Origin of the sequence: Paenibacillus sp. JZ16, assembly GCF_015326965.1 — a bacterium.
GTDB lineage: Bacteria > Bacillota > Bacilli > Paenibacillales > Paenibacillaceae > Paenibacillus_AQ.
This window is the reverse complement of the sequence record NZ_CP017659.1, coordinates 3,893,187-3,950,857: the sequence shown is the minus strand read 5'-3', so window position 1 is coordinate 3,950,857 and position 57,671 is coordinate 3,893,187. Positions and strand designations below refer to the sequence as shown.

Genomic DNA, 57,671 nt, shown 5'->3' with positions numbered 1-57,671 from the left:
GGGTCTGCTTCATGGTCAGCTTCAGATTTAAGGCTGTGGCCATGTCTCGGACAGGTACGTAGAGGGTGTTCTTGATAAAAAGAGGGCCGTTATACTTGCTCTCATCAAGCTTGCAATGGTCCGATTCCTCGGGGCATAGCTTGGCCGGCTTATAAATATCGATATCGTTCACGTTCATCTCTTGCGTTGCCCGCCGAACGATCGTATACCCCCATCTGTCGTTGCCCCATATCGATACCGGGGGGCTGTTCGCAGCCTTCACGTCATATTGATGAAAGTTGTCCAACTCCTCCTTCAGCGTATAGGAAATTTCATACCCCATTGCATCGGCTAAGGACTTGAGCGGAACGTACGCTTTGCCTTTGTGAACAAGAACGCTAGTCATGGGGGTGCCTGCTGCCTTCACGGAATAGTTCTCTGCATCGTTAGCGGCTGCTTGTTCGCTGTTCCAGATTAGCGAAGCGGCCAGCAGGACACTTGTCAGCGCGAACAACGATATTCTTCTGAATTTCACGATCATCATAACCTCCTTCCGTTTTTCGAATGGGTATAGGCATCCAAATCAAGGAGCCTATCTATAATATAAACCCTTTTTCAGGACATTTGGTTAGTTAAAATCCTGCTTATTGGAGCTGACCATATCCTACATGCTCACGGTGTTTTTCGCATCCCGATAACCGGACAGTTTGTTTACGAAGAACGTAATCAGGAACGAGCAGAGCATGCTGGCTGCCATGGAGATCAGGAAGCCAATGGTGTTATTCGATGTGATGGGACCGATAAAGGAAGGCACGTAGGCGGTTCCCCGAACGCCGAATAAACCGACGAGCATGCCGCCAAGACCTGCGGAAGCAATCGCTCCAGCAAACACGAGTTTGTTCGAAAACATGAAGGGATAGGCGGCTTCAACGAAGGTGCCAAAACCCATATTGATAGCAAACCCGGGAGCCGCTACGGCCGCTTCTCCCTTATCCCGCGGGGCGATAATGTTGGCCAGCGTGATTCCTGCGGACACCATCACCAGACCGACCATATCCACCGCGCCGAGGAAGCTGTTGCTTGTTGTCTCCATCTCCAGCAGTACAATTGGCAGGATGGCCGCATGATAAACGCCGCCAATGATCGCGGGCCAGATCAGCAGGCCTGCAATCAATCCGGCTATAGCCGGGCTCCAGGAGACAAGCGTTTCGATCAGGAAGCGGATGCCTTGCCCTGCACTCAGCGCAATCGGTGCAATGAGGAAGTAAACCAGCAGACCGGCAATCAGTCCCGATATACCGCCTGCAACAATGTTGACCGTGGTTGCGGGGAAACGCCACTCCACGCACTGACGGAATATGTAATGGACGATGATACCTGCGCCAATTCCGCCAATGATGCCTCCGATAATGCCCCCCTCGACGGAGAGGACACCTGCCACGATGCCTGCCACGATGGATACCTCGTCCAGTTCGGATACCTGTTTGGCAGCGATCACAGCAACGATGACCGGCAGCGCCTTAATCAATAGATCAAACACTTCGGTCAGCGAGGATAACCCCGGGATTTTGCTGACTGCGAGAATCAGGGCCATGCCGATAAACCCGGGGAGGGATGCCATCATAATGCCCCGAATATTGATGCGCCGCCATGGCGACGAGCTTCCGGACGCTCCGTGAAGGTTCGCGGCTGCATTTCCGATGACCGGCCGATACGTTAGTCGCCAATGCTTGCTGAGGGAAGTAACAAAGGTGACCGCGCGGGTTCGGTTGGTGGTTCCGGTGGTACCCGAAGCGGCGATGACATGCGCGCCTTTGGTTTGGATGATGGCCATGGAAGCTCCGCCAGTACCGGTCACTGGCAATCGGAACTTGGCAGCAGCCTCAATGGCGTGCCGGTTGCTGCCCTCAGGGTCGGCACTCATAACGATGATGCCGTCAATCTCGCCGAGTTCAATCTGCTCGGCAATCTCCCGGTCCAGCCGTTCAGCCGCCTGATTGACCTGCTTAAGAGTGCCCTCGGCAATAACGATGGGCTCCCCTTGAGAAATGCTCCAGCTGTAAAGCGCGGCGGGCGTTGTATCCTTGGCTGCATCCATGGAGACCTGGGCAGCAATAAACTGCAGCGCCCCGCAGGACAGGCCTGCGCTCTCCAGCTGCATCAATATCTCATCCAGCAGCTTGCGCGGGTCTTTGCCGCCGAGATTGTACAGATTGCCCCCGCTGCTCCCAATGATAGCGATTTGACGATTCATGACTTGCTGCCCCCCATATGTATAAAATTCGATTATTTCTATATTACAGCAGAGTTATAACTTGTTAAAGTGTTAAAATGCCATTCCGGTATACGAAAAGCCGCCATGCATAACCCGGTAAGGCTGCATGGCGGCATGGCTATCTGTTATCTATTCGTTGTTTTCGCTTGCAGCTGCGACGGCAGCTGCCTCTTCCGCTGCTGTTTCGGCTGTTTCTTTAACAATTTGCAGCTTCGTGTAGCGGTGGGTCTTCTTCTCGATGATGGTAAACGTCAGTTCACCGTAAGTCCATGTATCGCCTTTGGCAAGCTCGGAGTTATGTCCGTACAGCCAGCCGCCGATCGTATCCAGGTCATCGGTGCTCAGGTCGATGTGAAGCAGATCGTTGATCCGGTTAATGGATACCTTGCCGTCGGCAATAATGCGGTTCGGCTCAGGCTGGGTCAACTCGCGTTCTTCATCCTCGTCGAATTCGTCGCGGATTTCGCCGACGATCTCCTCGAGAATATCCTCGATCGTGATCATCCCCGAGGTGCCGCCGTATTCATCGATCAGGATGGCCATATGCGTGCCTTCCTGCTGCATTTTCCGAAGCAATTTCTTGATCGGTATCGCTTCGGATACCGTCATGGCCGGATGAATCAGCTTGGTCAAGTCGATGTTGGAATTGTCATCAAACTCCAGAAAGAACTGCTTGGTGTTCACCATGCCGACGATCTGGTCCTTGTCACCGCGTACAACCGGAAAACGGGTGTACTGCTCGCGCTTGATGATCTGCAGATTAGTGGCAAGCGGCTTATCGACATACAGGCAGATCATATCGGTACGGGGTACCATAATTTCTTTGGCAAGCATATCATCAAAAGCAAAAATTCGGCTTACATAACCGTATTCAGCTTGGTTGATCTTTCCGCTCTCATAACTGTCGCTCAGAATCATGCGGAGTTCTTCTTCCGAGTGAGCTTCCTCGTGCTCACTGGCGGGATGCATGCCGAACAGACGAACGATTTTGTTGGCGGATCCGTTCAGCAACCAGATGAACGGGTACATGATCCGGTTAAACCAGATAATAGGTGTCGCACAGAGGAACGACACGGCTTCCGCTTTATTAATAGCAATCGTCTTCGGCGCAAGTTCACCGATAACGACGTGAATATAAGTCATGATAATAAATGCAAGCAAAAACGAGATTAGCGATCCGATGGCCGCAGGAATTGCAAAGCTATCAAACACCGGGTGAAGAATTTTCTCGATGGTCGGTTCCCCGAGCCAACCAAGACCGAGCGCCGTGATGGTAATTCCCAGCTGACACGCGGACAGATATCCATCCAGATTCGAAGTTACCTTTTTGACGGCAAGCGCGCCTTTGCGCCCTTCCATTACCAATTGGTCTACCCGGCTGGGGCGAAGTCTTATGATAGCAAATTCCGTCATAACGAAAAAAGCGGTAGCTGCGATAAGCACAGCGACTAAGAATAAATTTAAGCCTATACTGTCATCCAAACAAAACACATCCTTTTTTATCTGATCCGAATTAGTTTTTTATTAACCATCACTTACTATGCATGGCTGTCAACATAATTCGACCGGAATTTTAAAGGGTCTAGTTTCATGTGCTTTAGGAGCAGAAACATATCGGTATCCGTGCGGCATGTAACGTTATGCAAGGAAAGCAGAGACACATGGAATTTTGACTCCAGCATCAACCGAACGGGTTCCGGGCTCTTGGGCACCGGCGTTGGCGATGGAAGAGTCCCTTCAGACGCTTCCATTCCCTGCGTAGCAGCAGCGGAATCGGAAATGTCCACCAGGGGGACATGCGTAAAGGAAGCAATCAGAAGAAGGCCAAGTGTTGAACATATAATTCTGTTTATCCTTCGTATGGGGTCCAAGTCGGATCGTCACTCCTACAATTCATAATCGATTTGTTCATAAAAAATATATGGCTTAATTGTCAGCGTATGAGTATGAGTCATTTAAGTTGTTGTACGTAATTTCACCACGAATGCGGGTTTCAAAACAAGGTATATTGCTAAGATTATAAAATTTATAGTTTTCAGCGAAGCGTAAGCAACTCTTTAATCGCATTTATAGTTTTGGGGTCCCCGCAAAGTATTTGGAATAAGCATCGAAGCATAGGCTCCACTTTGTGGGGCTATTTTATTAATCATAAGAAAAAGTAAGCCACTATGTCAAATAACCGTCGCCCTCGGGTTGAAAAACCTTATGCATCAAGGGATGCCGGCGATTCTCTGCCAAACACAAAAAAGGACAACCCTTTCGATTTATCGAAAGAGTTGTCCTATTAAGCAACGGGCTATTTATGGTATGGCAGCTGTTTGATATAGCTGTCCGACAGATGGAGCAGCTGCAGCGCGCGTTCGAATTCTTCCTTGGTCGCCTGGGTCCTCTTCTCGTCCGCGTTCGGAAGCGGATGCTTGGTTCCATCCTCAAAGCCGATTCCCGGGATATACAGGGTCGTATTGTTAATAAAGGTACCGGAAGGAAGGTAATACCTTTCCGGCAGCAAGTTATTATCGGTGTTGTTTAACAGATCCTGGCCGAAATGAAGCTGATTGTCCATCGATACGCCGAGCAGGTTAGCCACCGTTGGCAAGAGGTCGATCTGCCCGCCGACTTGCTCCTTGACTTCCGGCTGAAGGCCTTTTCCATGGATCATAAGCGGGATATTGATCATATCGCCGGAGTTATAATCACGGCCATAAATTTCGTGCATCAGCTCTTTATCCTTGTTGTCCAAGGAATAAATCGGCAGTCCGAGGTGGTCTCCGTAGAGAACAATCAGGCTGTTATCCCACACGCCGTCTTTCTTCAGCTGCTCAATGAATTTACCAAGCGCATCATCGGCGTAATTCTGCGAACGGATGTAGTCGCCGACGAAGGTGCCTTCATAACGCTCCGGCAGCGTCATCCGATATTTATCTTCAGGAATCGTGAACGGATGGTGAGCCGACATGGAAATGACATGGCTATAGAACGGTTTATCGGCTTCGTTCATCTTCTTCAGCTCGGCTGCGGTTTTGGAATACAGGGCATCATCCGAGGCACCGAAGAACAGCTTATCTTCATCGCCGAAGAATGCTTTATCGTAATAACGGTTGAAACCGAGCGCCTTGTACAGCTCTCCACGATTCCAGAATTCCACCACATTGGTGTGGAAAGTGGCGGTATCATAACCTTCCCCTTGCAGCAATCTCGGCAGGCTTGGCAGAACTCTGTCGGCATAATGCTGCGTTGCCGCTCCCCGCGGTGGAATGTAGAAGGATGTATTCACCACAAACTCGGCATCCGAGGTATTACCTTGGCCGACATTCTGGTAGAAGTTCGGGAAGTATTGGCTCTCGCGGGCCAGCTTGTTGATGTTAGGCGTAATTTCCTTGCCGTCAATCTTGAGGTCGACCAGGAACTCCTGGAAGGACTCCATCTGGATAATGATCAGGTTCTTCCCTTTGGCGACACCTGAGAGCAGGGCTTCCTGATCAGCCGCCTTGAGGCCCTTCAATCCGTTGACTTTATCCTGCGTGATGGTCTTGGCATCCACGAGCTCTTTGTTCTCCTGCTGGAAAATCGTATAGGCCTCATAGTTGAGAATGCCCATCTCCTGCGCCTTCACGATTTCGTTCATGCTTGCGCGGTTCGGCATAATCTGGAACAGGCACAGCATTAAAGAGACAACGAAAACAATAGGGATAATCTTGCGCTTTTCCTTCTTGGCATGCCGAATCTTCCATTTTTTGACGCGGTCACTTCGCCATAATAGAAAAAACATACCGATGATATCCGTGAAGATCAGCAGATAGTAAGGGTCCATCAAGGAGAATACGCTATTGCTTACCGCGGTTACCTGATTGACCTGCTCCAGCGCGTGATACGTAACAATGACACCGTAATATTTATAATACATAATGGCTGCGAAGAATATGGCGGTCAGCAATAAGTTAACACTCATATAGGCGGCGAGCTTTCGCTTGGAAGCGAACCATTCGATTAAGCTGAATGCAAGCCAAATAAAAGGAATTTCCGTAATGAGCGGCTTCCATGGCATGACATCATCAAAAATGACCATCCAGGCCAGGTAGCTTTTGAGCAGCATAATGACAGAGAAAAATATAAAAGGCTTCGTAATCGTTAACCGAAACCGCGAGGTGGAAAACACCTGTATCGCCTTCCTTTCAATGCCGCGGTATACCTAATTCTAGAACTCCAGCGGCCATTCGTTATTTAAGAATCGATAGACGTTATTCTTACTGTTGATATACATTCCGTATACCATTTATTTTACAAAACTAATGAACAGAACTTATTATGACCTCTTCGGAGGAGGTTGTCAAAGAGTTAAAGTAAGTCCCCAAGCTTCTTATAACAACATAAAATAGACAGCCCAAAAAACCGGCCATCGCCGGTTTTGTCAGGGTCTCAGCAATATTAATAAAGAAAGGACATAATCAGTGGTGCGGTTCCGAGGGTGAAGAGAGCGGCAACGATCATCGAAATGCTGGAGATCGTCCCCGAAAGGGAGCTGAATTCGAATGCCTTGGAGGTGCCGGTTCCATGGGCGCTGGTCCCAAACAGCACACCTCTTGCGATATCGCCCCGAATCCGGAAGATCCGCATGACGGCCGGTCCGATCATGGAGCCTAGAATCCCGGTCATAATGACAAAAACGGCGGTCATGTTCGGCACCCCTCCAATGACCTCCGAGACGTTCATGGCAATCGGCGTTGTTATGGAGCGCGGCACGAGACTGGTGGCGAGCGAGCTGTTCAGGTGCATCCATTTTGCGAGAAATGCGGAGGATATCATCGCAAGTACCGATCCGGTCAGCACGCTGAGCATAATCTCGGCCGCATGCTTTTTAAGGGTTTGGAAGTTTTTGTACAAAGGCACGGCAAAAGCGATTGTAGCCGGTCCAAGCAGCTTGCTGATCCACTGCGCCCCTTCATTGTATGATTCATAGGATACGCCTGTTTGTGTCAATATCACAACAATTAGTACAGGAGTAATGAGGAGCGGTGACAAATAGACCTTTGGCAGGCGGCGATACAGTTTTTTGGCCCCCCCATAAATCCCGATCGTTAACAATAAGCCGAGAATGACCGTCAACAGGATGTTCATGGTGTTTTTCGCTCCTTTCTGGATGAGATGAAGCCAGCGGTTAGTCCTGAGCTGACCATCACAATGACGGTGCTAAACAAAACCACGGCTAGAATCTGGAGCCCTTCGGCCTCCAGCATCGGGAAATATTTCATGATGCCAACTGCAGCAGGGATAAAGAACAGCAGCAATTCGGCGAGCAGCCAATTAGCGCCAAGTTCGATCCACTCTAGGCGGAGGACTTTGGTTTCGAGAAGTATGAATACTACAACGATTCCGAGAATGCTGCCCGGAATTCCTATATTCAGCCAAGCGGCCAGTTGATCCATCCCTAAGGAAAGAAGCATGAAACCGGCCACTTGGAGCGTTCCTTTCAGCATGTTGATCATGACCGGCCTCCTTTATTTTCATTGGTAATGAAATTTTACAACGATAATTTTCATAGGTAAAATGCATATATCGAATGATATGCATTCCATTTATCTATACATAGAGGAAACCGGAGGGAGTATCGGATGGATATACGGCACCTGGAGTATTTTCTTGAGGTAGCGAGGAACCAAAGCTTCACCAAGGCTGCCGAGAAGCTGTATATTACGCAGCCAACGATCAGCAAAACGATTCGCAACATGGAGGACGAGTGGGGCGTAACCTTGTTTTATCGGCAGGGCAAGCGGATTGAGCTGACGGACGCGGGTCATATCATGTATCAGCAGGCGCAGCAAATGGTGGATTCCTTTCAGCGGGTATCGGCCGAGCTGGAGGATCTTATGAACCTGAAGCGCGGACATCTCCGTATTGGGCTTCCGCCTATGGTAGGTTCAAGCTTTTTCCCGGAAGTGATCGGGCAGTTCCACCGGGAATATCCGAAGATTACCATTCAGCTGATTGAAGATGGGGCGAAGAAGGTCGAAGCGGATGTGGAAAGCGGTCAGACGGATATCGGCGTTGCGGTGCTGCCGGTCAATGAGGATGTATTCCATTATTATTCCTTTGTCAAAGAGAAGCTGAATTTGCTCGTCCATCCTTCTCACCGGCTCGCAGACAGAGATCATGTGCACCTGAATGAGCTTGCTGATGAGGCGTTTGTATTGTTTCGAGAGGACTTTACGCTGCATGACCGGATAATCCGCGAATGCGTCAGCGCGGGCTTCGAGCCAAGGGTGGTCTATGAAAGCTCGCAGTGGGATCTCATCAGCGGCATGGTGGCCGCGAATCTGGGCATAGCACTGCTGCCAGAGACGATCTGTAAGGAAATCGATTCTTCGCGCGTGACGATACTGCCGCTGGATAATCCCTCGATCCCCTGGCAGCTCGGGATGATCTGGAGGAAGGACCGGTACCTGTCCTTTGCCGTCAGGGAATGGATCAGCTTTACACGCGCACTGTTGGGTGAGCATGATTAAGTTTGTTTTAAATTAAAGGACATTTCATACATTTTCACTCCTTGGACATAATATCCATAGTAAGAGAACCCATTTTACAAGCCTTATATCCAAGGAGGAATGACATTCGTGAGTGGCCAAGATCATGATGCTAATAACGGAATAAACCAAGAACGGGCAGGATACGCCGAGAATCGGGGCGAGACGGAGCGGGAGGATACGCTGACGAACCGCCAGGGACATCCTATTTCGGATAATCAGAATGTGAGAACGGTAGGGAATCGGGGTCCGATGACCCTGGAGAATTATCATTATCTGGAGAAAATCACGCATTTTGACCGTGAACGTATTCCGGAGCGCGTTGTGCATGCAAGGGGGGCTGGAGCTCACGGTTACTTTGAAGCTTACGGGAAAGTGGGCGATGAGCCTGTTTCGAAATATACCCGGGCCAAGCTGTTTCAGGTTGAAGGCAAGCGCACACCGGTGTTTGTCCGGTTCTCCACCGTTATCCACGGCGCCGGCTCACCGGAAACGCTTCGGGATCCGCGCGGGTTTGCTGTGAAATTTTACACCGAAGAAGGCAACTGGGATCTGGTCGGCAACAACCTGAAAATATTTTTTATCCGTGATCCGCTCAAATTTCCGGATATGGTCCATGCGTTCAAACCGGATCCAGTATCCAACGTTCCGGGTCCAGTCGGCATGTTCGACTTTGTATCCCGTTCCCCGGAAGCGACGCATATGATCACGTTTGTCTTCTCCCCATGGGGCATTCCGGCTAACTACCGCCAAATGCAGGGCTCTGGTGTGAATACATACAAATGGGTCAATGCAGAGGGCAACAGTGTGCTGATCAAATATCACTGGGAGCCGCTTAAGCAAGGCATTAAGAACCTTACGCAGGAAGAAGCAAACAAGATCCAAGCCATGAATGACAGCCATGCGACACAGGATTTATATGAGGCCATTGAACGCGGGGATTATCCGGAATGGGAGCTATGCGTTCAGATTATGAGCGATGATGAGCATCCGGAGCTGGAATTCGATCCGCTTGATGCAACCAAGCTGTGGCCGGAAGATCAATTCCCGTTCCTGAAGGTAGGCAAAATGGTGCTGAACCGCAATCCGGAGAACTACTATAACGAAGTGGAGCAAGCGGCCTTCGGCACGGGCGTGTTGGTGGATGGTCTCGATTTCTCGGACGACAAGATGCTCCAAGGTCGCACATTTTCTTACTCGGATACCCAGCGGCATCGGGTGGGCACCAACTATCTGCAGCTGCCGATCAATGCGCCGAAGAAGCGGGTCGCTACCAATCAGCGCGGCGGGCAGATGTCTTATTACGTGGATAAGGCACCAGGGCAAAGCCCGCATGTGGATTACGAGCCGTCCATGACCGACGGTCTGGTGGAAGCCGCGCAGACAGCGAAGCCTCATCAACCCCATTATAATGCCAACCTCGTCCGGCAGAAGCTGGATCGCACGCTGGACTTCAAGCAGGCCGGGGATACGTACAGAGCCTTTGAGGATTGGGAGCGAAACGAATTGATTAGCAACCTGGTGGGTGCGCTTATCCAATGCGATATTCGGATTCAAGACAAGATGGTGGAATATTTCACGAATGCGGATGAGGATTATGGACGCCGCGTGCGGGAAGGACTCGAGCAGGCTAGAAAGGGCTCGAACGAGAACGTACGGGAGCAGGCAGTAGAGGATGCAAACCGCATGGGCCATGAGGCGGATCCTTACTAAAATTCGCTAGGCCGAGAGCGGTCTCCAGGTTATGATTTGCTATGGCAATAAAGAAAGCCGCCTGCACAGTGATTAATGTGCAGGCGGCTTTACCATTTGAGGTTGTAAAATATTTGCGGAATGTTAAGATGTTGCAAGGAATCAAAACGATACATATCGAATCAACATAGAACCATGGGAAGAGGAGGCTTGCTTTATGGCAATACAAGCGGGAATCATCGGCTACGGCCTGTCCGGGTCGGTGTTTCATGCACCTATCCTGAGAAGCGTGCCGGATTACGAAGTCCACACGGTTGTGTCATCAGATCCGGACAAGGTTCATAAGGATTTGCCTGATACGGCAGTTGTCGATAGCGTGGATGAGCTTTTGTCTAATCCGGATATTGATGTTGTCATCATTACGAGTCCGAATGCAACGCATTACGAATATACCCGGTTAGCCATCGAGGCTGGTAAGCACGTGGTCGTCGAGAAGCCGTTTACCGTAACATCCGCCGAAGCGGATCAGCTGATTGATCTTGCCAAGCAGAAGGGAGTCCTGCTGACGGTATATCACAACCGCCGCTGGGACAATGACTTTCTGACCGTCCGCAATCTGCTGGAGACGGGGGCGCTCGGCAAGCTTTCCATTTATCAGGCACAGTTCAGCCGCTACCGTCCGGAGGTGCAATCGGAGCGGTGGAGGGAACAGGGAAATCCCGGGTCCGGCATTCTGTACGATTTAGGTTCGCATCTGCTTGATCAGGCGCTGTTCCTGTTCGGTCTGCCAGAGACGCTGTGGGCGGATTTGAGAAAGGAGCGCAAAGGGTCCAAAACCCATGATTATTTTCATCTGGTGCTGGGTTACAAAACGTTTCGCGTTATTCTGCATTCCGGTTCGCTGGTCCGGCAAGCCGGCCCGAAATTCGAGCTGCACGGAGATAAAGGAAGCTTCCTGAAGTATGGAACAGACCCTCAGGAAGGACAGCTGAAGCAGGGGATGCACCCGGGGGATGCGGGCTGGGGTGAAGACCAGCCGGACCAGTACGGGGAGCTTGCTACCGAGCTGAGCGGGCTTGCGGTTCAGGGCGAGATTGAGACGCTGCCCGGCCGCTACCAGGCCTTTTATCAGGGACTAGCCGAAGCGATTCAGAAGGATGGCCCGTTACCCGTCCAGCCTGAAGAAGCCCGCAATGTTATTCGCATGATCGAGTATGCATTGCAGAGTCATCAGAAGGGCCGATTGATCAAGATCACGTGAGATGCCGCTGGATCACGGTATTGTAGTCCTGGTTGGTTAACACATAGTTTGCTCCGATTTGTGGGATATTAGGTGATGCTACCCTTGGTAGGTATTTCATCAGGGGAGTCGATCCATATCACACCAATGAAGGAGAGAGAACGGATATGAAGCAACGTGGTATCCTTCGTCCGGCCCTTATGCTTCTTATGAGCTTGGCGGTGATGCTGTCCATCGCCGGAGCGGCTTTGGCGGGCGGAAGCGGTCCGTTTCATTTTGGGTTCAAAAAAAGCGTCAATGGCCAGCTGCCCTCCATCAACGAGGAGGGTTTTAAGGAGCTCCTGAAAAAATACGATGCGATCTTCATGGGCGATGCTGAGCAGAAGGAGCTCTATCTTACGTTTGATAACGGATATGAGAACGGATATACTTCCCGTATCCTGGATACGCTCAAAGAGAAGAAGGTGCCTGCCACCTTTTTCGTGACCGGACACTACGTGAAGACGCAGGAAGATCTGCTGAAGCGGATGACGGCGGAAGGCCATATTATCGGCAACCATTCCTGGAATCATCCGGATGTGACCACGATCTCGGCAGAGAAGCTGACCGAGGAGTTGGAACGGGTGAAGAAGGAGGTTATTCGCATAACAGGTCAGCCGGATATGAAATATTTGCGTACGCCGCGGGGTATTTTCGATGAGCGGTCGCTGGCGACCAGCAAGCAGCTGGGTTACACCAATGTCTTCTGGTCGCTCGCGTATATGGATTGGGACGTGAAGTCCCAGCGCGGTGCGCAGTATGCTTATGATAAGGTAACCGCGCAGCTCCACCCGGGCGCCGTGATCCTGCTGCACTCGATCTCCAAGGACAACACCGAGGCGCTTGGGCGGATCATTGACGAAGCCAGGAATCGGGGGTACGAGTTCAAGAGTTTGGATCAGATGCAGAAGAAAGCCCCGTAAGCATATGTTGCATACAGCGTGCAGAACGCCATCCTGTCAGGATGCCTTCTGCACGTTTTTTTGTTTCGAATGAATTCGGATGCTTCGCTTTCAGGAACGAATGTTTGGTATAATACCCTTCATAGAACATGAACGAAGGAGACCATCATGCCTCATACTATCCAAATATCCGTCAGGCCGCTGGTGGAATACGTCTTTCGCAGCGGCAGCATTACCTCGGGTTTTCGCACGGCGACATCCCTGACCGAGGGAACCCGGGCGCATCAACAGGTGCAGCGCGACTATGGTGAGAATGATCAGAAGGAAGTTCAGCTTGAAGTCGAGATTCCTTACGAGGATCTTCTGTTTGTCGTGGAAGGTCGCTGCGACGGTCTGATTCATGAGGAAGAGCGGATCGTGATTGACGAGATCAAGTCGACTTCCGGCGATTTGGGCGTGATTACGGAGCACACGTACCCCGTTCATTGGGCACAGGCCCAAATGTACGCCTATATGTACGCCAAGCAGCATGAGATTCCGAAGATGGCGGTGAGATTAACCTACTTCCAGGTCCCGAGCGGAGAGCGGAAGCAGTTTGTACAGGAATGGAGCTTGGATCAGCTGGAATCCTTTGTCTTGGAGGTCGTGGCGGCTTATGCGCCTTATGCCAACCTGCTGCGGGAGCATGGCGAGCGGAGGGACCTGAGCATCCGCGAATTGAAGTTTCCGTTCCCCGCTTACCGCGAGGGACAGCGAAAGCTCGCCGGGGCCGTTTATAAAAGCATCGGGGAAGGACGAAGATTGTTTGCCAAAGCGCCGACGGGCATAGGGAAAACCATATCCACGCTGTTTCCTTCGGTTAAAGCGATCGGCGAGGGCCTGTTGTCGCGGATTTTTTATCTGACGGCCAAGACGATCACCCGAACCACCGCGGAGGAAGCTATGGCGCGTATGGAGCGTCAAGGACTCTGCATGCACACGGTCACGCTGACGGCGAAGGACAAGATTTGTTTCCGTGAAGCGGAAGGCTGCAGTCAGATGGGCTGCGCCTTCTCGGAGGGTTACTACGACCGGATTAACGGCGCCATACTGGACCTGCTCTCGAATGAAACATTGATCACGAGACCCGTTATTGAAGAGTACGCCCGGAAGCATACGGTGTGCCCGTTTGAGTTCTCACTGGATGCCGCGTATGCAGCCGATGCCGTCATCTGCGATTACAACTATGTGTTTGATCCGCGCGTATCCTTTAAGCGGATGCCGGAGGACGTGAAGAAACGCAGCGTGCTGCTCATTGACGAGGCGCATAATCTGGTAGACCGTGCGCGGGGAATGTTCTCGGCCGAGCTGAATAAATCGGCTTTTCTGGAGCTGCAACGGGCTTACAAAGAGAGCAATCCCGCGCTTTACAACGCGGCGAAGCGGGTGAATAACCGCTTTAAAGTGCTGCGTAAGGTCAGTGAGGAGGAAGAGCGGATTGTCGGGTCCCAGCAGCCGGAGATGATGGTTGAGCTGCTTGAGGATTTCTCGCTCCAAGCGGAGGCAGAACTGATGACCGGCAAGAGCGGGGATGAGGCCGATGCGCTCCTGGAGTGCTATTTTGCGGTGCAGGGGTATCTGCGCATCTCCAAGCTGTATGACGACCGATTTGTCACGTATGCGGAGATGAGTCAGAGCGAGGTGTTTCTCAAGCTGTTTTGCCTGGACCCCTCTTATTTGCTTCAGCAGGCGGGAAAAAACTACCGCTCCAGCGTATTTTTCTCGGCAACACTCATGCCGCTCGGATATTACCGCGACATGCTGGGAGCAGAGGAAGAGGACTACAGCCTCTCGATTCCCTCTCCCTTCTCTTCCGAGCAATTGGATGTTCGAATTTTACCGTTATCGACGCGCTTCAAGGATCGGGAGCGCAACAGCGAGGCCATCGTCCGGATGCTGAGTGCGCTGGTTCAGGAAAAGCCGGTAAACACCTTGATCTTCTTGCCGTCTTATCCCTACATGCAGGACATTCATGAGGCGTTTGCCAGAATGAATCCGGGAGCCCGTACTTTGCTCCAGGGGCATGGGATGAGCGAAGAGGAGCGGGAGGCATTCCTGAATGCCTTCCAGGCGGATGCGGAAGATCCGCTGATCGGCTTTGCCGTGATGGGCGGTATTTTCTCCGAAGGCATCGATTTGAAGGGAGAACGGCTTTCGAGCGTCGTGGTCATCGGGGTAGGACTGCCGCAGCTATCTTTCGAGAATGATATCATCAAGGATTATTTTGATCGTACCGGCAAGCGGGGATACGATTACGCCTACGTGTACCCCGGCATGAACAAAGTGCTGCAGGCCGGAGGGCGCTTGATCCGATCGGAGCAGGACAGCGGGACGCTGACGCTCGTCGATGACCGCTTTCTGAATCGACAGTACGGGATGCTGCTGCCGGAGGAGTGGAGGCATTACAGGCGCATCTAATTTTTTCATGAGATGTTGACACCTGGAAATTGGGCACCTATAATACGGATATATTAATTAAGCTGAAGGAGGCTGATGTCAAATGGTTATGATGCATAGTGGATGGGTCGCATTGACGTTGGTCTCTTTGGACGGGAAATTCTAATGGTATAGGGGTATAAGGCATGTAGCTATACTTGTCTTTAGCTCCATACTGAAAGAGCCCGCAGGAGACCGTGCTTGGTATCCTGCGGGTTTTTTGTGTCTATGCAAGGGCTTGGTATGACCTTTATCGGCTTGGCCGTACGGGGTTTGATGCCTTCTTCTTGTATATATTCAGATTAGCCGCGGATACAAATCTGCGGTTTTTTTGTGTTTGATAACAACCAATCCAATAACGATAAGGGGATATAACGAATTTGACTAAACAAGACATGACCATGCTGCAAGCCTATGGATGGAATGAACATTGGAGTTTGATGGCCGGGCAGATCCCGCAGCAGGATAAAGCGCTGGTACCTGCACGCATCACAGCCCAATTCTCGAAGCAGTACCGCATTATTACGCAAGATGGAGAGCAATCCGCGATAGTCACGGGCAAATACGAATACGAAGCGACCAGCAAAAGCGATTTTCCCGCTGTTGGCGATTGGGTCATGGTGGAGCCGCTGCAAGGAGAATCCCGTGCCGTCATTCATCAGCTGCTCCCCCGAAAGTCCGCGGTGACGCGCAGGGAAGCGGGAAGCATCCCGGATGAGCAGATCATTGCCGCAAACATGGATACCGTGTTTATCATTAATGCGCTGAACAAGGATTTTAATGTCCGCCGGATTGAACGCTATCTGATTGCGGTCTGGGAGAGCGGAGCCGCACCCGTCGTGCTCCTTACCAAGGCGGATTTATGTGAATCGCCGGAAGATTATGTCGCGCAGGTAGAGGCTGTTGCACCGGGCGTGCCGGTTCATGCGGTGAGCTCCTTGATGGATCAAGGGAAGGAGCAGCTTGGGGAGTATCTGGTGCAAGGGAAAACAATCGCCATTACGGGTACCTCCGGTGCCGGCAAATCGACGCTGCTGAACTGGCTGTCCGGTCAGGAAATGCAGCGGGTTCAAGGGATACGTGAGGAGGACGCAAGGGGACGGCACACGACGACGCATCGAGAGCTCTTTGTGCTGCCGGGAGGCGCGATTATGGTGGATACGCCGGGCATGCGGGAGCTGCAGCTGTGGGATTCGGAAGAAGGGTTTGAGGCAACCTTTGCGGACATTGCCACGCTCGCCCAGCAGTGCCGGTTCCATGATTGCCGTCATGAGACGGAGGCCGGCTGTGCGGTCCGGGAAGCACTGCAGGACGGAACACTGGATGCGAAACGATACGCGAATTACAAGAAGACGGAGCGGGAGCTCGCCCATATCGCCCGTAAAGAGAGGGTCAGCACTCGCCGTCAGAATAAGAGTTCAGGCAAGACCTCACGGAAGAGCGACAGAGACCGCAAGGGTACGTACCAGCAGCTCCTGTACGATGACGAATAATGGATGTTACGGGAGGTCCGGAGTCGATTTGACTTCGGCCTTCTTTCGGGTATATAGTTAGGTAACCAAATAAATTGGCAGACTATCTATTTATTGAAGCGGTTGCAGAAAAGAGGTGGACCATGGCAGAGGATAAGCATCCAGATTTACATCATGAGAACAACGGGAAAGAGGAAAAGGAATCGCGAGCAGGGCTGTGCATGAAGGGTGGCAGCCGAGAAGATAGCGTCGCCGGCAGGCTCTTATACAGCATTCGCATGTTCCACAAGCAGGAATGGGACCAGCACTTGATTTCCGGCTATACGCCCGGCGAGATCCGCGTTCTGATGGGACTCAAACATCATATCGAGCCTGATGGTCCTGGCATGAAAGTGTCCGAAATCAGCAGCATGATGAATGTTACGTCACCGACGATCACCCAATTTATTAACGCTCTCGAGAGCAAGGGTCTGGTGGAGCGGGTGATGGATGTGCAGGATCGACGTGCGGTTCGCGTACAGCTTACCGAGGAAGGGCACCGCGTTGTCCAGGAAACCTATCAGAACGTCAAGAACAATTTTAACGAGCTGGTGGATTTTCTAGGCGAAGAGGACAGCGTCAAACTGACGGAGCTGTTAACGAAGGTGTATCATTTTCACGAGCAAAAACGCAAAACGAATGAAACGACATCAGACAACGAGTAGGGGTGGGGGATTTGTTAAAACTGTTTCATTACATGAAACCGTACCGGACCGCGGTCATTTTTGTCCTGCTGTTCACATTTTTCCAATGTCTGTCTGATCTGTACCTGCCGACTTTGATGGCAGACATTGTGGATTATGGCATCGTTGAGGGAGATGTGCCTTACATTTGGCGTGTGGGCGGCTTTATGCTCCTGGTAGCAGCAGGGGGCATGGTGTGCTCTATTGCCGCGAGTTATTTGGCATCTAAATCCGCTACGGGATTCGGGAAGATTGTTCGGGGACGCGTCTTTTCCCATGTAGAGAATTTCACGCTGCAGGAATTCGACAAGATTGGTACGGCATCCTTGATTACCCGTACAACGAACGATATTACGCAGGTACAGCAGGTCACGATCATGATCCTTCGCATGATGGCGATAGCACCGATGATGTGTATCGGGGGCATTGTGATGGCCGTGTCGAGAGACCCGGGACTGACGACGGTGCTTCTGATCGTCCTGCCGATTCTGGCACTGGCTATTTTTCTTATCGCGAAAAAAGGGATTCCGCTCTTCAAAGCGATCCAGGTGAAGATTGATACGCTGAGCCGCGTGCTGCGGGAGAATCTGACCGGAATACGGGTCATCCGTTCCTTCAACCGGATGGACCATGAAACCGTCCGCTTTAACGACGCGAACGAGGACCTGACGGCCACCTCGATCAAAGTCAATAAAATCATGGGGGCGATGATGCCTGTCATGATGCTGGTTATGAACTTTGCCACGCTGGCGATTGTCTGGTTCGGAGCCCACCGCATAGAGGGCGAATATATGAAGGTCGGCGACCTTATGGCATTTCTCCAATACGCGATGATGATCATGTTCTCGCTCATCATGTTATCCGTTATGTTTGTCATGATTCCGCGTGCACAGGCATCGGCGGTTCGGATCAATGAGGTGTTGAACATGATGCCGGAGATCCATGATCCGAAACAGCCGAGCGATGCCGGCGTGGAGCACGGCTCGATTGAATTTCAGGATGTAACCTTCTATTATCCGGGTGCGGAGGAGCCTGCCATTTCGGATATTTCCTTCCATGCCGGGCCGGGTGAAGTCACGGCGATCATCGGCGGAACCGGCTCGGGTAAATCGACGCTGATCAGCTTGATCCCTCGCTTCTATGATGTTTCCTCGGGCCGGATTCTCGTCAATGGAACGGATATCCGGGACATGATGCAGGAGGACCTGCGGGGCCGGATCGGATTCGTGCCGCAGAAGGCGCTGCTCTTCACCGGTACCATTGCGGAGAATATCCGCTACGGTAAAGAAGATGCAACAGACGAGGAGATCCGGCATGCAGCGAAGGTTGCTCAGGCCGCCGATTTCATCTCTTCCATGGAGGGCGGATACGATGCCGAGATTTCGCAAGGCGGCAGCAACGTATCCGGCGGTCAGAAGCAGCGGCTCTCGATTGCAAGGGCGCTGGTTCGACGGCCCGAGATTTATGTGTTTGATGACAGCTTCTCGGCGCTGGATTTCAAGACGGATGCCAATCTTCGGGCAGCGCTCCGCGAGGAAACGACGGAAGCTACCGTTCTGATTGTCGCTCAGCGGGTAAGCACCGTCATGGACGCTGACCGGATTATCGTGCTGGATGAGGGACGCATTGCCGGCATCGGCACGCACGAGGAGCTCATGGCTTCCAGCGATGTGTACCGCGAAATCGTTACCTCGCAGCTGTCAGAGGAGGAGATCGCATGAGTGAGAAGAAACGGGGAGGACATCCCCGGGGACCTGGCGGTCCTTTTGGCGGCCCGCACGGGCCCGGAATGGCGGGGGAGAAAGCCAAGGATTTCAAAGGCACGTTTCGCCGGTTAACGCGATATCTTAAACCGCATACCGGCAAGCTGCTGATCGTTTTGATTGCAGCTATTCTCAGTACGATATTCAGCATCGTGAGCCCGAAAATATTGGGGGATGCGACCACGATCCTGTTCAAGGGCTTCATGGCCAAGATGCAAGGCGTGCCGGGGGCCGGGATCGACTTTGACGCTATTCGGACGATCATGCTCTGGCTTGCAGGCTTATATCTCTTAAGCTCTCTATTTGCATACATCCAGCAATATGTTATGGCTGGTGTGGCCCAGCGGACCGTGTATGATTTGCGTAAGGATGTTTACAACAAACTCGGCCGTTTGCCGCTGAAATATTTTGACGCTCGGACGCATGGGGAAACGCTGAGCCGGGTGACCAACGATATGGACAATATCAGCAGTACGCTGCAGCAGAGCCTGACGCAGATGATTACCTCCGTTGTCACGCTGGTCGGCGTCATCGTCATGATGCTCACGATCAGTCCATTGCTGACGTTGGTGGTTATTCTGACCTTGCCGCTTAGCGTGGTGGTCACCATTGTGGTTGCCAAGCGTTCGCAGAAGCATTTTGTGGCTCAGCAGAAGCATTTGGGTGAGTTGAACGGACATGTGGAAGAAATGTACACGGGTCATAAGGTCGTGAAGGCCTTTGGCCGGGAACGACAATCCATGGAGCAATTTGATGAGGTCAACGACAAGCTCTATGATGCCGGGTGGAGAGCCCAGTTTATATCGGGTACCATTATGCCGCTGATGGGTTTTGTCGGAAATATCGGTTATGTGATCGTCAGTGTCGTCGGCGGCGTGCTCGTTACCCGCAGAGCGATTGAGATCGGGGATATTCAGGCATTCATCCAATATTCACGCCAATTCACGCAGCCGATTACCCAGCTTGCCAATATCGCGAACGTCATTCAATCCACCGTCGCATCGGCAGAGCGCGTATTTGAAGTGCTGGATGAGGAAGAAGAAGTATCAGAGCATACAGCTCCGGCAGCGCTCAAGAAGCCGCTTGGCGATGTGTCTTTCGAGAACGTGAGTTTCGGCTATAAAGCAGACCAGCTTCTGATCGAGGATATGAATGTGGACGTGAAGCACGGGCAGACGGTCGCCATCGTCGGACCGACCGGTGCCGGGAAAACCACGCTCATTAATCTGCTGATGCGGTTCTATGAGCTGAATAAGGGCAAGATTACGATAGACGGCACGGATATTACCGTTCTTCGGCGCGGCGAACTCCGCAGCCTGTTTGGAATGGTGCTGCAGGATACATGGCTCTTTAACGGGACCATCCGGGATAATATCGGATATGGACGCGAAGGCGCCACGGAACAAGAGATCATCCGAGCGGCGGAAGCGGCTCACGCGGATCATTTCATCCGGACGCTGCCGGACGGCTACGATACCGTTCTGAACGAGGAGGCCTCTAACATATCGCAGGGGCAGAAGCAGCTTCTTACGATTGCGCGTGCCATTCTGGCTAATCCATCGATTCTGATCCTCGACGAGGCAACCAGCAGCGTGGATACCCGAACGGAGCTCTATATCCAGAAAGCGATGAATGAGCTGATGAAGGACCGCACCAGCTTTGTCATCGCGCATCGACTGTCCACGATCCGGGATGCGGACCTGATTCTGGTCATGAACAAGGGCAGCATTATCGAGCAGGGAACCCATGAGGAGCTACTGTCTCAAGGCGGCTTCTATGCGGACCTGTATAACAGTCAATTCAGTGACCAGCATGAAGCTGGATAGCGAGGCAAGGAATGTAATAATAAGAGACCCATCCGCGTGCGGAGTGGGTCTTTTTTTGGGGTTATTAATCATAGGTTTCAGTAGGTTGAGAGCAAGCTGGCAGGCATATTTGTTATTGCATTTTCATATGGTTCTTTTATAATGATGTTTATGTTTATATCTTTAAAGGGAGCCATGATCATTATTGAATAAGTCCGAACTGAACCGAATTACGCAAGAGCTTCTACGTCGGTCGGGCAGCAGTGTCACCGTGGAGATGGAGGCGTATTTTCCAGGGGGCCGGTTAATCGGCGGAAAATATGTCATGAATTCGCACAGCGTGACGATGTATACCGAAGTCATACGCCAGCAGTGTCTGCAGCTGTTTGGCACACTTGAGCTGTTTTCTGCCTATTTTGCGGTGGTATTTGCACATGAGCTGGGCCATTCGATGGACCTGACGCTGACAGAACTCTGCGACAGGATGGATCGAACGGGGGATGAATGGGAGCAGAAGCAGATCGCGCTTCAAATCGAGGAAAATGCTTGGAATAACGCCATGCCATGGCTTCAGGATATGGATCCGGAATTCATACGGATCATCGTGGACCGTTCGCTTGAGGCATACCGCGAGGAACCGGCACCAGAAATCGCTTAGGCCTGCATAGGTAATCCAGGTCCAGGTCATAACATAACACAGGCACCCGTCAGGGTGCCTTTTTGGAATGGTAGGAAACTATATGCTTCAGTGATTTACTACCTTGGAGGCATCGTTGAAGGGTCTCTAATATCGTATGTTATACAAGATAAAACCAAAGATGGCAGCCACCACAATGAAGGCACCTGCAGCGGCAAGGGTCATTAAAAAATCACTAAGCAGGCTTTGTTGCCGGATACCGCGCAACTTCTCCTGCGCTTTTTTCTCCGAGACGTCCTCTTTAATTCGATCCAAATACTCAGGGCCTAGAACCATGGGCTGTCCCTCCCGTAAACGATGTGTAAGCTCATTATACCAGAAATATGTTATTTTTGGTTGGATTTAGGTCATAACCGGTATGTAGTCCCATGTTATAAAAAAAGAAGTGAAGCTCGCATGGGCTTCACTTCTTTTGTCACTAGAGGGATCGCGGCGTCCGTTCAGCTCTCCGGGTCCAGCTGCTTCAACGGCTCAATGGCCGGCCCTTCAAGCACCTCGCCGTTATAGCGATAGCGTGATCCGTGACATGGGCAATCCCATGAGCGTTCGCCCTCGTTCCATTCCACCTCGCAGCCGAGATGGGTACAGGTCGTATCCACGAGATGGAGATTCCCCTGATCATCCTTGTAAGCCCCGGCGCGCTGACCGTTATGGCGGACGACTGCGCCTTCGCCGGCTTTTAGCTCGGTTATATCGGCGTGGGACATTTCCACCTTGCCGGACACAAAATCCTTCGCAACCAAGGCATTTTGAACGACGAATGTTTTGATGCTCGGATCCGCTTTGAAGCGGGACGGGCTGTATACCTCGGAGTAACGGTTCTCTTTCTCCAGAATTTGATCGCTAATGATCTTCGCGGCTAGCGTGCCTGTCGTCATTCCCCATTTCCGGAAGCCAGTCGCAACAAAGATCCGGTCTTGACTGGACGTGATCGGCCCGATATAAGGCATATTGTCCAGTGTGATCAGGTCCTGAGTCGACCAGCGATATGGAATGGAAGAAGCGCCCAGCAGCTTTCCTGCAAAAAGCTCCAGATTTTCGTAATGCTGATGGGTACAGATGCTGCGGCCCGTCGGGTGATTCTCGCCTCCGACGATAACCAGCTCCTCACCGTCATAAGAAGCTGACCGCAAGGAACGGGTTGGCTGATCTACGCTTAGATACATCCCTCCCGGATAGGCGGTTTCGGGTTTGACAGCAATGGCGTACGAGCGCTCCACATGCAGCCGCGTAAAGAACAATCCCTTCTCGTCAACGAACGGAAAATGAGATGCCGACACGGCGTGATTGCACGTGATTCGATGTCCGCCACGTTTGGTCAGCAGCGTAATAGGTCCATCGGTTTCGGCCTTTTCATCCATGGTCGTGTTCTCATAGATCCGCCCTCCGAGTTTCAGAAATTGTTCCGTCAGATGTTTCAAATACTTCAGAGGATGGAACCGATACTGCCCGGGCATCTTAATGGCTCCCCGAATCGGCATAGGCAGAGGAAGACTGTCCTGCCATTCTCCCGGAATGCCGAGCTTTTCATAAGCTTTGATTTCATCCTCGAGCTTTGTGAGATACTTGTCCTCCTGTTGAGCGTAGATATAGGCATCCTCCAGCTTCAGCCCGAATTTCCCTTCGTCTCCGCCAATAATATCCCTAATGAATTCGATCGCTTCACGATTTCCTTCGTAGTAGAGCCTTGTCTTCTCCTCTCCAAAATGGTTCATAAATTCATGATAAATCAGCCCATGCTGTGCCGTTACCTTCGCGGTTGTAAAACCTGTTGTTCCGTTCAGTATGCGGCCTGCGTCGACGACGACCACATCTTTACCTGCCTTCGCCAGCAGATAGGCTGTGGTGATTCCGGTTATGCCGGCTCCGACGATGGCCACATCCGCTTCGATATCCTCGGCCAAGCGTGGGAAGTCGGGCAGTTCGGTAGTCGCTCTCCACAGCGACACCGGGTATTGCGGCAGTCCTTGGTACGATGAATTGGATGGGTTCATTCACGATTCCTCCTCAGTTTCTAGGGGTCTTGCCCTTAAACTCAGACTCTGTCTTCATTATTACCACATGGGAATGATTAGAAACGAGCTGATTTCGATTCGCGGATTTCTTGCGTTTTCTGGATGATTGTAAATAATTTGGGACATATGTGCAGAACCTAAGGAAACAGCGTGAGATTCGGAATTTAGTGAAATGAGGGGTGGTAACATGACCAGCGAACCATATTTAAAGGCGGAGGATGCCAAGAAGTGTCTGCAAGAACATCTACGTAATATCGGAGATATCGAGCAGCGCGAGCTGAAGAATGAAGGGGAGCACGTGTTATTGATTTATCTTAAGAGCATGTGCGATCCCATCATGGTCAACGAAAATTTGATTAACCGTTTTTATGAACTGAAATCCTTGGATCTATATGACCAATTCCTCCGGTCCTTTCCCTCAACCGTGAAGCCGAAAGATGAACAGGAATTGCTCCGGAATATACTAAGGGGCTGCGTTGCCGTATTTCTCCGGGACAGCGTGCTCCTGTTTGACGCCGTATTGGTTAATGCAGGCGCCATTCAGCCTGCCAGTACGGAGAATGTCATTCAGGGTCCCGATGATTCGTTTACGGAAAATATCGAGGTGAACCTGAACCTGATTCGCCACCGTTACCAAACCGCGAATTTAAAGACGGAATTCATGACCGTCGGCAAACTATCGCAGACCCGAATCATCATTATGTACGATGCTTGCAAAGTGGAGGAAACGGTATTACAGGAGCTTAAAAAGCGATTGTCCGAGCTCAAAGCGGATATTGTGCAATCGGCGTCTGAAATCGAGAGACATACGATGCATCCTAAATTTCGTTTGTATCCGACGCTTATGCTAACCGAACGACCTGACCGGGCCGTACTGAATATCTCCCAAGGAAAGATTGCAGTATTGATGGATTCAACGGGGTATGCGCTTCTCCTGCCGGCCATATTCAATGATTTCTTTACGGCGATGGATGACAAAATCCAGCTTCCCCCGATCGGCTGGTTTCTCAAGGGAATCCGGTATATCGCCTTGTTTGTCACCGTGCTGATGCCAAGCCTTTATGTGGCCTTCACCTCTTATAATCCTGAAATATTGAGGATGCAGGTCACGCTTCTTATTGCGGGAAGCCGGGCTACGGTGCCGTATCCGTCCTTCTTTGAAGTGATTTTCATGCTGCTGGCGATGGAATTTCTGACGGAGGCGAGTGTTCGGCTGCCCAAAGCGATTGGTCAGACCGCTACCACGGTAGGGGGTCTCATTCTGGGAACCGCGGCCACGGAGGCGGGCTTGGTTAGTAACATCATGATCATCCTGGTTTCCGCCGTAGCGATAACAAATTTTGTGATCCCGATAACGATGATGAGCTCAGGCATCCGTGTCACGAAGTATTTGTTCATTGTACTGGCCACCTTATTCGGCTTAGTCGGTATCGTGTTGGGGATGGTGGCCATGATTATGTACCTTACGAGCCTCAGGTCCTTCGGCAAACCATACCTGAAGATGTTTGCTGTGGACTGGAACAAGAAAGGAGATCAGCGAAGTGGTTAGAAATAAATATTTTTATTACCTCTTCCTGCTCAATGCAACCATCAACCTGATTAATTATGTCCCTCGCATCTTGATTACGGATCGCTTTGACGGTGCGCTGATGTCGATTCTCGTGTCCATTCCAATCGGCACATTGTTATTGTTTACTTTCGTAAAGCTGATTCAAAAATTTCCGGGACAAGGGCTGCCGGAGATTTTCCACTCGGTTATGTCCAAGTGGGTATCCGGCATCCTGCTTTTTTTATACGGACTCGCGTGGTTTTTCTCCAGCGTGATTACCTTGGTCAGTTTCGTTGATATTACCTCTCGCTACATCAGTCCGGATGTGTCTCCCTATATTGTTCTGGTGGGATTTCTGGTGGTGGTTGGACTTAGCGCGAGGCTCGATTCCGAGTCCATTATTTATGCACTGGAGATGATTCTGTACATCTGTGTGCCTATCATCGCCTACATGTCATGGCGTGTCTTCAGCAATCCCTATTTCAGCTGGGATTCCGTAAGGCAAATCATAACCTATGCATGGAATATGCCCAATTATGAAACGGTGGCGGCGGCAACTTTTATTTTTACGGGCTACGTGAACATGGTGGTATTCAACCGAATATTTCACCGATTCCGAGTACGCCATGTTTGGGCGATTGTGGTGGTCAGTATGCTTACCCTTCTGGTTTCGATCTTTGCACCCATTGGCATACTGGGCGCTGCGGGCGCCGGACAACACGTATATCCTGCCTTCTCGACGGTAGACGCGCTTCGGATTCGTTATTTCATCATTGAACGGATGATTTATGTCTTCTACGTGGTGTATATGTGCCTCTCCCTCGTGAACTCTATCATCCACTGGCATGTAGGTAAGGAACTGATCCTGGGAAGCTTCGGATTAAAGGTCGATAAGGGCAAAGCGATGACAAAAAGGAGGAAAATCGAATGGTGGGTGATTCTCCTCTTTTCCCTGATTACCTTCGGCACATCGTTTATCGTGAATCAATACATATTAAATGATATGGCGGTTGTCTTTCTGGATGTTCGGTTCGCGGGGGAATTCCTGCTCATTGCCCTGTTATTCTATGCGGTATGGAGGAAAAGGAGGAAGAAGGCATGAAAGACCTGAAACGATGGCTGGTCTGGCTCATGTGCTGCTCTTTTTTGTTTCTGTCGGGATGTGATTTTAGGGATATCGATCTCAGACTTTTTGTTGTGTCCATTGGCATTGATGTCTCGAAGGAAAATCCCGGCATGAACCGATTCAGCTTCAAAATCGCGATTCCTTCGGGAGACCCGAAGACCGGGGATAAGAAGTCATTGCTTATTACGCAGGAAGCGACAAGCATCGCTGAAGCGATCAGGGAGGTTAAATCGAAAGTAGATAAGGAGCTTGACTTCGGACATTGCAAGGGAGTTATGTATGGGGAAGCATATGCCCGGGAAAATATAGGTAAAATTCAAGACTGGACCGTTCGGAGGCGAGACATGCAGCTGCTGATGTATCCAGGAGTTGCTGTTCCTACAGCGGAAGCCGTATTAAAGGCTGAACCCCCAACCGAGCGGATCGCCGGAAATGCGATATTTCTGGCGCTCAGTGAGGATGGGACGGAATCCCCGTTCATTACCAAGACATACTCCTTCGATCTGACCCGCCGAATGACGGAGGAAGGAGAAGATCCGGTTATGCCCGTCGTGGAAACGACCGAAGACCAAGTTCTGAATATCAACAAAGTAGCTTTGATGGATAAGAGCAAGGTGAAGGTGATTCTGAATCAGGAGGAAACCAGGCTGTATAACCTGCTCGATCTCCGGAACTTAAGCACCAATTTCGGGACGAGGGTTGAGGGCCAATTGCTTGAAGTGAACACGGACAGGACCCGGGCTAGATATAAGATCATAACGGATAAAGCAGGGGAAGAAACCATTGACTACAAGATTCGGATAACGGCCATTCTGGAGGAGAAGGAGGATCCCGAACAACTGGATCCGAAGGATCTGCGTAAGATCGAAGAGCAATTTAGCAAGGAAATATCCCAATCGGTAAAAAAACTGCTGGAGAAGATTCAAAAAACAGGCCTGGACCCGCTGGGTTTCGGCCTCCGATATGGAGGCACGCACTGGAACAATCAGACGGAGATGGAGGAATGGCGTGCCATGTACCCCCATGTCAAGTTTAATGTATCGGTCAGGTTAAGGATAAAGTCGACCGGTTATAAACGTTAGACAAGGTACAACTGTCTATCGTACAGGAAGATGTTACAATAAAGAATAAGCATCTATCTTGTATGAAGGAGGTTTCACATATGGAATTTAGAAGATTGGGCGGAAGCGGACTGAAGGTTAGCGATATCAGTCTCGGGAGCTGGCTGACGTACGGGGGATATGTGGAACGGGAGAATGCCGTGAAGTCGATTCAGACCGCGTATGGGCTCGGCGTTAATTTTTTTGATACGGCGAATGTGTATGCGCAGGGGGCGGCTGAGGTGGTCGTCGGGGAAACCTTGAGAGCTTTCCCACGAGAATCCTATGTCCTGGCCACGAAGGTATTCGGCAAGATGGGGGACGGACCCAATGATCAGGGCCTTTCCCGCAAACATATCAGAGAGCAGTGCGATGCGAGTCTGAAGCGGCTGGGTACCGATTACGTCGACATCTATTACTGCCATCGATATCATGAAGAAACACCGCTAGAGGAAACGCTGCGGGCGCTGGATGACCTTGTCCGCCAAGGCAAGGTGCTTTATATCGGCGTCAGTATGTGGACCGCTGCCCAGATGGAAGCGGCATTGGCGGTTGCGGACCGCTATTTGCTGGATCGCATCGTGGTGAATCAGCCGCTGTACAACATGTTCGAGCGCAAGATCGAGGAGGAGATCATTCCTTTAGGCGAGAAGAAGGGCATTGGACAAGTGGTCTATTCTCCTCTAGCTCAAGGGCTTCTGACTGGCAAGTACGCCTCCAAGCAAGCCGTGCCGGAGAACAGCCGCGCATCGAAGATTGGAGCAGACCGGCTCAAAATGAGTGAAGACCGCATTCAGAAGGTGCAGGCTCTGGATCTCGTTGCAAGCGAGCTGGGTATGACCGTCGGCCAATTGGCCTTGGCCTGGATTCTGCGTCAGAACAACGTAGCCAGTGCGCTGGTGGGCGCCAGCCGTCCGGAACAGGTGGAAGAGAATGTGAAGGCTTCCGGTATGAAGCTGTCTTCGGATACGCTGACTGCCATTGATGAAATACTGAAGGCGGATTCGAATTAAGAAAGAATCAAATCATTGATTTCGGGGGCGGAGCATACGCGGTTGCGCCCGCTGTCCTTGGCTCGGTACAGCTCGCGGTCCGCTTGCTGAAGCAGCTCCTTGGCATTTTTTGACCGAATCGTATCGGGGTGCACAGCAACTCCAATCGACACGGTGATCCGAATCTTAGTTCCGTCTTCTAGGACAAAGATATGGTCCGCTACGGCAGCCCGGATTCGTTCCGCAATAGCGGCCGTCTCGTCGATGGTCGCTTCTGGAACCAGCACTGAGAATTCTTCCCCGCCGTTGCGGGACACTTCGTCAAAAGAACGGGAATGCTCCCTCATCACTTTGCTGAGCTGCTGCAAAACGGCATCTCCGGCCGCATGGCCGTAGGTGTCGTTTATTTTTTTGAAGTGATCAATGTCCACGACAAGAACACCCAGCCGTTCGCTGAAATGCTGGGCTTCGAGAAAACGTTCCGACAACAACTGCTCGAACTGGCGCAAATTGTGAAGGCTTGTCAGGTAATCCGTCTCCGCATTTTTCTTCAACTGCAGAAATAGTTGATTGGACGTGTTGATATACTCGGTCAGCATGTAAATGACCACCGTGGCGAGCATGGATATGATGAGGTGCTGCGTAAAGATGGTATACACCTTGTGGTGGTCCGGGATATTCATCCACATAATACATAGGAGCACCAGCATGCTCAATACGCTCATGAGCAGCATTTTGCTTAAACGATTCCAATGGGTACGAGAAAGCGTCCCGCAGATGATCCCGATCAACAGCATGCCGGCTCCCGCAATGGCAGAGGAAGCGGACATGCCGAACAGGATCAGCCGCCCGAGCGCAATCAGCACGCCGGCAATTAGGGACGGAAGCCAGCCCAGGTAGCTGGCGATCACGACAATGGCCAGATGCCGCAAATCCGCAAAAAACCGGGGGTCAATCGGAAAAGAATAATACATCAAGATGATCCCGTAAATGCCAAAGAGGAGTCCGGCGTTGATCTTAACGTTGATGGACGGTGTCACAACGCCTGTTACATATTTTTTGGACAGCAGTCCGGATAAGTATAAGAAAGTCACAAATATACAAAAGTTGGTAAATAGTATATTAGTCATGGGGGATCATTCCTTTCATGTACCTTGCACAAGGTCGGCAAGGCGATGAAGACATTCACCCCCTATTTTATCGGAAAATGGAATTGTATGTCGAATATTAAATGCTTTATTTTGTTAATTTTGAGGAGCCTCTAAAGGCAGGAGAACTTCAAACATCGTTCGTTCCGTATTACTGGTCACCTGAATCGTGCCATGATGGGCATCCACGATGGTTTTGACGATAGCCAAACCAAGGCCGGAGCCGCCGGTTTGATCGGTACGGGATTCATCCGCCCGGTAGAACCGCTCGAACAGATAGGGGATTGCATATGGGGGGATCGGGGGACCGTAATTGATTACCTGTACGACGGCAAACTTCGCATCACTTGATACCTTCAAATCCACCACCCCGGCTTCTCGCCCGTGCCGTACCGCATTGGACAGCAGATTCTCGAAGGTGCGCATCAGCTTATCCCCGTCCGAGGAGATCATGATTTTCTCCGATTCAGGCGTGAAGATGACTTGTACTCCTTCCTGCTGCCCGGTGAGTGAAAAGTCCACGGCCAATTGTGCGAGCAGCTCCACCAAATTAATGTCAACCCGGTTTATCGGGGAGTACCCCATCCGGGTGTATTCAAACAAATCGTTCACGAGTCCGCCCAGGCGCAGCGACTTATCGTACGCGATATCGGTATAATACCGGAGTTCGACTTCATCCTTGTAATGGTCTTCATTGACCAGCCGCAAGTACCCGATGATGGAGGTGAGGGGGGTACGCAGATCATGCGATACGTTGCTGATCAGCTCGTTCTTGGACTGGACCGCCATCCGCTCCTCTGCCAGCGATAGCTTCAGCTGCTTGGCCATTTGATTGATTTGCGTTGCCATCTGGCCCAGTTCGTCATTCGAGCTGACGATAATCTCTTGATCCAATTCGCCCTTTGCCAAACGCTTTGTACCCTCCATTAAGTGATTGATTTGACGAATGGTGCCCTGGCTCAGGAGCAATACCATGCAGATAAACAGCACGATGCCGATGATCGTCGGGATGATGGGAAAACCGAAGAAATCCTCCAGAATACGATCAACTCTGAATAGGGTGTTTACCCAGGGCTCCTTCCAGTATTCCCGGCCGATCAATCGGATGATCTGCTGCGCGAGGAACAGTATGGACAGGGTCAGGGCTCCACCGACAAAAAACAGCGTGATGATTTTCCATTGCAGCTTACGCATGGATTTTGTACCCGACGCCCCATACCGTTTGAATGAGCTTATAACCCAGCTCCTTCTCGAGCTTGTCCCGCAGGTTGCTGATGTGCACCATGACCGTATTATTGGAGACGTAATATTTCTCCTTCCAGACCTGCTGGAAGATATCCTCGGCACTGAAGATTCTCCCCGGTTGGCGGGCAAGTAAATACAGAATCTCGAATTCTCTTGCCGTCAAAGAGATCGCTTTGCCATTGGCCGTTACCTCATGCGTTGTCCGGTTAATGTCGAGTCCGTCGATCTGGATCCGGTCGCTGTCCTCCCGAAGCAGTTCGGCATTGTACAGGGTGGAGCGCCGCAGCAGTGTTTTGACGCGAGTCGTCAGCTCCAGCGGATTGAACGGTTTGATCATATAGTCATCCGCGCCGGTCATCAGCCCCAGGATTTTATCCATGTCTTCACTCTTGGCGCTCAGCATCAGGATGGGTATGGACGAGGTTTCCCGGATTCTGCGGCAGGTGTCAATCCCGTTCAGCTTTGGCATCATGACATCGAGAATCACGAGATCCACCGTACCACCGTGCGTGGCCATCGCCAGCAGTGCTTCCTCCCCGTCATGGGCTTGGATTACGCGGTAACCCTCATTCTCCAGATAAATAGAGATCAGCCCGGATATTTCTTTATCGTCATCTACGATTAATACGCTTCTCATTGTATATCCTCCAGTAAAACATCCATTGGAAACGATGATTCCATACGAACAGTGTACCCTAAATCAACCGCATAAAGTGCAGATTTGCCTTCAAAATAGCGAGTTTTTGTGCAATTATCGTTTAAAAAGGCCGGCGACGAGATTCGATAAAATGCCTTGACGATCGAATCCGTAATCCATCAGCTTCCGTGTTTCCTTAAACCGCTGATCGGCATCCCCGGTCCCCATCACGACGGATATCAGTCGGTTCCCACCACGCGACGCCGTTCCAGTAAAGCAATAACCGGCAGAGCGGGTATACCCGGTCTTAAATCCGTCATTACCCTCGTAAGAAAATGGCTCGCCAGGAAGCATGAGATTGGTGGTATGCAGGGAAAGCTTCTTCTGCGGTACAGGCAAATCGCGCTGGCTGGTTACCTCGAGCAGATCGGGATGTTTGTTCACCAGCCATCTGGCCAGCATGGCCGAATCCCTGGCCGTCATGACGGTATCCCCTTCGGAGGCCGCTTCGGCAAAAGGAACCAGGTCGGCGGCAGGCAGACCAGATGCATTGGCGAATACGGTCCGATCAGAAAGGCCGATTTCCTTCGCCCGGGCATTCATGCTTTCCACGAAGCGGGCTTCCGACCCGCTGAGATGCTCTGCTATAGCTACAGCAGCATCATTGGCCGAATGAATAATGAGCGCTTCGAACAGCTGCCTCAGCGTATAATGTTCGTCTTCATGCATGCCGATGGCCGAACCGGGCACCTCTGCGGCATATCGGCTAATCGGCACGTTCTCGTCCCAAGCATGCTGCCCGGAACGAACGGCATCCAGCACCAGCAGCTCCGTCATCATTTTGGACATGCTTGCGGGAGGAAGGGGGAGATCGGCATGCATCGCATAAAGCACACGGCCGGTATCTGCATGAATCAGGATGGCCGAGCTCGCTTTGATGGGAGGCGGAATAAATATCTTCGCGATGAACACGACCAACAGAATGACGAGAAACAGCAGAAGGAGCAGACTTAAACGTGCTCGTCCCTTGCGGCGCTTCATTCGTTTGCTTCGAATCGTGCCGGTTTGCTGACGGGATCGTTCGGGGGATGACGGTACTTGATTGGGATACTTGCCTATGGATTCCATGACGGTCGATCGCCTCCTTTGGCGGGTTATACGTTTCATCGTTTATGTATGTTCTAATTCTAACCATACAAGCTAAAGGAATTTTTAATTGAATCTAAAGAAATCTTAAAGATTACCAGCGGCAATTTCGGCAATGGATGTTGACCTTGCGAAGAATAGGATTTATACTTGATCTAAAAATAAATTAAAAGGGTGAATACCTTGAAATCTTTAAATCTGACGACACAACGCCAAGCGGTGTACGATGTCCTTCGGGAATCGCATGATCATCCGACTGCTGCGGACATCATGAACCGGCTGGTGGAGAAAGGATATAATTTGGCGTACGGGACGGTTTATAATTCCCTTCGTTATTTGACGGATAAGCAGTTGATTCGAGAATTGAAGCTGGGCGAGAGCGCGAGTCGGTACGACGCCCGTACGGACGATCATCAACATATTATTTGTGAAGTATGCGGTAAAGTGGACGAGGTCATGACGGAGGTGCCAGAGGATTGGGCTGCTACGGTAGCCGGTGAAACCAATTACGTCATCCATCATGCTCACGTCGTATTCGGGGGGGTGTGTCCAGAATGTCAAACCAAACGGAAGAAATGACGGCACTGGGAACGGTCTATTCGTTTCCTGATTTCCAGTCCGGCAACCTGTATGTTCGTCCGACGACGCCGATGGCGATAGGGGATGCTTGTCCCACAACGCTGCGGGCTGCGTTATTAAGCCGTTCGCCCGGACGGGTGAATGAAATGTTCATTACCTTGACCGAGAACTGCTTCGAGGTGATGATGTTCCGCAAATGGGAACCGCGTCTTCAGTCGGCACTCAATACAGGATTGATTATTGCCGATATGACGGGCTGCCGGAATATGACGGCGTTCAACAAGGAGAAGGAACTCCTGCTGCCTGAGCATTCCTCTATTCCGATTCTGTATCTTGTAGGGGAAGAATTAATGAGCAATGCGGGCTCAAGCCTGTTGAACGAAGAGCTCATGGTATGGCCTGCCCGTTCCAAAGATACGATGATGTATCAGGTGCAGCGAACCATCCGATTGTTCTCACCGGCCGCCGGGTTGTCAGGTGGAGAAGAGGTCATGCGAGGCCTCGTTTATAAAGACTTGTCCATTGATCGGGATAAAATGACGATCCACCGGGGCAGCACTCCGATCCATTTGACCAAGACAGAGTATCATTTACTGATGCTCCTGCTGGACAGCGAAGGAGCCGTATGCACGCGTGAGGATCTGATGTGCAAAATTTGGGATACGGATTTTATGGGCGGCAGCAACGTAGTCGACGTCCATATCAAAAGCTTGCGTAAAAAGCTGAGCGACAACGCGGGAGCCCCGCGCTATATTGCAACGGTTAGAGGAGTGGGATACCGCCTGGCGGACTAATCCCCCTCCCTTTTTTTTGTTCATTCACCGCACTCTAGAAGGTTCATCCGAACTTCATATTACGATCATAAAAGGGTCATATAACACTCATGCGACAATCATGATCCGATGGATTCTCCAATGATACAATCAATTCATAAATTTAGATTCAGTCTAAAATCAATTATAGAAATGATGGAGGGTTCATATATGGATAGAATGACAACCAATCAAGGGGCTCCGGTCGGAGATAACCAAAACTCCAAAACGGCAGGACGCCGCGGACCGACGCTGCTTGAGGATTATCATCTGATCGAAAAAATCGCCCACTTCGACCGTGAACGGATACCGGAGCGCGTCGTTCATGCCCGCGGGGCAGGTGCGCACGGCACATTTGTTGTGGAGAATGGCATGAAGCCTTATACGAAAGCGGCATTCCTGCAGGAAATCGGTCAGGAAACTCCTGTGTTCGTTCGCTTCTCCACGGTTATTCATGGAACGGGGTCACCCGAAACGGCACGCGACCCGCGCGGATTTGCCGTGAAGTTCTATACGGAGGAAGGCAACTATGACATTGTAGGGAACCATATCCCTGTCTTCTTTATTCGGGACGCAATCAAATTCCCCGATATGGTGCATTCCTTGAAACCTTCGCCGGAGACCAATATCCAGGAGCCCGGCCGGTACTGGGACTTCATGACGCTGTCCCCGGAATCCACGCATATGATGACCTGGGTGTTCTCCGATCACGGCACACCGGCGAACTATCGCGAGTTGGATGGCTTCAGTGTTCACGCCTTCAAGTGGGTGAATAGCGAAGGCAAAGTGACCTACATTAAATACAAGTGGGAGTCCGCACAGGGCGTGAATACGCTGAATGCAGACGAAGTGGTCGAAGTCCAGGGCAAGGACTTCAATCACGCCACCCGTGATCTTCATGAGCACATTTCAAACGGGAATTTCCCGAAATGGCGCTTACAGGTGCAGCTGATGTCCCCGGAAGAGATGGATGAATTGTCCTTTGATCCGCTGGATCCTACAAAGACCTGGCCGGAGGATCGGTTCCCGTTCGTAACGGTCGGTACCATGACTTTGAATCGCAATCCGCAGAACTTTTTTGCTGAAGTGGAGCAGGTCGCTTTCTCCCCAAGTGCGTTGGTACCTGGCATCGAGCCGTCGGAGGATAAATTGCTGCAAGGCCGGTTATTCTCTTACCCGGATACGCAGCGTCATCGACTGGGTGCGAATTATTTGCAGATTCCGATTAACTGCCCATATGCTCCTGTGCGTAATCATCAACGCGATGGCTTGATGAACGTGGATCAAGATCCGTCACCGGTAAACTATGAGCCGAACAGTTATACAACAGGCCCTGTGGAAGATCCGTCTGTAAGTGAAAGCGAGGCACCGTTCAACGGGCGTGTCGTTCGCCAGCGTATCGAGAAAACGGATGATTTCACACAGGCCGGAGAGTTGTATCGTTCGTTTACCGAGCAGGAGAAGGATCATCTGATCCGTAATCTGGTTGATGACCTGAGTCAGGTCAAATCCGATATTCAGCTCCGTGCCGTATGCAATTTCTACCGTGCGGACGCCGAATACGGTGCAAGACTCGCTGCCGGGCTTGGTGTAGACCTAAGCGCATTCATGCCTTCCAATCAGTCGAAGTAACGTAATCTAAACGTATAAGAGCCAGCCATCTTGGTTTATCGCTGTGCAGGATGGATGGCCTTTATATAAACGGTGATCTAGGATTGCCGACAAAAGGGGTACCCGTTTAACAGGGTATCCCTCTTTTTATGGAATTAATTACCTATACCTACTGCATAATGAATGGTTCAGGAGATGCCGATAAGTTGAAGGGAGTATTTTTATAGAAGACAGGCGAGATTCACTGCAGTTTAGAAAGGAAAGAAACCCATGAAGAAAAAAAGTGCTAATCGTATTCGAAGAAATCTGATCCTTACATTTCTCCTCGTGCTCCTTGTGCCCAGCTGCGCCATCGGTTTTATCACCTACCGTGACGCCAAGGGAACGATCGAGGATGAAATTCTCCGCAGTGCATCGCTGAGTGTTGATACGGCGAATGAGATCATTAACCACACGCTGCAATCCAAGTTTGATGACCTGAATTATTTAAGCACCACGATGAAGTCCGCGGAAATCGACAAGGAACTTAAAGCGCAAGCAGGTTCAACTATCCATGCACTGAAGCAGTACTTGGGACTTCATCCGGATACGGTAGACGTATTTATCGGTACGGCGCAGGCTGGAATTATCAAGGCATCGAGTGAAAAGCTGCCGCCGGGCTATGACCCTAGACAAACCGGCTGGTACCAGGAGGCAATGAATGCATCGGGCCAACCGATTATTACAGCCCCTTATGCTTCGAATGCAGGCTCACTGATTGTTGTAACGATCGCCCAGATGCTGCCTGACGGCAAAGGCGTCGTGGGCATTGATCTCAACCTCGGCAGCATCCAGAGTCTGGTCGAGGTGCAGGTAGGTAAAGAAGGCTACACGATGGTGCTGGATCAAAACCACAAATATTTGTTTCACCCCGATTATGAAGCAGGGACGGACGCGTTGGCTGAGGAAACCTGGATCTCCAAGATGTATGAGCAGCCGACCGGTCATTTTCACTATGTCCATGAAGGCATGGAGAAACAATTGAATTACATTACAAATGAACGAACCGGCTGGAAAATTGCCGGGACCATGTATGTTCAGGAAGTCGCCGACGCCGTTAATGGCATCCGCCACACGATGATTGTGGTCATGACCGTGTCGCTGCTAACCGCCTTAATTCTGGTGACTTGGAATGTAAGCTCAGTGATCAAGCCGATTCGCCGTATGCGCCAAGCGACCGAGGTCATTAGCGGGGGGATCTGACGCTTCGCATGAAAGGCTTCAAGCGAGATGAGATTGGAGAATTGGCCGATCACTTCCAGCAGATGGTGGATAGTCTCAGAGACATGGTTCACGGGGTTAAGGCGATGACGGAGAATGTTTCCGCATCTTCCGAGGAATTGTCCGCAAGCGCCCTGCAAAATACAAGCGCCGTCGAGCATGTCACGTCTTCCATTCAGGAGGTGGCCGCCGGCAGCGAACGCCAGTTGAACGCCGCCGAGGAGATTCTGAAGCGCATCCTTCAAGTATCCAGGCATGCCGATGAGATTGCAGAAGTGTTGGAGAAGGTTACAGATGCCATGAACCAGACGGAGGAATTAGCTCAGGAAGGGAACAAGACGGTGATTACCGCAGCAGCGACGATGCAGGATATCGATCATGCGATGAACGATTTGAATGGGGTTATCCATCAGCTGTCTGAGCGGACCGAGGAGATCGGCGGTATCGCTTCGGCCATTACCGACATTGCCAAGGAGACAAGCCTACTGTCGCTGAATGCCTCGATCGAGGCTGCGAGAGCCGGGGAGCAGGGCAAAGGATTTGCGGTTGTGGCCGCCGAAATCCGTAAGCTTGCGCAAAGGTCGGAAAGCTCAGCGGATTATATATCAGGGCTGATTGCAGGGATACTTGCAGAAGTGGAACGAACCATCGAGGTGACGGAAGCCGCCAGGCAGAAGGTGTCGGACGGCGTTGACGCAGCGGATCTGACCGGACGCTCCTTCTCCCGTATCAAAAAGGCCGTGAATACGGTGTCCGGCCAGGTAAGAACCACTTCGAAAGCGGCTAAGGAATTGGCTCAAGATACGGCCTCCACGAAAAAGTCCGTTGAAGATATCCGCGGGGTGTCGGAGCAAACGTCCAGCCAGACTCAGACGATATCGGCTGCCTCTGAGGAACAGCTTGCTTCCATGGAAGAGGTGAGCGCGTCTGCTGCAGATTTAAGCCGGTTAGCCGAAGAACTGCAGGAGATGGTGAAAAGCTTCAAGATTTAAGATTTTTCGGGGCGTGCAGTATGCCTTCAATTCATGTTGAAGCAGCAAGGGAACTTATATTCCTTTGCTGCTTTTTGGTTTGTGGCAGGAAAGGGGGGCTTTTTGAAGAATAAGACCAAAGTGACTTTATCTATAGGAGCAGGGCCTTTATACTGGAGTCAACTGCTAGAAGCGTAAGATTAACGGATCCACAAGCTAGAAATGATGAGAGTGGGGCATATAACATGGCACAGCATATGAAAGATCGGATCGTCGCTTTGGCTGGTCCGCGCAAGGCGGCAGACATGGCTAAGCTGGTGGAGAAGATGGGAGGAACCGCGCTGCTTCGTCCGGCCCAGGGGACCGTATTTTTGGATGATGAAGTATTGCGCCGTTCGATCGAAGCTTGGCTCAAAGCGCCTGCACCGTGGGCGATATTTACGACGGGAATCGGCCTGGAGGCCATATATGATACGGCCGAACAGATGGGCCTTTTAGATACATTGAATGAAACGCTGCAGCGCACCTCGATTGCGGCAAGAGGGTACAAAACGGCAAATGCGCTGAAAAAACGCGGGCTGGCGCCGGTCGTCCGAGATGATGATGGCAGTACGTCGGGGCTGATCCGGTCACTTGAGCCGCATGACTTGTCGGGCAAACGCGTCATTCTGCAGCTGCACGGCGAATCTGCCCCTAAGCTGGTGGAGTGGCTGGAGAGTCGCGGGGCGGTAGTAGAGCAGATCCTGCCGTATAAGCACATTCCGCCGCTGGAGGAGGATGTTTCGCAGCTCGTGGACGAAATTGTGGGCGGCAAGGTTGATGCGGTTGCTTTTACAAGCGCGCCCCAGTTCCGTTTTCTTGCGGATTATGCACGTGCCCACGGCAAGCTGGAGGCTGTGCTTGAGGCATTCCGCGGACCGGTCCTGGCCGCCGCTGTCGGCAAGGTTACGGCACAGGGACTCCGCGAAGAAGGCATTGAACGCATGGTGGTTCCCGAGGAAGAGCGAATGGGCAGCATGATGGTGGCGCTTGGCCGCTACTTTGCTCAAAACCAAGAATAATGTCATGATATAACGTAATAAAGTTGGGGAGATTTCATTCCATGCCAGCGTCTTCATGCATGTTCATAAGGATCATGTGAAATATTGAGTAGTAAATAGGAGGATGACCGATGGATAAGAGAAAAGCATTGCTGCTTGGCAGCTACACCCACCCGAAGTTTCATCCGCTGCAAGGCATCGACAAACAAGTGACACACCTGCTGAACGACATGTTCACCGTGCAGTGCACGGAAAATCATAAAATGCTGCATGAAAGCAATCTCTACCCTTACGAGCTCTGCATCGCCTACAGCGACCTATGGGATGAGCGCGTCTCGCCTCGCCAGACCGCAGGCCTGTTGTCTTACGTAAGCGGCGGCGGCGGCTTGCTCGTGATTCATAACGGCGTTACGCTGGCCAATCGTTATGAGCTTGCGCAGCTGATCGGCGCCCGTTTTGACGGACACCCGCCCATGGAGAAGCTGTATTTCGTTCCAGGGGAGACCGATCACGATATTACGGAAGGCGTTGAGCCTTTTGTGCTCGATGAGGAGCCTTACCGTTTCATATTCAGTCCGTTTACGGAAAAAACCGTGCTGCTGCATTATGAATATGAAGGGAAGCAGTGGCCTGCCGCCTGGTGCCATACGTATGGCATCGGACGCGTGGTTTTCTTGATGCCGGGCCACCACGAGCCGTCATTTCTTCAGCCTCAGCTGCGTTTGATGATTACGCAAGCGGCCAAGTGGGCTGCACGCGTTCCGGGTTAAGAAGCCATTTCGATAGGATCGGTAGGAGGGACGCGCTTGAGCGGGAAGATATTAATTGTTGAGGATGAAGCGAAAATATCCCGATTGCTTGAAATCGAGCTGGAGAGTGAAGGATATCAGGTGACCAAGGCAGACAACGGGCTGGATGCGCTGGAGGCATACCGCAGTCAGGACGTGGATTTAATTCTGCTGGATGTCATGCTCCCCGGGATGAGCGGAATTGAGCTGCTGCGGCGCATCCGTGCCCATGACTCCCACACAGCCGTGCTGCTGCTGACAGCCAAAAGCTCCGTTGAGGATAAAGTATCGGGGCTTGATCTAGGAGCCAATGATTATATAACGAAGCCGTTTCAGATCGAAGAGCTGCTGGCGCGGATTCGTGCTGCGCTGCGGCTTCAGGGTAAGCAGGATCCGGAAGAGCAGGCGGCAGGAGAGTGGCTTACGGCAGCGGATTTGAAATTGAACGAAGGCACGCGGGAAGTCATTCGCGATGGCAGAAGGATCGATCTGACGCCGCGTGAATTTGACTTGCTCGTCTATTTACTGAAGAACAAACGGCAGGTGCTGAACCGCGAGCAGATACTCGCTGCCGTATGGGGATACGATTATTACGGCGACACCAACGTCGTCGATGTATATATACGATACGTCCGCAAAAAAATCGATCATGATAGCGCATATGAGCTCATTCACACCGTCCGCGGCGTCGGCTACGTGCTCAAAGAGACCCCATGAAGCTGAGCAGTAAAATCCACCTCTATTCGTCGGTGCTGATGGCGGCCATTCTGATAGTCATGAACTTATCCGTGTACTATGTGTTTAGCAAAATGACGGTGGACAGCCAGCTGGAGCAAGCGGAAGCGGAGGACTCCAGAATTTCGCGGGAAATGGCCAAAGCCGCGGATAGTATCCCGACGAGCGATCTTCTACGAAGCTATGTCCCTCTGGACGGGAAGATTCAATTGCTCGGGCCGGATGAAAGCTATCCGTCCACTTCAGTGACTTCCTCCGGTGAGGATATGGATGAGCTTAAGCTGCCGTACGATACGCAGAAGCAGGTGAAGGTCGTTGAGTATGATAATATCCGGTATACGATGGTTTCCCTGCCTATCATTTGGAGAGACGGGATCGTGGTTAATATACAGGTGGCCCGCAGTCTTGCCGCTACGATGGAGACGCTCCAAGTGCTGCGAATCGTACTGGTTGCCGTAACCGCGATTGCCTTGGTTCCGGTCATCCTTTCGACGCGGATACTGGGACGTTTGATCGTCCAGCCGATTACGGCTTTGATCCGTACGATGCGGGAGATCCGGCAAAGTGGGCGGTTCCGGCGAATCGAGCTGAAGGAGAAATCCAAGGATGAATTGGTGGAGATGGGGGCTGCGTTCAACGACATGATAACGCTGCTGGAGAGCAATCATGCGAGGCAGGAGCAATTCGTGTCCAACGCTTCCCATGAGTTAAAGACGCCCCTTACCATCATCGAGAGCTACGCAAGTTTGTTAAAGCGGCGAGGTCTGGACCGGCCGGAGCTGTTCATGGAGTCCGTGGAAGCGATCCATTCGGAAGCGATCCGGATGAAGGAGATGACGGAGCAGCTGCTGCTGCTTGCCCGCAATCAGGATCAGTGGCAGGTCGAGATGGAGCAGGTGGATCTCGTGGCATTATCGGAGTCTTCCGCGCGTGCCTTCCGCGATGCCTATAACCGCACGGTGGAGGTTGAAGCCGATGGCGAGGTTCTCGGCTGGACGGACGGCCGCAGGCTCAAGCAGCTCTTGTTCATTCTGCTGGATAATGCGCGCAAGTACAGTGACGAACATATTGTCATTCAGGTTGGCAGGAAGCCATCGGAGGTTTATATTCGGGTCATCGACCGCGGAATCGGCATTGCCAAGGAGGAGCTGGAGCATGTGTTCGACCGTTTCTACCGGGTGGACGAGGCTCGTACCCGCCGGGGCGGGGGGGCTGGTCTTGGTCTGTCCTTGGCTAAGGATATCGCTGAGGCCATCTCGGCTTCGATCGAGCTGGATAGCCTGCCGGGTGTCGGTACAACCGCCACAATCCGGCTGCAAGAATCGAAATAAAAGGCCAAAAACGTTCCTTTTTCTCATCGTATTCTAACCATGCTGCGCTATACTGACGGTAAAGACAGATTGTATCCGAGGTGATTCGATGCGTAAAAAAGTCAGTCTGCTGCTGGGTATCGTGATGCTGGTAGCGGTTATGATTATTGTGAATGCGGTATGGAGTCCTTTTAGCCGTTCTACTTCCGCTATGTCAATGGATGAAGTGGTGGAGGAGGTGCTCTCCCAATATCCTGGCGGCGAAATAACGAAGACCGCGCTGGACGGCGGGGTGTATCGATTAGAGCTTCAGTCGGCTACCGGAACATATGAGATGACGGTGGATGCTCGTCAAGGTGATATCGTGTCCATAGAGCAGCGGGATAAGACTGCTGTGAAGCCAGATCCTGAACCGGGTGGGCCAAGGGAGCCGGATCAGCCAACGGAACCGGATCCAGACAATCCTCCTTCCGAGCCAGCGGATAACGGTGGCAAGGGAGCAGCGGAGGGAGCTGGGGACGGGGAAAGTGGAAATGGAAGCGGCACTTCGGAACCACCTGCAACGATGATTACCAAAGAATACGCGATCAAGCTTTCTTTAGAGAAGGTACCGGGAACGGTGGAAGATGTGGAATATCGCGAGAGTAAGAGTAGCCGTTACTATCTGGTGGAGATTGAGAGAGCGGACGGGCGCGAAGCGACCATTCAAGTCCATGCCATTACCGGTAAGATCATGACAGTGACTTGGGATGATGAGGACGACGATGAATAAATGAGAGGTCTTGTCCGCGTTTTCTCATCGTTTTCTAATCTTTCTCTCCGAAAGCTCTCATGTTGAGAGGGTATATTGGGTTTGTAGAGATCAACAGGAGAGAATAATGAGGAGGCGTAAGATGATGAAGAAGAAAATATGGTGGGCAGGCGCACTGTCCGTAGCTATCGCGGCAAGTGGAGTATACGGTTATAACGCTGTACAGGCGGCAGGATCAGGACAGACGACTGCAGCGGGAACACAGGCAGCAGCGAAGCAACAGCAGCAGCTGATCGGAATGGAAAAAGCGGAACAATTGGCACTGGCTGCTGCCAGCGGCAAAGTGGAGAGCATTGATATAGACCGGAAAAAGGGCAAGCTGGTATACGATGTGGAGATCCAGCAGAATAACCGGGACGTGGATGTATGGATTGATGCCTATACCGGCAAATCCCTCGGTGTAAGAGTGGACCGGGATGACGATGAAGATGATCGTGATAACCTTCCAGGCAATCTGATTGGTGCCGGCAAGGCATCCGCTATCGCTGTTAAACACGCTAAGGGCGGTACGGCTGTAGAAGTGGATCTGGACCAAGATGACGGCAGATGGGTGTATGACGTCGAAGTGAAGACAGCAAACGGATCATCTGACGTAGAAGTCCATGCGATCAGCGGTAAAGTGATCAAGGCGGAGTATGAGAAATACGACGACCATGATGACGACGATGACGACCATGATGATGACTATGATGACCATCACGATGGGGATCATGATGATCGCGATGATCATGACGGGGATGACGACTAAGCCATTTCTTCATCTGCATGAGATGACACCATAAGCGAACAAGCGGGATCATTTATTTTCCCGCCTGTTCGCTTTTTTTATTGTATTTTACATAATAAGCATGGCTGGAATGCAATTTCTTGTTATCCGATTCCGGATTCCCCTCATATTTCATGTGAAATCAGGGGAAATTGATAAGGCAGCTTCTCTATACTTATGAAAGCAAGTCCAAGGATAGATGTTTTTACCAGCGTTAAAGGTTATAATGGAACCAGACAACGACCGGGAGGGATGTACCGTGAGTGATCTTTTTAAGAAAGCCATCTCGTTAGGATTGGGCCTTACCGTGGTCAGCAAGGAAAAAGTAGAGAAAATCGTGGATGATCTGGTCAAACGCGGGGAGCTTGCTCCTGCGGAGTCCAAAGCGCTTGTGAACCGTCTCGTCGAACGCGGCGAAGAGGAGCAGTCGCAGATCAAGAACTATATTTATGAACAGGTGCAGCGTGTATTGTCCGATCTGGATGTTCCCAAAGAGAGTGATGTCGCCAGCCTGGAACAGCGCATTGCTACTCTGGAGAAGAAGGTTGTAGAACTGGAAGGATCGCGGCAGGAATAGATGGCGGTCCGAATTCGACATGCCGGACGTTACCGGGAAATCGCCATGGCGCTCATGCGTCATGGCTTTGGCTATATGGTGGAGGAGATGGGACTGTTTCATGTTCTGTCGCTGCCTGTCCGCTGGAGTTCCAGGGAACAGCCGGAGACGATTACGCTCGGGGAATGCATCCGGCGAGTGCTTGAGGATCTTGGCCCCGCCTTTGTGAAGCTCGGACAGTTGGCGAGTACAAGATCGGACCTGCTGCCTGACCATATTATCCAGGAATTGGTGAAGCTGCAGGAACGGGTGCCTCCATTTTCTTCTACGAGCGCAAGGGAGCTGATTGAGCAAGAGTGGGGTATGCCGATCGATGAAGTGTTGAGTGAGTTTGAAGACAAACCGCTGGCAGCCGCCTCGATTGGGCAGGTCCATGCCGGGAAGCTGAAATCCGGAGAGCATGTAGCGATCAAGGTTCAGCGGCCCGGGGTAGCCCGAATGATCGGTCGTGACTTGGAAATATTGCGGGATTTAATCTCGATTGCCGAGCGCCACTGGGAATGGGTGAAGCAGTACCGTGTGGACCGGATCGTTGACGAATTTGCCAGAGCGATGATGGCCGAGCTGGATTACAGCCATGAAGCCCGAAACGCAGAGAAGATAGCCTCCCAGATGCCGGATCATGAATTTATCCGCATTCCGCGGATTTATTGGGAGTACACGTCATCTAAAGTTCTGATGATGGAGTATGTCGATGGCCTCACCTTAAGCCGGAGGCAGGAGATCGTGGACAAGGGACATGATCTGAAGGCGATCGCTGAACATTTGATCGATGGCATGCTGCAGCAGATTTTTATTGAGGGATTTTTTCATGCCGACCCTCATCCGGGGAATTTACTTGTCAGAGAGGACGGCAAGCTGGTCTTTCTGGATTTTGGGCTGGTGGGTCACCTCAGCGAAGATATGAAGGACCATCTGTCCGGACTCATTATTGCCTTGATGCGGCGGAATTCGGAAGGGATGATCCGGGCGATTTCCAGAATGGGTTTGATTCCGGACGACTGCGACATGGATGCACTCCGGTCAGACATGGACCGGCTGCGGGGAGAGTATTATGATGTGCCTTTCGCTCAAGTGCGTATCGGTAAGGCATTGACGGATCTGTTTGCCGTTGCCCAGCGGCACCGGATTATGCTGCCACCGGATATGACGCTGCTTGGCAAATCATTGCTGACGCTCGAAGGGGTCATCGAGATGCTGGACCCTAGTCTGAGTATTATCGATATGGCGGAGCCTTTTGGCCGAAAGCTGTTGAAGAAGCGGTATAATACCCGCCGGATCAGCAGGAAGGTGCTGGACGGGGTAAGCGGACTTGCCGAGAGCCTGCTTGATCTGCCCGGACAGGCCAGGCAGCTGTCGGCCCTGATCAGCAAGGGGAAACTGCGGGTGGAGATCAGTGTTCCCGAACTGCAAACCCTGATGCGCAAGCTGGATCAGATCAGTAACCGGCTCTCCTTCAGCATTGTGCTTCTGGCTTTCAGCATCATCATGGTGGGTCTGATTATCGGTTCGTCGCTCAGTCGAGAGCCGATGATGCTGTGGAGTTTCCCCGTGATTGAAGTCGGGTTCATTGTGGCCTTGCTCATGGTTGCATGGCTGTTATATGCCATTTTCAAATCCGGCAGGTTCTAGGCAGATTCGGCTCTTGCCCGCTTGCGCTGCTGCACCCAAGTCTGGACTCCGATGAGGATCCATTCTATGAGGTGAAAGAATAGGGCAATGAGAAGCGCTTGCAGCCAGCCGCCGACAGGAATGCCGGGCACGATCAGAGAGGCTATGTACAGCAGAACCGTGTCGGTCACAACGGTAACCGCCTGTTTGATATAGATGGAGCTATCCTTGCGAAGCAGCAGTCTTAGCAGGGTGATCACCAAAGGATGAAGGATGCCTTCGAAGATCAGGAACCCGATCAGGATGGTGAGCGAGAAGCCGAGCCATACGCCCTGACCGCCGTAAGCCAGGATTTCACCTGATCCGGATGGATCTGATACGGGGAACCACCGGGCATATAACATCGCAAAGAGTTCTAACGGTATAATAATAAAGGCCGACAACAGCGGGATAAGCCACAGCTTCTTTCGTAAGGGTACGGTAGGCTCCCCGTCGCGTCTTGAAATATAATTCATCATCAGATTGATAAGGCCGAACAGAATCATCAGGATGAGTACTGACAGAATGATCTGCATGGTATGCATGTCGGGGACACCTCCTTAGCTGGTGTAAACTGGATTTCTATATCATAGACATTACCAAAGTCAGGGTCTTTTGTCAGTTGAAAAGAAATACAACGACAACGCTCGTTCTTCTTAGAACGAATTCGATCGACATTTTGTCGGACTTATATGTAAGTATGTTTGTTTGCTAAATCCAATCGATTTGACGCAACAGATGCTAAATAATTTAAATGAGGTGGAACGTTTGCCGAACTTTCAACAGCTGGGCATTGACGAACAAAGAGTACGGAAACTGAAGGAGCAGGGGATTGCGGTGCCGACTCCGGTACAGCAAGAGAGTATCCCGCTGCTGCTGCAAGGAAAGGACGTTATCGCCCGGGCAAAGACCGGCACAGGTAAAACGCTGGCTTTCATGCTGCCGATTCTGCAGCAACTCGATCCTAAGCGGGCGTACCCGCAGGCGCTCATTATTGCGCCGACACGGGAATTGGCATTGCAGATTACGGAAGAAGCCAAGAAGCTGACGGCCGGCGAGCCGGACGGGATCAAAATTCTGGCGGTCTATGGCGGTCAGGACGTGGAGAAACAGCTGCGCAAGCTCGAAGGCGGCCGACATTTGATCATCGGAACACCGGGCCGGTTGCTGGACCATTTACGCCGGGGCACGCTTGAGCTGGGCGGCGTGAAACAGCTGGTACTGGACGAAGCCGACCAGATGCTGCACATGGGCTTTCTGGATGAGGTGGAGGCACTGATGCACGCGCTTCCGTATCGGCGCCAGACGATGCTCTTCTCGGCCACGATGCCTGCCGGCGTGAAGCAGCTTGCCGGCAACTATATGAAAGACCCCGTCGATATTGTCATTAAGGGGGCTTCCCCGATTCCGCTGGAGCAGATCCAGCAGGTTGTGGTCGAGTGTACAGACCGTTCCAAGCAGGATGCCCTGCGTGCGATGATTGAGGAGCATAACCCTTTTCTCGCGATTATCTTCTGCCGGACAAAGCGCAGAGCAACAACATTGAATGAGGCGCTGCTGGCACATGGGTATCAATCGGACGAGCTGCACGGCGACCTGTCCCAAGCGAAGCGGGAAGCGGTCATGAAGCGATTCCGGGAAGCCAAGCTGCAGCTGCTGGTGGCAACGGACGTTGCTGCGAGAGGGCTTGACGTCGAGGGCGTGACGCATGTCTTTAACTACGATATGCCTCATGATGTTGAAAGTTACATCCATCGTATCGGACGGACCGGACGGGCCGGTGGGAACGGGATGGCTATCACGTTTGCTGCCGGTAAGGATCTTAACGATCTACAGCGCATCGAGGAAGGAATTTCCCTGCGCTTGAAGCGAGTCCGCTATGATTCCAGTGCTGGAGGCCTTCGGGAAAGCACCGGCGGCTCAGGCAGGGATACGGGCAGAGCGGGAAAAGCTAGAAATATCTCTTCACTTGAATCCGATCAAGAACGCGGCCAAGGCAGAAGCCGGGCGGATCGCGGTACGGGTTCCGGGCGGAGCCGCGGAAGCGAGCAGAGCAGAGGAAGGGCCGGATCGTCACGCAGAGATGAACGTGGATCCGGACGGGCAGGAAGCCGTGACGGCCGTGCAGGCGAGGGACGCGGACAATCTGCGGCTGGAGGCCGCAGCAGCGGTAGTCGTGACGGTGGGCGTGCAGGCGAAGGCCGCGGACCATTATCGGCTGGAGGTCGCAGCAGTGGCAGTCGTGACGGCGGAAATGCAGGCGAAGGCCGTGGATCACAGGCCGGAACACGCGGCGGCAGCAGCCGTGGACCGTCCAGAACCGAGGGGCGTGGAAATCAAGGCGGTCGCGGCGGACAGGGCGGTACCCGATCCTCTGAAGGCCGCGCTGCAAGAGGCCAGAGTGGTGGCCGGCGCGGTGGACGCAGCCGCTAGAAGGTCCAGAGAATTTTAGGAAGCATCTGTTTCAATCCGGAAGATCCCGTTTAAGTAGAGAGCGTTACCCAGTCAATGACAAGGAGGCGTTACCATGTCTGAACATAATCATGTAGTGAACAAGCAAGGTGAGCTGGATGTGAGTAAGGTCAGTGACGCAATGGACCGGATTGATGATGGGGAGAGGGAGAGAATCCTGGCCGATTTTGATGCCTTCCAATCCTATTTGAACAAGCGAATTCAGCTTGCCGAGAGCATTGGGTTGAATGAAGAGCAGCTGGCGCGGGCAGCAGAAAAGGTGGCTGGTTATCTAGCTGCAAACGAGGAGCCCCGTAATTCCGAAGAGAAGCTTCTTCAGGAGTTATGGAAGGTCGGGACCCAAGCGGAGCAGCATCAGCTGGCTCATCTGCTTGTGAAGCTGGCTCAGAAACGAACGGCCCAATAAGGCAAAGCGTGAGATGGAAATCCTTCCCGGCTGACTTGCCGTGGAAGGATTTTTGGGTTCAAGAGTAGTAATTAACATACTTATAAGGATGTAGGGATGTAGGGGTAAATATTAACTTCAATACATAATATGCATGCAAGCTAGACGTGCTGATTCGCCTCCGCCTTCGGTACCATATCGAGGTGCGGTGCAACGATATGGTATCTAAGTCCAACGATATGGTATCTAGGGCAATGTTATGGTATCTAGGTGCAATGATGTGGTATCTAGGTGCGCAACGATATGGTATCTGGGGCAATGTTATGGTATCTAGGTGCAATGAAATGGTATCTAAGTGCAAACGATATGGTAGGTATCTAGATGCAACGATATGGTAGGTACCTAGGTGCTACGATATGGTATCTAAGTGCAATGATATGGTATCTAGGTGCAATGATATGGTATCCAGGTGAAACGATGTGGTATCTTGGTGCAATGAAATGGTACTCAGGTGCAACGAAATCGCTATGACGATGACCAGAACCCCACTGAACGCCGAGGTAACGGACATCAGATACGTTATTTTCCTGTAATGAGGTCCATTTATCGTTCTACCGGACACCAGAGCCGTTATTTGGCCTGAAAACAGCCAAAATATCGTCTTTCCAGATGAATAACGGATCTCCTGTCCGTTCGATTCGCTTAAAACCCCATTTTTTGCGAAATAAGGTCTCCTGAGTCCGTTAGGTTAGACTGCGAGTAAACGCGGGAAGCTGATCCATCGCCCGGCAAGACTTGCAATTACAGCTCTTTTGTCGCACTGCCGGACGCACGCTCTACCGTTGGCCTAACATACTATTTGGTACATCCTGCGAACTGCTCCATCTTGATCTCCAATATGCTCGTTACATGTGAGCCATAGAAACAAATGAAAGAATAGTAGGAGGGAGTTGCCTGAATGTCTCTGGTGATTCATGAGCAGAGAAAGCCCAAAATGCAGCCTTTTTATTGGGTGATTACATTTGAAATGCACGTGCTGGGAATACTGCTTGGCCTGGCGCTGACACTGGGTCCCTTGATGCTGCTGTACCTCTGGGCCAATGTCTGGACCTGGATGAGTCTGGTTGCCATACCCGCCGGTATCTTCATGATGATTCGTCTGTCCAGAAGCCTGAAAGGGCATATCTGGAACAATACGCATCTGGACGAGTATTTGTTATACGAAGATGTTATTGAATATGAGAGATGGGACCCGGAAACGAAAGACTCCCTGAAGGGGAGCCTTAGGATCGGTGACATCAAGGAAATATACTATGGGCGATACATCTTTCAATTCAGTTATGCTTATAAGAAGAGCAAAATGACCGAATCCGTGCCTATGGCGGAGTTAATGCCGATTATGTACCTGGTCGCGGGAGAAGGGCAGACGGAACGGGCCGTGGCCATTCCTTTCACGGATCCGATGGAGGCCAACCGGTGGCTGGAGGTTATCGGCAGAAGGGACATTCCTTTATATCTGACTTCTATCATCATTCATGATCTTGGGGATGAATCGGTTGCGTCTTTGCTTCGCGAGGACGAGGATTTAGAGCGTGCCGAATTTGATGGCAATATGGAGCGGCAATTCCGGCCTTACCTGGACCGTCTGGTACAGGAAAATGAGGAGGAAGACCGGGAATTGACGGAAGAGGAGCTTAATCAGCTGGAATACGAGATGAAACTCCTCGAGTACGAAGAGGCGCTGCAAAAGCGAAGATCGGCTTTCCGTGGAACCGGTTTGCTGGCTTGGCTGATTTTTCCGGTTCAGTTCGCTATCGGTTATTGGCTGACGCGCCAGGCAGAGCTGGGTAACGCGGACCCGGAACAGCCGTTAGTTCCCATTTTACTTGTTGCAATCTCCGCGATCCTGTTCTTCTTCCTGGTGAAATGGATGCGCTGGCTCCAGATCATCATGTTCTCGTTGATTACCTTTATATCGTTTATGTTTTTGGATTTTTCCGAGATCGAAACGGATCCCTCGTACCAAATGTCCAGCATGCTCCTTGCTATAGCCATGCTGTCACTGCCTGTGGTCGGTCTCTTCTATTTGGGCATCCGGCATGTGCGCAAAGGTCGGGATGCGAAGAATCTGCCGCCGATGCCGGGGGCGTATCAGCCTCTTCCTGAAAACGATAAGCCGGGGATCCAGCCCGGAGACCATCTGTCAACTTAATACGAAAACGAGAAAACGCACCCTTCACATTTGGGGGTGCGTTTCGTATCGGTATCTGTAGGTTTCCATAGGCTGGCTGGTAAAGGCGGTGTCGAGCTTCTTCTTCTCGCCGGGGGCGAGGGTCACGTTCTTGTACATCTCGGTAAAGACTTCATCATCGTTCTTATCGTACACGTAAAGGGTGATGTGACCATGAAATGTTTGGCTATCATGGTAGTTGCCGGCATAGATCTCAATGTCCGCATCATCCTCGTTTTTATAGGCGCCAGCATGGACCACGATGTAGTCTTTAAAGCTTTGGAGCTCGGAACCCGCCTTCTTGTCCTCAAAATTTTGATCCAAATCGGTCAGCATCGTTTCTTCTTTGTAAAGCGATTCCTGGGTGATAAGACCAATGGGGATCGTCAGTATAAAATAGAAGGCCAGCGTCGATAACCCTGTGCTGCGAAGCACGGTCTTTCGGTCATACCCCCCTTTGATTAAGCCGATGAAGGCAATCAGTGCCAGCACAATCACAATGAGATGCCATGGGGATATAAACATTTCGGGATACAGTTTCATTTCTTTTCCTCACTTACAATTGTTGAAATACGGAATATTGCAATATATCTCCAAACCTTAAATCATTACCCTGCTAACTTGCTGATTAAACAGCTGTTATTAGCCTATGCAAATTTTGTTTGAAGAGGTTATACATACATTCATCATAATGGATTTCCGGGCTGTGGGGTAGAGGCGTTGGACTAAAATTTGGTTTAAGGCGATTTATTCGATATGATGGAAGGAGATTGGCTAGGCTGTAGAGCTTGGAAGCATGCCATCCATTCAAAACAAGCCGGGAGGGATTCGAAGATGTCAGTTTACGAATATCATGCAACAAATACCAAGGGTCAGGAAGTCTCGCTCGATCAGTATGCGGGCAAGGTTCTGATTATTGCAAATACGGCAAGCCAGTGCGGACTTACGCCGCAATATGGAGAGCTTCAGCAGCTGTATGACCAATATAGCCAGCAAGGACTGCAGGTTCTTGGTTTCCCGTGCAATCAGTTTGGCGGACAGGAGCCGGGTACAAGTGAAGAGGCCGAATCATTCTGTCAATTGAATTATGGCGTGAATTTCCCAATCTTTGCGAAGATTGACGTGAACGGGGAAGAAACGCATCCGTTATTTCAATATTTAAAATCCGAGCAGCCAGGACCGAACGAAGGCGGAGAGATCGCTTGGAATTTCACAAAGTTTCTGGTAGACCGCGAGGGCAAGGTGGTTCAGCGATTCGAACCGCGAGATACGCCGGAATCAATGAAGGGCGCCATTGAATCTCTGCTTGGCTAGTGGCAGAAAGTAACGATTACATCAACAGGGCTGTTTTCTTCGGGGATATTCCGCTGGGGAGAACAGTCTTTTTTTATTTTCATGGCACATTCCGTTAGAACAGTCCAAGCAAGATCCTCCAAGGCAGAACGTATAGGATAGGGGGAACGCGCTTGAATTTCATGAGGCTGGACCCTTATAGCTTACCCTGATACGGAACCTGTATTCTTGATCTAATCTTGAGTATTGGCGATGAGAACATCATGTTCTTTAGGTCAACCTCTTTTATCATTCCAATTATGTGAAGATATGAACAATGTGTGAATAACGCAATTGCCTATTGAACTGTGAAATTAATCACATTATAATAAAAGCATGAAGTGAAAACATTCACAAATAATATTACCAGTCATCACATTCATGCTCAACAAGCGTTACCAAGCATGAATCCAGGCAAAAGTGCTCATCTTAATCAAATATACAGCTTCATACTTGGAGGAGGAAAAACCATGAAAGTAGCAGTTATCGGTTGTACCCATGCAGGAACGTCCGCCATCGTGAATACCGCCAAACTTTACCCGGAAGCACAGATCACCGTTTATGAACGCAATGATAACATCTCATTCCTGTCCTGCGGCATCGCGCTTTACGTCGGAGGCGTTGTAAAAGACCCTGACGGTCTGTTCTACTCTTCGCCTCAGAAGCTCGACGAGCTGGGTGTTGAAACCAAGATGAAGCATGAGATCATTTCGGTGGATACGGATAAGAAAAGCTTGAAAGTTCGGAACCTGGTTACAGAAGAAATTTTTGATGATGCCTATGACAAACTGATTATCACAACCGGATCATGGCCAATCGTACCGAAGCTTGAAGGCATCGATCTGAATAATATTCTGCTCTGCAAAAACTATAATCATTCCAATGCGATCATTGAAAAAGCGCAGGAAGCGAAACACATTACGGTTGTCGGCGCCGGTTACATCGGCGTAGAACTGGTCGAAGCCTTCCAACAGAACGGCAAGCAGGTTACCCTGATTGATAGTGCCGACCGCATTCTGAACAAATATCTGGATCCTGAATTTAGCGGCAAGATCGAGGAATCCTTCCGTGAAAAAGGGATTGAGATGGCTCTGGGCCAGACCGTGACTTCTTTCCAAGGCAAGGATGGCAAGGTGAACAAGGTCATCACCGACAAAGGTGAGATCGACACGGATCTCGTGATCCTCTGCATCGGCTTCCGTCCGAATACGGAGCTGGTGAAGGGGCAGGTGGAAATGCTGAAAAATGGCGCCATCGTCGTGGATCAATATATGCAAAGCAGCAAGCAGGATGTATATGCAGCAGGCGATTGCTGCTCCGTGCACTATAACCCGACCGGTAAAATGATGTACATTCCACTGGCTACGAACGCAGTCCGGATGGGTACGCTCGTTGCACGCAATCTTGTGTCGCCAACAACCCCATATATGGGAACGCAAGGTACGTCGGGATTGAAAATATACGAACACAACATTGCGTCGACGGGATTAACCGAAGGAGCCGCCAAGGACGAAGGCTTGAAGGTGGAGACGGTCACCATTACGGATCATTACCGTCCGGAATTCATGCCTACCTTTGAAGAGGTTACGCTGAAGGTGGTATATGAGCAAGACAGCCGCCGGATGCTTGGTGCACAGGTTATTTCCAAAGTGGATATGACGCAATCCATTAACACGCTGTCGGTATGCATACAGAATCGGATGACGATTGATCAATTGGCCTTCATCGACTTCTTCTTCCAGCCGCATTACAATAAACCGTGGAATTTCCTTAACACGGCTGGACTGCAGGCATTGCCGGCGGTCGAAACAAAAACACCGGTGCATTCGTAAGTGATCGATTCACCAAGAAGACTCCCTGATTTGGGGGTCTTTTTCTTGTTTTTGAAGGATTATGGATTTTGACAGCGAATTGGAAAATATCCGGACATGTAGATTTCGACTTTCAGGAGGTAGGATAAAGTATGAATAAAAAAGTAATGCTGGCCACAGCTGCATTGTTCTCCATGCTGCTGACGGCGGCTTGTTCCAATGATCAGGCTGATCCGCCTGCAGAGACTCCGCCGGCTGTTGTGGACAGTGGGGGGACAGATCAGACGGGGACGTCTGAAGAACAGCCGCCTGCAGAACCCCAAGGTGAGGACCAACCGGCCGACAACGCAGAGGTGAAGCCGATCGGCGAACCTGCCGCAGTGGGCGATACGGTGGATTATCACGGCACGGTCATTACGCTAAACGGCGTACGTGAATCCGAGGGTGATGAATATTTGAAGCCCCAGCCCGGCCATACGTTTAAGGTGGTTGACATTACCGTGAAGAACAATGGCCAGGAGCCGCTGGTCATCTCTTCCGCGCTGTCTTTTTCCCTGACGGATTCGAGCGATCTTAACTATACGGTTCCCATTACGGATGACGTGAAAATGCTGGACGGCACCGTTGCCCCAGGCGGCGAGCTGACAGGTGAAATACCGTACGAAGTGAAGCAGGGGGTTAAGGGACTGCAGCTGAGTTATGGCGATCCGATGAAAGAAGGAAGAGCCATTTGGGCAGTGGAATAAAAAAATAATATTGGTTTCGGATGTACGAATGATGAGAGGATTTTGCTTAGGCAAGGTCCTTTTTTCTATGTGATTGTGAAGATGCTGCTTTACATGCGGGAATGTTTTCAGTATGATTAAACCGTACAGTCGGTTTTATTGCTGTTAATGGTGTTCATCATCTTCACAGATTCATTTTTATTAAGAGAACCAGGTTTTGGTACGTGAATTCCGCACTATTATTTCCAAGCAAGGAGTGCTTACATCGATGTCTTCAGAAAAAGCGCAGCGAAAGCGCGACATGATTCTGGATAAAGCGAAGGAACTGTTCATCCAGCGCGGGTATGCGGCAACATCCATGGATGAACTGGTCAAGTATACGGGTGCCAGTAAGGGAAGCATCTACTATCACTTTGAGAGCAAGGAAGATTTGTTTGTCAAGCTGCTGGCGAAGCAGAATCAGGAATGGATGGAAGCCTGGAACGATCAAAAAGCCCGTTACGCCAGCTTCGAGGAGAAGCTGTACGGCATTGCCGATCATATGGTCGACGACTTCCAGAATCCGCTGACCAAGATTGCGGAGGAATTCTTTATCAATCAGCCGGAGAATAAGACGATTGTGGGCGAGATGCTGGCCATCCTGCAAGGTCCGCGCACGCTCTACCGCGAGATTTTCGCGGAAGGAGTAAGCGAAGGGCGAATACCGGCAGAGGATGTAGAGGAAATATCCATCATATTCGCATCGCTGCTTGATGGGATGTCGGTGTGGTACTTTGAACGGACCCAGGAGGAATCAAGGCAGCTGTATCGCAAGGGAGTCACTTACTTTTTAAACGGTGTGTTATCGAGCCGAGGATCGTAGTGAACCGGAGGATTTATCGGAAACGCTTCTTCTCGATTTGCAAGCGGGGCGGGCGTTTCCGCATAAATATATTTAAACCGAATAGTCGGTTTAAACTAGGGGGATAAAACATGAGGCATTTGTTTGGCAACCGCGCGTTCGTGCTGCTGATGGTTTCGGATTTCATGCAAAATATCGGGATCTGGATCCGCAACATGGCATTGTTGTTCTTCATTATGGAGAAGAGCAACCATGATCCGGTCGCCGTATCGCTGCTTACCGTAATTGAATACGCTCCGATCTTTGTGATCTCCATGATTGGCGGCGTGCTGGCGGACCGTTGGCGTCCCAAGCGAACGATGATCTGGGGGGACATTCTCAGCTTTTTATCCATATTGCTTATCCTGTTCGTTGTGTATGCGGGATATTGGCAGGCCGTGTTTGCGGTGACCCTGGTCTCGGCTGTTGTATCTCAATTCTCGCAGCCTTCGTCCATGAAGCTCATCAAGCGCTGCTTGCCGGATGAGCATGTGCCCGCGGCCACAGCTTTGTCCCAGACCTCGATGTCGCTGTTTATCATTTTGGGACCGATGGTCGGTACGACGATTTATCAAGCTTTTGGATTGCAGGCGTCTTTAATCAGCTTGTTGGTTCTATTCGGCGCTTCGGCGATCGTGCTAATGTGTCTTCCTTCCAGTGTGGATGAACCCTCTAACAATTCGGAATCGACCGGTTCTTTTATGAAGGACATGAAGGCGGGCTTCACTTATATCGGGTCCAGCCGGCTGTTGAAGGTGCTGCTGGTGGTCTATGTTTTATTGGCGCTCGGCAGCGGACTTGTTCAGCCGCTTGATATCTTTGTCATCACGGAGCGTTTACAACTGGCAATGTCCAGCGTTCAGTGGTTCACCGCGCTAGAGGGCCTAGGCATGTTAATTGGCGGCGTGCTGGCTGCTGTCATTGCGGGGAGAGTGAAAGGCAACTACTTGTTGTTCGCCGGGCTTGCCTTCCTTGGCCTCTCGACCTTTGTCGAGGTGCTGTCCCAGTGGCCGATCCTGACCGGCACGATGCGCTTCGCAACCGGGGTGCTGATGGCGATGGCGCAGACGGTTCTGATGGCCGTGATGATGCAGCAGGTGGAAGAGAAATTCATCGGTCGGCTGAATGGCGTGATGACGCCGATGTTTACCGGCATGCTGCTCATCGGCTCCGGGTTTACGGGATGGTATATGTCGGTAACCTCCATTGTGGTCGTGTATTTTACGGCAGGCGCGCTCTTCCTGCTGTCGTCCTTGATTAGCATGAAGCTTCCGATCTCGAACGTTCCGGCTCAGGAAAAGGAAACGCCTGTTAGAGTAGAGACTGCCGCCGAGGCATAGGATAGTGGTTAGAACTTGTTGCTGGTAAATTGGCATAGGCTGCTGGTTTAGAACGTGTTGCTTGTAAACTGGCATAAGTTAGCTGGTTTAGAACAAGAGGGCTGGTAAAAGCACCAACCAAGCGGTGTAGGGATTATCTCCGGGCACCGCATTTTTTTATATGTACCGCTGGCTCAGATCGAGCGAATGATCGATCTCAAACGTGATCAAGGGCAGCCAGGATTCTAGGATGTCCGATCCTGACGCACAAGGTCGTGATATAATTCACGTTCTTGCTTTGGCGGCTGCGGTACAATATGGGTAACTGTAACAGAAACATCAGAAGCTGCATTCGAGAGATTTTCAGGACGGAATGCGGGAGAAATGGGGGAACGGCCATGGCCTATTACAAACCGGATCGCATTGCGGAGATCACCGTGGAGAACGGGGTGAAAAAAGCACATAACTCCGTCATGAACGTAATGATATTAGGATTTTTGGCGGGGGCTTTTATCGCGCTCGGCTTTTTGCTGGATATTCGCGTGATTGCCGGGGCGTCTGAGGCTTGGGGAGGCATTGCCGGTTTTATAGGCGCGGCGATATTCCCTGTCGGACTGATCCTTGTATTGCTCGCAGGCGGAGAGCTGCTGACGGGCAACATGATGGCCGTGTCCCTGGCCAGATTCAAGAAGCGGATTTCCACGAAGGAGATGATACGGAATTTAGCTCTCGTCACGGTAAGCAATATGGCGGGGGCGTTGTTCGTCGCTTACTTCTTCGGTCATGTGACCGGTCTGACAGGCAGCGGAGTTTATCTGGAGAAGCTGGTGGATATGGCGGGACACAAGCTGGACGACAGCTTCCTGCAGGCTTTCTTGTCGGGCATCGGCTGCAACTGGCTCGTAGCGCTCGCCGTGTGGCTGTCCTACGGATCGGACCAGATGAGTGGCAAAATTCTCGGGATCTGGTTTCCGACGATGGCGTTTGTAGCCATCGGCTTTCAGCACGTGGTGGCCAACATGTTCCTCATT

Annotated in this window: 50 protein-coding genes (2 of these 50 cut by a window edge); 36 read left to right on the top strand and 14 right to left on the bottom strand. The window is 51.2% G+C overall.

All coding sequences use genetic code 11. The features are described from left to right. From BJP58_RS18020 to BJP58_RS17995, 6 genes are all read right to left on the bottom strand, one after another. Positions 1–520, bottom strand: the 5' portion of a protein-coding gene (locus BJP58_RS18020) for a hypothetical protein (protein ID WP_233355145.1). Its footprint begins 35 nt before the window's first position; 520 of the gene's 555 nt are visible here — the first part of the coding sequence; the start codon lies at positions 518–520; its stop codon lies off the left edge, out of view. Positions 521–643: 123 nt separating this feature from the next. Continuing rightward, positions 644–2,233 carry a PTS sugar transporter gene (locus BJP58_RS18015; protein WP_194540007.1) on the bottom strand — a complete coding sequence of 530 codons (1,590 nt, stop codon included), beginning with the start codon at positions 2,231–2,233 and terminating at the stop codon, positions 644–646. A gap of 150 nt (positions 2,234–2,383) precedes the next feature. Beyond that, a complete protein-coding gene (locus BJP58_RS18010) occupies positions 2,384–3,736 on the bottom strand; it encodes a hemolysin family protein (RefSeq protein WP_194540006.1) in 1,353 nt (450 codons plus the stop codon). A gap of 814 nt (positions 3,737–4,550) precedes the next feature. Beyond that, positions 4,551–6,410 (bottom strand): LTA synthase family protein, encoded by a 1,860-nt coding sequence (locus BJP58_RS18005; protein ID WP_194540005.1) that lies wholly within the window; start codon positions 6,408–6,410, stop codon positions 4,551–4,553. Between the two features lie 269 nt (positions 6,411–6,679). Then, positions 6,680–7,369 (bottom strand): CidB/LrgB family autolysis modulator, encoded by a 690-nt coding sequence (locus tag BJP58_RS18000; protein ID WP_071218792.1) that lies wholly within the window; start codon positions 7,367–7,369, stop codon positions 6,680–6,682. After that, positions 7,366–7,737 carry a CidA/LrgA family protein gene (locus BJP58_RS17995; protein ID WP_100541038.1) on the bottom strand — a complete coding sequence of 124 codons (372 nt, stop codon included), beginning with the start codon at positions 7,735–7,737 and terminating at the stop codon, positions 7,366–7,368. The genes BJP58_RS18000 and BJP58_RS17995 overlap by 4 nt, the downstream gene beginning before the upstream one ends. 126 nt (positions 7,738–7,863) lie before the next feature. On the opposite strand from BJP58_RS17995, the gene cidR reads away from it, so the two are divergent. The 10 genes from cidR (at position 7,864) to BJP58_RS17945 (ending at position 21,540) form a co-directional block, all read left to right on the top strand. Beyond that, on the top strand, positions 7,864–8,754 hold the full coding sequence (gene cidR, locus BJP58_RS17990; RefSeq protein ID WP_071218794.1) for a cidABC operon transcriptional activator CidR: 891 nt from the start codon (positions 7,864–7,866) through the stop codon (positions 8,752–8,754). A gap of 108 nt (positions 8,755–8,862) precedes the next feature. Continuing rightward, positions 8,863–10,485 carry a catalase gene (locus BJP58_RS17985; RefSeq protein ID WP_194540004.1) on the top strand — a complete coding sequence of 541 codons (1,623 nt, stop codon included), beginning with the start codon at positions 8,863–8,865 and terminating at the stop codon, positions 10,483–10,485. A 196-nt stretch (positions 10,486–10,681) separates the two neighbouring features. Further along, positions 10,682–11,725 carry an oxidoreductase gene (locus BJP58_RS17980; RefSeq protein WP_194540003.1) on the top strand — a complete coding sequence of 348 codons (1,044 nt, stop codon included), beginning with the start codon at positions 10,682–10,684 and terminating at the stop codon, positions 11,723–11,725. A gap of 146 nt (positions 11,726–11,871) precedes the next feature. Beyond that, on the top strand, positions 11,872–12,666 hold the full coding sequence (gene pdaA, locus BJP58_RS17975; RefSeq protein WP_194540002.1) for a delta-lactam-biosynthetic de-N-acetylase: 795 nt from the start codon (positions 11,872–11,874) through the stop codon (positions 12,664–12,666). Between the two features lie 147 nt (positions 12,667–12,813). Continuing rightward, positions 12,814–15,102 carry an ATP-dependent DNA helicase gene (locus tag BJP58_RS17970; protein ID WP_194540001.1) on the top strand — a complete coding sequence of 763 codons (2,289 nt, stop codon included), beginning with the start codon at positions 12,814–12,816 and terminating at the stop codon, positions 15,100–15,102. Between the two features lie 398 nt (positions 15,103–15,500). Beyond that, positions 15,501–16,613, top strand: coding sequence for a ribosome small subunit-dependent GTPase A (rsgA, locus tag BJP58_RS17965; RefSeq protein WP_194540000.1), 1,113 nt, complete (start codon positions 15,501–15,503; stop codon positions 16,611–16,613). Between the two features lie 122 nt (positions 16,614–16,735). Next, positions 16,736–17,296 (top strand): MarR family winged helix-turn-helix transcriptional regulator, encoded by a 561-nt coding sequence (locus BJP58_RS17960; protein ID WP_071218800.1) that lies wholly within the window; start codon positions 16,736–16,738, stop codon positions 17,294–17,296. An 11-nt stretch (positions 17,297–17,307) separates the two neighbouring features. After that, a complete protein-coding gene (locus BJP58_RS17955; protein ID WP_194539999.1) occupies positions 17,308–19,035 on the top strand; it encodes an ABC transporter ATP-binding protein in 1,728 nt (575 codons plus the stop codon). Further along, positions 19,032–20,903 (top strand): ABC transporter ATP-binding protein, encoded by a 1,872-nt coding sequence (locus tag BJP58_RS17950; RefSeq protein WP_194539998.1) that lies wholly within the window; start codon positions 19,032–19,034, stop codon positions 20,901–20,903. Before BJP58_RS17955 ends, BJP58_RS17950 begins: the two co-directional genes overlap by 4 nt. A 184-nt stretch (positions 20,904–21,087) precedes the next feature. Beyond that, positions 21,088–21,540: a hypothetical protein gene (locus BJP58_RS17945; protein ID WP_194539997.1), complete on the top strand. Its 453-nt coding sequence runs from the start codon at positions 21,088–21,090 to the stop codon at positions 21,538–21,540. Positions 21,541–21,666: 126 nt separating this feature from the next. Here BJP58_RS17945 and BJP58_RS17940 read toward each other — a convergent pair whose 3' ends face one another. Continuing rightward, positions 21,667–21,855 (bottom strand): hypothetical protein, encoded by a 189-nt coding sequence (locus tag BJP58_RS17940; RefSeq protein WP_071218804.1) that lies wholly within the window; start codon positions 21,853–21,855, stop codon positions 21,667–21,669. Between the two features lie 164 nt (positions 21,856–22,019). After that, positions 22,020–23,573: an FAD-dependent oxidoreductase gene (locus tag BJP58_RS17935; RefSeq protein WP_194539996.1), complete on the bottom strand. Its 1,554-nt coding sequence runs from the start codon at positions 23,571–23,573 to the stop codon at positions 22,020–22,022. A gap of 208 nt (positions 23,574–23,781) precedes the next feature. On the opposite strand from BJP58_RS17935, the gene BJP58_RS17930 reads away from it, so the two are divergent. The 4 genes from BJP58_RS17930 (at position 23,782) to BJP58_RS17915 (ending at position 28,382) form a co-directional block, all read left to right on the top strand. Then, complete coding sequence (locus BJP58_RS17930; protein WP_194539995.1) at positions 23,782–25,143, top strand: spore germination protein; 1,362 nt, start codon at positions 23,782–23,784, stop codon at positions 25,141–25,143. Then, on the top strand, positions 25,136–26,245 hold the full coding sequence (locus BJP58_RS17925) for a GerAB/ArcD/ProY family transporter (RefSeq protein WP_194539994.1): 1,110 nt from the start codon (positions 25,136–25,138) through the stop codon (positions 26,243–26,245). Before BJP58_RS17930 ends, BJP58_RS17925 begins: the two co-directional genes overlap by 8 nt. Beyond that, positions 26,218–27,351 (top strand): Ger(x)C family spore germination protein, encoded by a 1,134-nt coding sequence (locus BJP58_RS17920; protein ID WP_233354684.1) that lies wholly within the window; start codon positions 26,218–26,220, stop codon positions 27,349–27,351. Before BJP58_RS17925 ends, BJP58_RS17920 begins: the two co-directional genes overlap by 28 nt. An 80-nt stretch (positions 27,352–27,431) precedes the next feature. Beyond that, entirely contained in the window at positions 27,432–28,382 is a 951-nt protein-coding gene (locus BJP58_RS17915; RefSeq protein ID WP_194539993.1) for an aldo/keto reductase family protein, read from the top strand. Here BJP58_RS17915 and BJP58_RS17910 read toward each other — a convergent pair. The 4 genes from BJP58_RS17910 to BJP58_RS17895 all read right to left on the bottom strand — a co-directional run bounded on the left by BJP58_RS17910 (position 28,379) and on the right by BJP58_RS17895 (position 32,519). Continuing rightward, positions 28,379–29,491 carry a GGDEF domain-containing protein gene (locus BJP58_RS17910; RefSeq protein WP_194539992.1) on the bottom strand — a complete coding sequence of 371 codons (1,113 nt, stop codon included), beginning with the start codon at positions 29,489–29,491 and terminating at the stop codon, positions 28,379–28,381. The genes BJP58_RS17915 and BJP58_RS17910 overlap by 4 nt on opposite strands. Before the next feature lie 114 nt (positions 29,492–29,605). After that, a complete protein-coding gene (locus tag BJP58_RS17905) occupies positions 29,606–30,703 on the bottom strand; it encodes a sensor histidine kinase (RefSeq protein WP_194539991.1) in 1,098 nt (365 codons plus the stop codon). Further along, positions 30,696–31,391, bottom strand: a complete 696-nt coding sequence (locus BJP58_RS17900; RefSeq protein ID WP_071218812.1) for a response regulator transcription factor — start codon at positions 31,389–31,391, stop codon at positions 30,696–30,698. Before BJP58_RS17900 ends, BJP58_RS17905 begins: the two co-directional genes overlap by 8 nt. 114 nt (positions 31,392–31,505) lie before the next feature. Then, positions 31,506–32,519, bottom strand: coding sequence for a D-alanyl-D-alanine carboxypeptidase family protein (locus BJP58_RS17895; protein ID WP_194539990.1), 1,014 nt, complete (start codon positions 32,517–32,519; stop codon positions 31,506–31,508). Positions 32,520–32,720: 201 nt separating this feature from the next. Here BJP58_RS17895 and BJP58_RS17890 point away from each other — a divergent pair, with 201 nt between their 5' ends. The 13 genes from BJP58_RS17890 (at position 32,721) to BJP58_RS17830 (ending at position 45,468) form a co-directional block, all read left to right on the top strand. After that, a complete protein-coding gene (locus BJP58_RS17890) occupies positions 32,721–33,116 on the top strand; it encodes a Fur family transcriptional regulator (RefSeq protein ID WP_071218814.1) in 396 nt (131 codons plus the stop codon). Then, positions 33,092–33,910, top strand: coding sequence for a winged helix family transcriptional regulator (locus tag BJP58_RS17885; protein WP_194539989.1), 819 nt, complete (start codon positions 33,092–33,094; stop codon positions 33,908–33,910). Before BJP58_RS17890 ends, BJP58_RS17885 begins: the two co-directional genes overlap by 25 nt. Positions 33,911–34,099: 189 nt before the next feature. After that, positions 34,100–35,560 (top strand): catalase, encoded by a 1,461-nt coding sequence (locus BJP58_RS17880; protein ID WP_194539988.1) that lies wholly within the window; start codon positions 34,100–34,102, stop codon positions 35,558–35,560. A 249-nt stretch (positions 35,561–35,809) separates the two neighbouring features. Continuing rightward, on the top strand, positions 35,810–36,781 hold the full coding sequence (locus tag BJP58_RS17875; protein WP_194539987.1) for a cache domain-containing protein: 972 nt from the start codon (positions 35,810–35,812) through the stop codon (positions 36,779–36,781). 8 nt (positions 36,782–36,789) lie between these two features. Further along, positions 36,790–37,791, top strand: coding sequence for a methyl-accepting chemotaxis protein (locus BJP58_RS17870; RefSeq protein ID WP_194544975.1), 1,002 nt, complete (start codon positions 36,790–36,792; stop codon positions 37,789–37,791). A gap of 224 nt (positions 37,792–38,015) precedes the next feature. Further along, the gene (locus tag BJP58_RS17865; RefSeq protein WP_194539986.1) at positions 38,016–38,831 is read left to right on the top strand and encodes a uroporphyrinogen-III synthase; all 816 of its coding nucleotides are present in this window, start codon (positions 38,016–38,018) and stop codon (positions 38,829–38,831) included. 110 nt (positions 38,832–38,941) lie between these two features. Next, positions 38,942–39,580: a ThuA domain-containing protein gene (locus tag BJP58_RS17860; protein ID WP_071218819.1), complete on the top strand. Its 639-nt coding sequence runs from the start codon at positions 38,942–38,944 to the stop codon at positions 39,578–39,580. Between the two features lie 36 nt (positions 39,581–39,616). Next, the gene (locus BJP58_RS17855; protein WP_194539985.1) at positions 39,617–40,315 is read left to right on the top strand and encodes a response regulator transcription factor; all 699 of its coding nucleotides are present in this window, start codon (positions 39,617–39,619) and stop codon (positions 40,313–40,315) included. Next, positions 40,312–41,664 (top strand): sensor histidine kinase, encoded by a 1,353-nt coding sequence (locus BJP58_RS17850; protein WP_194539984.1) that lies wholly within the window; start codon positions 40,312–40,314, stop codon positions 41,662–41,664. The genes BJP58_RS17855 and BJP58_RS17850 overlap by 4 nt, the downstream gene beginning before the upstream one ends. Before the next feature lie 88 nt (positions 41,665–41,752). Continuing rightward, on the top strand, positions 41,753–42,415 hold the full coding sequence (locus tag BJP58_RS17845; RefSeq protein ID WP_194539983.1) for a PepSY domain-containing protein: 663 nt from the start codon (positions 41,753–41,755) through the stop codon (positions 42,413–42,415). Between the two features lie 121 nt (positions 42,416–42,536). Further along, positions 42,537–43,202 carry a PepSY domain-containing protein gene (locus BJP58_RS17840; RefSeq protein WP_233354683.1) on the top strand — a complete coding sequence of 222 codons (666 nt, stop codon included), beginning with the start codon at positions 42,537–42,539 and terminating at the stop codon, positions 43,200–43,202. Positions 43,203–43,479: 277 nt separating this feature from the next. After that, entirely contained in the window at positions 43,480–43,797 is a 318-nt protein-coding gene (locus BJP58_RS17835) for a phasin family protein (protein WP_071218823.1), read from the top strand. Next, on the top strand, positions 43,798–45,468 hold the full coding sequence (locus BJP58_RS17830) for an ABC1 kinase family protein (RefSeq protein ID WP_194539982.1): 1,671 nt from the start codon (positions 43,798–43,800) through the stop codon (positions 45,466–45,468). Here BJP58_RS17830 and BJP58_RS17825 read toward each other — a convergent pair. Beyond that, complete coding sequence (locus BJP58_RS17825; RefSeq protein WP_194539981.1) at positions 45,465–46,031, bottom strand: hypothetical protein; 567 nt, start codon at positions 46,029–46,031, stop codon at positions 45,465–45,467. The genes BJP58_RS17830 and BJP58_RS17825 overlap by 4 nt on opposite strands. A 193-nt stretch (positions 46,032–46,224) precedes the next feature. Here BJP58_RS17825 and BJP58_RS17820 point away from each other — a divergent pair, with 193 nt between their 5' ends. The 3 genes from BJP58_RS17820 to BJP58_RS17810 all read left to right on the top strand — a co-directional run bounded on the left by BJP58_RS17820 (position 46,225) and on the right by BJP58_RS17810 (position 50,555). After that, on the top strand, positions 46,225–47,919 hold the full coding sequence (locus BJP58_RS17820) for a DEAD/DEAH box helicase (protein ID WP_194539980.1): 1,695 nt from the start codon (positions 46,225–46,227) through the stop codon (positions 47,917–47,919). Between the two features lie 94 nt (positions 47,920–48,013). Beyond that, entirely contained in the window at positions 48,014–48,364 is a 351-nt protein-coding gene (locus BJP58_RS17815; RefSeq protein WP_194539979.1) for a DUF3243 domain-containing protein, read from the top strand. A gap of 937 nt (positions 48,365–49,301) precedes the next feature. Then, positions 49,302–50,555, top strand: coding sequence for a hypothetical protein (locus BJP58_RS17810; protein ID WP_194539978.1), 1,254 nt, complete (start codon positions 49,302–49,304; stop codon positions 50,553–50,555). A 24-nt stretch (positions 50,556–50,579) separates the two neighbouring features. On the opposite strand, the gene BJP58_RS17805 is transcribed toward BJP58_RS17810, so the two are convergent. Beyond that, positions 50,580–51,116, bottom strand: a complete 537-nt coding sequence (locus BJP58_RS17805) for a hypothetical protein (protein WP_194539977.1) — start codon at positions 51,114–51,116, stop codon at positions 50,580–50,582. A 291-nt stretch (positions 51,117–51,407) separates the two neighbouring features. Here BJP58_RS17805 and BJP58_RS17800 point away from each other — a divergent pair, with 291 nt between their 5' ends. The 6 genes from BJP58_RS17800 to BJP58_RS17775 form a co-directional block, all read left to right on the top strand. After that, entirely contained in the window at positions 51,408–51,887 is a 480-nt protein-coding gene (locus BJP58_RS17800; RefSeq protein WP_194539976.1) for a glutathione peroxidase, read from the top strand. A gap of 488 nt (positions 51,888–52,375) precedes the next feature. Continuing rightward, positions 52,376–53,737, top strand: coding sequence for an FAD-dependent oxidoreductase (locus tag BJP58_RS17795; RefSeq protein ID WP_071218829.1), 1,362 nt, complete (start codon positions 52,376–52,378; stop codon positions 53,735–53,737). Between the two features lie 131 nt (positions 53,738–53,868). Continuing rightward, positions 53,869–54,462 (top strand): DUF4352 domain-containing protein, encoded by a 594-nt coding sequence (locus BJP58_RS17790; RefSeq protein WP_194539975.1) that lies wholly within the window; start codon positions 53,869–53,871, stop codon positions 54,460–54,462. A gap of 247 nt (positions 54,463–54,709) precedes the next feature. Continuing rightward, a complete protein-coding gene (locus BJP58_RS17785) occupies positions 54,710–55,303 on the top strand; it encodes a TetR/AcrR family transcriptional regulator (protein WP_194539974.1) in 594 nt (197 codons plus the stop codon). A 110-nt stretch (positions 55,304–55,413) separates the two neighbouring features. Further along, positions 55,414–56,661 carry an MFS transporter gene (locus BJP58_RS17780; protein WP_194539973.1) on the top strand — a complete coding sequence of 416 codons (1,248 nt, stop codon included), beginning with the start codon at positions 55,414–55,416 and terminating at the stop codon, positions 56,659–56,661. Positions 56,662–57,038: 377 nt separating this feature from the next. After that, positions 57,039–57,671, top strand: partial view of a formate/nitrite transporter family protein gene (locus BJP58_RS17775; RefSeq protein ID WP_194539972.1) — the 5' portion only. It continues 228 nt past the right edge of the window; 633 of the gene's 861 nt are visible here — the first part of the coding sequence; its start codon is at positions 57,039–57,041; its stop codon lies beyond the right edge, outside the window.

Bases quoted from the DNA above. Each gene is read 5' to 3' on its own strand.
- BJP58_RS18015 (WP_194540007.1), bottom strand. From the start codon at position 2,233: ATGAATCGTCAAATCGCTATCATTGGGAGCAGCGGGGGCAATCTGTAC.
- BJP58_RS18000 (WP_071218792.1), bottom strand. From the start codon at position 7,369: ATGAACATCCTGTTGACGGTCATTCTCGGCTTATTGTTAACGATCGGG.
- BJP58_RS17995 (WP_100541038.1), bottom strand. From the start codon at position 7,737: ATGATCAACATGCTGAAAGGAACGCTCCAAGTGGCCGGTTTCATGCTT.
- cidR (WP_071218794.1), top strand. From the start codon at position 7,864: ATGGATATACGGCACCTGGAGTATTTTCTTGAGGTAGCGAGGAACCAA.
- BJP58_RS17980 (WP_194540003.1), top strand. From the start codon at position 10,682: ATGGCAATACAAGCGGGAATCATCGGCTACGGCCTGTCCGGGTCGGTG.
- pdaA (WP_194540002.1), top strand. From the start codon at position 11,872: ATGAAGCAACGTGGTATCCTTCGTCCGGCCCTTATGCTTCTTATGAGC.
- BJP58_RS17970 (WP_194540001.1), top strand. From the start codon at position 12,814: ATGCCTCATACTATCCAAATATCCGTCAGGCCGCTGGTGGAATACGTC.
- BJP58_RS17960 (WP_071218800.1), top strand. From the start codon at position 16,736: ATGGCAGAGGATAAGCATCCAGATTTACATCATGAGAACAACGGGAAA.
- BJP58_RS17950 (WP_194539998.1), top strand. From the start codon at position 19,032: ATGAGTGAGAAGAAACGGGGAGGACATCCCCGGGGACCTGGCGGTCCT.
- BJP58_RS17940 (WP_071218804.1), bottom strand. From the start codon at position 21,855: ATGGTTCTAGGCCCTGAGTATTTGGATCGAATTAAAGAGGACGTCTCG.
- BJP58_RS17935 (WP_194539996.1), bottom strand. From the start codon at position 23,573: ATGAACCCATCCAATTCATCGTACCAAGGACTGCCGCAATACCCGGTG.
- BJP58_RS17930 (WP_194539995.1), top strand. From the start codon at position 23,782: ATGACCAGCGAACCATATTTAAAGGCGGAGGATGCCAAGAAGTGTCTG.
- BJP58_RS17920 (WP_233354684.1), top strand. From the start codon at position 26,218: ATGGAGGAAAAGGAGGAAGAAGGCATGAAAGACCTGAAACGATGGCTG.
- BJP58_RS17915 (WP_194539993.1), top strand. From the start codon at position 27,432: ATGGAATTTAGAAGATTGGGCGGAAGCGGACTGAAGGTTAGCGATATC.
- BJP58_RS17910 (WP_194539992.1), bottom strand. From the start codon at position 29,491: ATGACTAATATACTATTTACCAACTTTTGTATATTTGTGACTTTCTTA.
- BJP58_RS17905 (WP_194539991.1), bottom strand. From the start codon at position 30,703: ATGCGTAAGCTGCAATGGAAAATCATCACGCTGTTTTTTGTCGGTGGA.
- BJP58_RS17900 (WP_071218812.1), bottom strand. From the start codon at position 31,391: ATGAGAAGCGTATTAATCGTAGATGACGATAAAGAAATATCCGGGCTG.
- BJP58_RS17895 (WP_194539990.1), bottom strand. From the start codon at position 32,519: ATGGAATCCATAGGCAAGTATCCCAATCAAGTACCGTCATCCCCCGAA.
- BJP58_RS17885 (WP_194539989.1), top strand. From the start codon at position 33,092: ATGTCAAACCAAACGGAAGAAATGACGGCACTGGGAACGGTCTATTCG.
- BJP58_RS17880 (WP_194539988.1), top strand. From the start codon at position 34,100: ATGGATAGAATGACAACCAATCAAGGGGCTCCGGTCGGAGATAACCAA.
- BJP58_RS17875 (WP_194539987.1), top strand. From the start codon at position 35,810: ATGAAGAAAAAAAGTGCTAATCGTATTCGAAGAAATCTGATCCTTACA.
- BJP58_RS17870 (WP_194544975.1), top strand. From the start codon at position 36,790: ATGAAAGGCTTCAAGCGAGATGAGATTGGAGAATTGGCCGATCACTTC.
- BJP58_RS17865 (WP_194539986.1), top strand. From the start codon at position 38,016: ATGGCACAGCATATGAAAGATCGGATCGTCGCTTTGGCTGGTCCGCGC.
- BJP58_RS17860 (WP_071218819.1), top strand. From the start codon at position 38,942: ATGGATAAGAGAAAAGCATTGCTGCTTGGCAGCTACACCCACCCGAAG.
- BJP58_RS17850 (WP_194539984.1), top strand. From the start codon at position 40,312: ATGAAGCTGAGCAGTAAAATCCACCTCTATTCGTCGGTGCTGATGGCG.
- BJP58_RS17845 (WP_194539983.1), top strand. From the start codon at position 41,753: ATGCGTAAAAAAGTCAGTCTGCTGCTGGGTATCGTGATGCTGGTAGCG.
- BJP58_RS17840 (WP_233354683.1), top strand. From the start codon at position 42,537: ATGATGAAGAAGAAAATATGGTGGGCAGGCGCACTGTCCGTAGCTATC.
- BJP58_RS17830 (WP_194539982.1), top strand. From the start codon at position 43,798: ATGGCGGTCCGAATTCGACATGCCGGACGTTACCGGGAAATCGCCATG.
- BJP58_RS17825 (WP_194539981.1), bottom strand. From the start codon at position 46,031: ATGCATACCATGCAGATCATTCTGTCAGTACTCATCCTGATGATTCTG.
- BJP58_RS17820 (WP_194539980.1), top strand. From the start codon at position 46,225: ATGCTAAATAATTTAAATGAGGTGGAACGTTTGCCGAACTTTCAACAG.
- BJP58_RS17815 (WP_194539979.1), top strand. From the start codon at position 48,014: ATGTCTGAACATAATCATGTAGTGAACAAGCAAGGTGAGCTGGATGTG.
- BJP58_RS17810 (WP_194539978.1), top strand. From the start codon at position 49,302: ATGTCTCTGGTGATTCATGAGCAGAGAAAGCCCAAAATGCAGCCTTTT.
- BJP58_RS17805 (WP_194539977.1), bottom strand. From the start codon at position 51,116: ATGAAACTGTATCCCGAAATGTTTATATCCCCATGGCATCTCATTGTG.
- BJP58_RS17800 (WP_194539976.1), top strand. From the start codon at position 51,408: ATGTCAGTTTACGAATATCATGCAACAAATACCAAGGGTCAGGAAGTC.
- BJP58_RS17795 (WP_071218829.1), top strand. From the start codon at position 52,376: ATGAAAGTAGCAGTTATCGGTTGTACCCATGCAGGAACGTCCGCCATC.
- BJP58_RS17790 (WP_194539975.1), top strand. From the start codon at position 53,869: ATGAATAAAAAAGTAATGCTGGCCACAGCTGCATTGTTCTCCATGCTG.
- BJP58_RS17785 (WP_194539974.1), top strand. From the start codon at position 54,710: ATGTCTTCAGAAAAAGCGCAGCGAAAGCGCGACATGATTCTGGATAAA.
- BJP58_RS17780 (WP_194539973.1), top strand. From the start codon at position 55,414: ATGAGGCATTTGTTTGGCAACCGCGCGTTCGTGCTGCTGATGGTTTCG.